55 protein-coding genes (2 of these 55 only partly in view) are annotated in these 56,792 nt (G+C 64.3%); 20 read left to right on the top strand and 35 right to left on the bottom strand.

The features are described 5' to 3' along the window. From KK137_RS02155 to KK137_RS02100, 12 genes are all read right to left on the bottom strand, one after another. Positions 1-1,649, bottom strand: the 5' portion of a protein-coding gene (locus tag KK137_RS02155) for a TonB-dependent receptor plug domain-containing protein (protein WP_214534407.1). The gene continues 193 nt to the left of window position 1, outside the view; 1,649 of the gene's 1,842 nt are visible here — the first part of the coding sequence; the start codon lies at positions 1,647-1,649; its stop codon lies off the left edge, out of view. 179 nt (positions 1,650-1,828) lie between these two features. After that, a complete protein-coding gene (locus tag KK137_RS02150; protein ID WP_214534406.1) occupies positions 1,829-2,611 on the bottom strand; it encodes an ABC transporter ATP-binding protein in 783 nt (260 codons plus the stop codon). Next, positions 2,608-3,594 (bottom strand): FecCD family ABC transporter permease, encoded by a 987-nt coding sequence (locus tag KK137_RS02145; RefSeq protein WP_214534405.1) that lies wholly within the window; start codon positions 3,592-3,594, stop codon positions 2,608-2,610. Before KK137_RS02145 ends, KK137_RS02150 begins: the two co-directional genes overlap by 4 nt. Beyond that, positions 3,588-4,352 carry an ABC transporter substrate-binding protein gene (locus KK137_RS02140; protein ID WP_214534404.1) on the bottom strand — a complete coding sequence of 255 codons (765 nt, stop codon included), beginning with the start codon at positions 4,350-4,352 and terminating at the stop codon, positions 3,588-3,590. The genes KK137_RS02145 and KK137_RS02140 overlap by 7 nt, the downstream gene beginning before the upstream one ends. 209 nt (positions 4,353-4,561) lie before the next feature. Further along, complete coding sequence (locus tag KK137_RS02135; RefSeq protein ID WP_214534403.1) at positions 4,562-5,554, bottom strand: helix-turn-helix domain-containing protein; 993 nt, start codon at positions 5,552-5,554, stop codon at positions 4,562-4,564. A 54-nt stretch (positions 5,555-5,608) separates the two neighbouring features. Then, positions 5,609-6,106 carry a L,D-transpeptidase family protein gene (locus KK137_RS02130; protein ID WP_214534402.1) on the bottom strand — a complete coding sequence of 166 codons (498 nt, stop codon included), beginning with the start codon at positions 6,104-6,106 and terminating at the stop codon, positions 5,609-5,611. A 36-nt stretch (positions 6,107-6,142) separates the two neighbouring features. Then, complete coding sequence (locus KK137_RS02125) at positions 6,143-6,874, bottom strand: class I SAM-dependent methyltransferase (protein ID WP_214534401.1); 732 nt, start codon at positions 6,872-6,874, stop codon at positions 6,143-6,145. A 36-nt stretch (positions 6,875-6,910) separates the two neighbouring features. Then, positions 6,911-8,200, bottom strand: a complete 1,290-nt coding sequence (locus tag KK137_RS02120) for an adenylosuccinate synthase (protein ID WP_214534400.1) — start codon at positions 8,198-8,200, stop codon at positions 6,911-6,913. Positions 8,201-8,292: 92 nt separating this feature from the next. Beyond that, a complete protein-coding gene (locus KK137_RS02115; RefSeq protein WP_214534399.1) occupies positions 8,293-8,700 on the bottom strand; it encodes a hypothetical protein in 408 nt (135 codons plus the stop codon). A gap of 84 nt (positions 8,701-8,784) precedes the next feature. Next, complete coding sequence (locus tag KK137_RS02110; RefSeq protein WP_214534398.1) at positions 8,785-9,897, bottom strand: ATP phosphoribosyltransferase regulatory subunit; 1,113 nt, start codon at positions 9,895-9,897, stop codon at positions 8,785-8,787. 198 nt (positions 9,898-10,095) lie between these two features. Then, a complete protein-coding gene (serA, locus tag KK137_RS02105) occupies positions 10,096-11,679 on the bottom strand; it encodes a phosphoglycerate dehydrogenase (RefSeq protein ID WP_214534397.1) in 1,584 nt (527 codons plus the stop codon). Between the two features lie 63 nt (positions 11,680-11,742). After that, positions 11,743-12,873 (bottom strand): phosphoserine transaminase, encoded by a 1,131-nt coding sequence (locus KK137_RS02100; protein WP_214534396.1) that lies wholly within the window; start codon positions 12,871-12,873, stop codon positions 11,743-11,745. A gap of 131 nt (positions 12,874-13,004) precedes the next feature. Between KK137_RS02100 and KK137_RS02095 the strand changes: the two genes are divergently transcribed. Further along, a complete protein-coding gene (locus KK137_RS02095; RefSeq protein ID WP_214534395.1) occupies positions 13,005-13,514 on the top strand; it encodes a hypothetical protein in 510 nt (169 codons plus the stop codon). Between the two features lie 159 nt (positions 13,515-13,673). Then, positions 13,674-14,294: an extensin family protein gene (locus KK137_RS02090; RefSeq protein WP_338027934.1), complete on the top strand. Its 621-nt coding sequence runs from the start codon at positions 13,674-13,676 to the stop codon at positions 14,292-14,294. Here the strand turns inward: KK137_RS02090 and KK137_RS02085 are convergent. From KK137_RS02085 to KK137_RS02055, 7 genes are all read right to left on the bottom strand, one after another. Continuing rightward, positions 14,282-15,010, bottom strand: a complete 729-nt coding sequence (locus KK137_RS02085; RefSeq protein ID WP_214534393.1) for a response regulator transcription factor — start codon at positions 15,008-15,010, stop codon at positions 14,282-14,284. The two genes, KK137_RS02090 and KK137_RS02085, sit on opposite strands and share 13 nt — an antisense overlap. 171 nt (positions 15,011-15,181) lie before the next feature. Continuing rightward, positions 15,182-15,946, bottom strand: coding sequence for a proteasome-type protease (locus KK137_RS02080; protein WP_214534392.1), 765 nt, complete (start codon positions 15,944-15,946; stop codon positions 15,182-15,184). A 66-nt stretch (positions 15,947-16,012) separates the two neighbouring features. Next, positions 16,013-16,828: a transglutaminase family protein gene (locus KK137_RS02075; protein WP_214534391.1), complete on the bottom strand. Its 816-nt coding sequence runs from the start codon at positions 16,826-16,828 to the stop codon at positions 16,013-16,015. Between the two features lie 17 nt (positions 16,829-16,845). Then, positions 16,846-17,790 (bottom strand): alpha-E domain-containing protein, encoded by a 945-nt coding sequence (locus KK137_RS02070; protein ID WP_214534390.1) that lies wholly within the window; start codon positions 17,788-17,790, stop codon positions 16,846-16,848. 31 nt (positions 17,791-17,821) lie between these two features. Continuing rightward, positions 17,822-19,252, bottom strand: a complete 1,431-nt coding sequence (locus KK137_RS02065; protein ID WP_214534389.1) for a circularly permuted type 2 ATP-grasp protein — start codon at positions 19,250-19,252, stop codon at positions 17,822-17,824. A gap of 71 nt (positions 19,253-19,323) precedes the next feature. Next, positions 19,324-20,106, bottom strand: a complete 783-nt coding sequence (locus KK137_RS02060) for an esterase/lipase family protein (RefSeq protein WP_250893552.1) — start codon at positions 20,104-20,106, stop codon at positions 19,324-19,326. Positions 20,107-20,295: 189 nt separating this feature from the next. Next, a complete protein-coding gene (locus KK137_RS02055; protein ID WP_214534388.1) occupies positions 20,296-20,835 on the bottom strand; it encodes a DUF3617 domain-containing protein in 540 nt (179 codons plus the stop codon). Positions 20,836-20,946: 111 nt separating this feature from the next. Between KK137_RS02055 and uvrB the strand changes: the two genes are divergently transcribed. Then, positions 20,947-23,133: an excinuclease ABC subunit UvrB gene (uvrB, locus tag KK137_RS02050; RefSeq protein WP_214534387.1), complete on the top strand. Its 2,187-nt coding sequence runs from the start codon at positions 20,947-20,949 to the stop codon at positions 23,131-23,133. Between the two features lie 83 nt (positions 23,134-23,216). Beyond that, entirely contained in the window at positions 23,217-23,813 is a 597-nt protein-coding gene (locus KK137_RS02045) for a hypothetical protein (protein WP_214534386.1), read from the top strand. Here KK137_RS02045 and KK137_RS02040 read toward each other — a convergent pair. Further along, positions 23,810-25,849 carry a protein-disulfide reductase DsbD family protein gene (locus tag KK137_RS02040; protein WP_214534385.1) on the bottom strand — a complete coding sequence of 680 codons (2,040 nt, stop codon included), beginning with the start codon at positions 25,847-25,849 and terminating at the stop codon, positions 23,810-23,812. The two genes, KK137_RS02045 and KK137_RS02040, sit on opposite strands and share 4 nt — an antisense overlap. Positions 25,850-25,877: 28 nt before the next feature. Here KK137_RS02040 and KK137_RS02035 point away from each other — a divergent pair, with 28 nt between their 5' ends. Continuing rightward, the gene (locus KK137_RS02035) at positions 25,878-27,092 is read left to right on the top strand and encodes an FAD-dependent monooxygenase (protein ID WP_214534384.1); all 1,215 of its coding nucleotides are present in this window, start codon (positions 25,878-25,880) and stop codon (positions 27,090-27,092) included. A 19-nt stretch (positions 27,093-27,111) separates the two neighbouring features. Here the strand turns inward: KK137_RS02035 and KK137_RS02030 are convergent, their stop codons facing one another. From KK137_RS02030 to hemC, 3 genes are read right to left on the bottom strand one after another with little or no spacing between them, the layout of a single operon-like run. After that, positions 27,112-27,993, bottom strand: coding sequence for a hypothetical protein (locus KK137_RS02030; protein ID WP_214534383.1), 882 nt, complete (start codon positions 27,991-27,993; stop codon positions 27,112-27,114). A gap of 49 nt (positions 27,994-28,042) precedes the next feature. After that, positions 28,043-28,732 (bottom strand): uroporphyrinogen-III synthase, encoded by a 690-nt coding sequence (locus KK137_RS02025; RefSeq protein ID WP_338027930.1) that lies wholly within the window; start codon positions 28,730-28,732, stop codon positions 28,043-28,045. Further along, positions 28,729-29,658, bottom strand: a complete 930-nt coding sequence (gene hemC, locus KK137_RS02020; RefSeq protein WP_214534382.1) for a hydroxymethylbilane synthase — start codon at positions 29,656-29,658, stop codon at positions 28,729-28,731. Before hemC ends, KK137_RS02025 begins: the two co-directional genes overlap by 4 nt. 47 nt (positions 29,659-29,705) lie before the next feature. Here hemC and tsaD point away from each other — a divergent pair, with 47 nt between their 5' ends. The 8 genes from tsaD (at position 29,706) to KK137_RS01980 (ending at position 36,798) form a co-directional block, all read left to right on the top strand. Beyond that, on the top strand, positions 29,706-30,743 hold the full coding sequence (gene tsaD / locus KK137_RS02015) for a tRNA (adenosine(37)-N6)-threonylcarbamoyltransferase complex transferase subunit TsaD (RefSeq protein ID WP_214534381.1): 1,038 nt from the start codon (positions 29,706-29,708) through the stop codon (positions 30,741-30,743). Continuing rightward, positions 30,740-31,759: an NAD(P)H-dependent glycerol-3-phosphate dehydrogenase gene (locus KK137_RS02010; protein ID WP_214534380.1), complete on the top strand. Its 1,020-nt coding sequence runs from the start codon at positions 30,740-30,742 to the stop codon at positions 31,757-31,759. Before tsaD ends, KK137_RS02010 begins: the two co-directional genes overlap by 4 nt. Further along, a complete protein-coding gene (locus KK137_RS02005; protein ID WP_214534379.1) occupies positions 31,756-33,264 on the top strand; it encodes a lipopolysaccharide biosynthesis protein in 1,509 nt (502 codons plus the stop codon). The genes KK137_RS02010 and KK137_RS02005 overlap by 4 nt, the downstream gene beginning before the upstream one ends. A 44-nt stretch (positions 33,265-33,308) precedes the next feature. Continuing rightward, positions 33,309-34,052 (top strand): OmpA family protein, encoded by a 744-nt coding sequence (locus KK137_RS02000; RefSeq protein WP_250893551.1) that lies wholly within the window; start codon positions 33,309-33,311, stop codon positions 34,050-34,052. A gap of 165 nt (positions 34,053-34,217) precedes the next feature. Next, on the top strand, positions 34,218-34,805 hold the full coding sequence (locus tag KK137_RS01995; RefSeq protein ID WP_214534378.1) for a hypothetical protein: 588 nt from the start codon (positions 34,218-34,220) through the stop codon (positions 34,803-34,805). 76 nt (positions 34,806-34,881) lie between these two features. Further along, complete coding sequence (locus KK137_RS01990) at positions 34,882-35,268, top strand: response regulator (protein ID WP_250893550.1); 387 nt, start codon at positions 34,882-34,884, stop codon at positions 35,266-35,268. Positions 35,269-35,332: 64 nt separating this feature from the next. Next, the gene (locus KK137_RS01985) at positions 35,333-36,508 is read left to right on the top strand and encodes an acyl-CoA dehydrogenase (RefSeq protein WP_214534377.1); all 1,176 of its coding nucleotides are present in this window, start codon (positions 35,333-35,335) and stop codon (positions 36,506-36,508) included. A 65-nt stretch (positions 36,509-36,573) separates the two neighbouring features. Continuing rightward, positions 36,574-36,798 carry a hypothetical protein gene (locus tag KK137_RS01980; RefSeq protein ID WP_214534376.1) on the top strand — a complete coding sequence of 75 codons (225 nt, stop codon included), beginning with the start codon at positions 36,574-36,576 and terminating at the stop codon, positions 36,796-36,798. A gap of 12 nt (positions 36,799-36,810) precedes the next feature. Here the strand turns inward: KK137_RS01980 and KK137_RS01975 are convergent, their stop codons facing one another. Then, complete coding sequence (locus KK137_RS01975; protein ID WP_214534375.1) at positions 36,811-37,851, bottom strand: rod shape-determining protein; 1,041 nt, start codon at positions 37,849-37,851, stop codon at positions 36,811-36,813. Positions 37,852-38,135: 284 nt separating this feature from the next. On the opposite strand from KK137_RS01975, the gene KK137_RS01970 reads away from it, so the two are divergent. Then, complete coding sequence (locus KK137_RS01970) at positions 38,136-39,272, top strand: serine hydrolase domain-containing protein (RefSeq protein ID WP_214534374.1); 1,137 nt, start codon at positions 38,136-38,138, stop codon at positions 39,270-39,272. Positions 39,273-39,323: 51 nt separating this feature from the next. Here the strand turns inward: KK137_RS01970 and KK137_RS01965 are convergent, their stop codons facing one another. After that, positions 39,324-41,444 (bottom strand): acetate--CoA ligase family protein, encoded by a 2,121-nt coding sequence (locus tag KK137_RS01965; protein WP_214534373.1) that lies wholly within the window; start codon positions 41,442-41,444, stop codon positions 39,324-39,326. A 120-nt stretch (positions 41,445-41,564) separates the two neighbouring features. Further along, the gene (locus tag KK137_RS01960; protein WP_214534372.1) at positions 41,565-42,425 is read right to left on the bottom strand and encodes a p-hydroxycinnamoyl CoA hydratase/lyase; all 861 of its coding nucleotides are present in this window, start codon (positions 42,423-42,425) and stop codon (positions 41,565-41,567) included. Between the two features lie 106 nt (positions 42,426-42,531). Between KK137_RS01960 and KK137_RS01955 the strand changes: the two genes are divergently transcribed. From KK137_RS01955 to KK137_RS01930, 6 genes are all read left to right on the top strand, one after another. Continuing rightward, entirely contained in the window at positions 42,532-42,942 is a 411-nt protein-coding gene (locus KK137_RS01955; protein ID WP_214534371.1) for a MarR family winged helix-turn-helix transcriptional regulator, read from the top strand. Positions 42,943-43,096: 154 nt separating this feature from the next. After that, a complete protein-coding gene (gene acs, locus KK137_RS01950; RefSeq protein ID WP_214534370.1) occupies positions 43,097-45,055 on the top strand; it encodes an acetate--CoA ligase in 1,959 nt (652 codons plus the stop codon). Positions 45,056-45,088: 33 nt separating this feature from the next. Further along, positions 45,089-46,099 (top strand): DUF8021 domain-containing protein, encoded by a 1,011-nt coding sequence (locus KK137_RS01945; RefSeq protein ID WP_214534369.1) that lies wholly within the window; start codon positions 45,089-45,091, stop codon positions 46,097-46,099. A gap of 39 nt (positions 46,100-46,138) precedes the next feature. Further along, complete coding sequence (locus KK137_RS01940) at positions 46,139-47,041, top strand: DUF8021 domain-containing protein (protein WP_214534368.1); 903 nt, start codon at positions 46,139-46,141, stop codon at positions 47,039-47,041. A 70-nt stretch (positions 47,042-47,111) separates the two neighbouring features. Then, positions 47,112-47,414, top strand: a complete 303-nt coding sequence (locus KK137_RS16535; protein WP_338027928.1) for a hypothetical protein — start codon at positions 47,112-47,114, stop codon at positions 47,412-47,414. 53 nt (positions 47,415-47,467) lie between these two features. Continuing rightward, the gene (locus KK137_RS01930) at positions 47,468-47,875 is read left to right on the top strand and encodes a response regulator (protein WP_338027927.1); all 408 of its coding nucleotides are present in this window, start codon (positions 47,468-47,470) and stop codon (positions 47,873-47,875) included. Between the two features lie 57 nt (positions 47,876-47,932). On the opposite strand, the gene KK137_RS01925 is transcribed toward KK137_RS01930, so the two are convergent. The 9 genes from KK137_RS01925 to KK137_RS01885 form a co-directional block, all read right to left on the bottom strand. Beyond that, a complete protein-coding gene (locus KK137_RS01925; protein WP_214534366.1) occupies positions 47,933-48,247 on the bottom strand; it encodes a UrcA family protein in 315 nt (104 codons plus the stop codon). Between the two features lie 223 nt (positions 48,248-48,470). Beyond that, entirely contained in the window at positions 48,471-49,265 is a 795-nt protein-coding gene (locus tag KK137_RS01920) for a hypothetical protein (protein WP_214534365.1), read from the bottom strand. 6 nt (positions 49,266-49,271) lie between these two features. Then, the gene (locus KK137_RS01915) at positions 49,272-50,213 is read right to left on the bottom strand and encodes an alpha/beta hydrolase (RefSeq protein ID WP_214534364.1); all 942 of its coding nucleotides are present in this window, start codon (positions 50,211-50,213) and stop codon (positions 49,272-49,274) included. Then, a complete protein-coding gene (locus tag KK137_RS01910) occupies positions 50,210-51,319 on the bottom strand; it encodes a CaiB/BaiF CoA transferase family protein (RefSeq protein WP_214534363.1) in 1,110 nt (369 codons plus the stop codon). Before KK137_RS01910 ends, KK137_RS01915 begins: the two co-directional genes overlap by 4 nt. A 6-nt stretch (positions 51,320-51,325) precedes the next feature. Continuing rightward, the gene (locus KK137_RS01905) at positions 51,326-51,778 is read right to left on the bottom strand and encodes a hypothetical protein (RefSeq protein ID WP_214534362.1); all 453 of its coding nucleotides are present in this window, start codon (positions 51,776-51,778) and stop codon (positions 51,326-51,328) included. A gap of 12 nt (positions 51,779-51,790) precedes the next feature. After that, the gene (locus tag KK137_RS01900) at positions 51,791-52,816 is read right to left on the bottom strand and encodes an amidohydrolase family protein (protein ID WP_250893549.1); all 1,026 of its coding nucleotides are present in this window, start codon (positions 52,814-52,816) and stop codon (positions 51,791-51,793) included. Between the two features lie 75 nt (positions 52,817-52,891). Further along, positions 52,892-54,715 (bottom strand): SLC13 family permease, encoded by a 1,824-nt coding sequence (locus tag KK137_RS01895; protein WP_214534360.1) that lies wholly within the window; start codon positions 54,713-54,715, stop codon positions 52,892-52,894. A 55-nt stretch (positions 54,716-54,770) separates the two neighbouring features. After that, a complete protein-coding gene (locus tag KK137_RS01890; protein ID WP_214534359.1) occupies positions 54,771-56,660 on the bottom strand; it encodes a nuclear transport factor 2 family protein in 1,890 nt (629 codons plus the stop codon). Continuing rightward, positions 56,657-56,792 carry the end of an ABC transporter substrate-binding protein gene (locus KK137_RS01885; RefSeq protein WP_214534358.1) on the bottom strand. The gene runs 851 nt beyond the window's last position, so 136 of the gene's 987 nt are visible here — the last part of the coding sequence; its start codon lies beyond the right edge, outside the window; the stop codon is at positions 56,657-56,659. The genes KK137_RS01890 and KK137_RS01885 overlap by 4 nt, the downstream gene beginning before the upstream one ends.

Raw genomic sequence — 56,792 nt, 5'->3', positions numbered from 1 at the left:
TTGGTGAAGTAGTTGCGGAAGTCGTTGTCGAGCCGCTCGCCGTTGTAGATCAGGCTGGCGCTGAAGTGGCCTCGCTTCGCTGGGCCGAAGGTTCCGTTCACGTCGAAGCTTGCCTGATTCTTCGGCCGCAGTGCTTCGGGACTACCGTCGGCATCTTCGGCGTCGAGATGGGTGTAGCTGCCGCCGATACTGACGGGCCCGAGATCGATTCGCGCGCTTAGCTCCACGCCTTCGCGTGTACTCTCGCCCAGGTCATTGCCGATGCTCGGGAACTGGTCGACGATCTCGTTTTCGAGCGTCGAGTTGAAATAGGTCAGGTCGATCAGGACCCGATCGTCGAACAAGCGCTGCTCGACCCCAAGGTCGAAGCCCTTGGCGCGCTCTGGCACTAGGTCGGGATTGCCCACGAAAGTGCCTGGGACAAAGCCGAACTGTTCGAAAAAGGTCGGGTTTGTCACGCCCGTCCCGTAGCTCGCATGAAGTCGGGTCGAGCCGAGCACCCACGATCCCGCGACGCTGTAAGTCGTCGCGTCGCCAAACGCTTCGTTGTCGTCGTGACGGATGGCTGCGCGCAGGAACAGGTTCCTGAACAGGTCGAGGCGATACTCCGCGCCGATACCCAGGAGGCTGCGCTCCTGTCGCGCAACCTGGCTCGGATCGGAGGGAAAGGTGTTACGGAAGCTCTCTTCCTCGTGTTCCGCGAAGATCGTCACGTTGTGAACGGCACCGGCGAAGGAGGGGGTATCGATGCCGAACGAGCTGCGCGCCGAGAGGGTCAGGCGCCCACCTTCGCTGCCGAAACTGTCGATCGTGCCGAACCCACCCGTGCTCTCATCACCCGAATAGGCGGCGGACAGGACGTTTTCCCAGCGGTCGATGGGTTCAAGGGTCAAGGCGACGCCGCCCGACCAGTTGCGAGTGTCGGAATAGCTGTCGTCGTCGATGGCCAGGCCTTGCTGCGGTCCGCCCGTGAAGTCGAAGCCGTCCGTGTCGGTGGCCTTGTCGACAAACCTGAGCGATGCCTCGACGCGCGCCGTATCGGCAAGCTTCACTCCACCGCGCCAATAGAGTGTCAGGTTGCGATCACCATCTGGCTCGGTGCCGATGGCGGCCGAACTGAAGCCGTCGGTCTTGCGGTAGATTGCGGCGGCGGAAACGAAGGTGTCCCGATCGCCCACGGTCATGCCGGCGCGGCCGAACAGACTGTCGTAACTGCCGTACTCGGCGGCGGCATCGAAGGCGGGTCCGTCCCCACCCCTGGTGATGACGTTGATCACGCCGGCCAGGGCGTTCGAGCCGTAAAGGCCGCTCTGCGGGCCGCGGAGAATTTCCACACGCTCGATGTTGTCCGCGAGGAGAGTGGAGAAGTCGAACTCCCCCGAGCCCACGGGCGCAACCTCGATGCCGTCAATCAGCACCAACACATGATTGGCTTCCGCGCCGCGGATTCGGACCTGGGTCAGCGAACCGAACGAGCCACCCTGGCTGACAGCCACACCGGGCACCTCGCGCAGGATATCCTGCAGGTAGGCCGTGTGCCGCGCTTCGATCGTCTCACCTTCGATGACGGTGAGCGTATTGCCGATCTGCACCCGTTCGACAGGAATGGCGGTGCCGGTGACCACTATCGTGTTGGCGTCCTGTGCCAACGCGGGTGAGGTCGCCGGAAGCAAGACCAACGCAAACAGTCGCGCTACTCGCTTACGGTTGCTCGATGCTCGGACGATGGCCCCCATGAATCCCCTGAATTCTGCTTTGCCGCAATGATCGCCGCCGCCGATGCCGCCGAACGCTCCTCTCTGCAAAGTTATTTACGGTAATGCCGTCGTTACAACGCGGCTTGCGGGACGAAATCGACTGTTGCCGTGGGGGTGCCGGCGCCGGTGACGCACGCGTCCACCTCGAACACCTGGCGCAAAAGCGCGGCGGTCAGTGTCAGGGACGTTGGACCGAAGGCGGCAAGCTTCCCGCCGCTCATCACCGCCACGTGCGTGGCATAGCGGGCGGCCAGCGTCAGGTCGTGAAGCGAGGCGATAACGAGCTTCCCCTCATCGGCGAGAGCGCGGAGGCGGATAATCCCATCGAGCGCGTGTCGCGGGTCGAGGCCGGCTAGCGGTTCGTCGACCAGGAGAACCTCTGGATCGCCCACCAGCGCGCGCGCGAGCATGGCGCGGCCAAGTTCGCCACCCGATAGCGTCGTCGCGGGCTGGTCGCGATGGTTTGTCAGGTCGGCCGCCTCGAGGGCCATGGCCACCCGCGCATGCATGTGAGCAGGAAGCCCACCAAATGCCGGCAGCTGGGGCAGCAGCCCGAGCGCCACGAGCCGTTCGACCGATACCGGCCATTCGGCGCGGGGATTCTGCGGCAAGTAGGCGCGGACTTGAGCGAGCTTGCGGCGATCGATCGAAGTGAGCGCGGCGCCGTCGAGCTTCGCCGAGCCGCCATCGGGCCGCAGCAATCCTGCGAGGAGCGACAGCAGCGTCGACTTCCCTGCGCCATTCGGACCGATAAGGGCGACCAACTGACCGCTTTCGATCTGCAAGTTCACACCGTCGACGATGGCTCGCCCCGCCCGCTCGACAGTGACCGCCTCGGCTTCGATCCGGCTCATGGCGACATTCGCCTCAGCCGGGCAACGAGCCAGAAGAAGAAGGGCGTACCCACGAGGCTCGTCAACACGCCCAACTTCACTTCCTGGGCCGTCGGAATGATCCGCGTCGCGACGTCGGCGAACAGCAGAAGGATCGCCCCGAACAGGGCAGAGGGGAGCAGAACCCGGCTTGGCTGATGCCCCACGAACGGCCGGACGAGGTGCGGCGCCAGCAGACCGATGAAGCCGATGGTTCCCGTCACGGCCGTGGCCGCTCCTACAGAGAGCGCCGTACCGGCAAGTGCCAAAAAGCGCGTGCGCGAGAGATCGATCCCGAGGCTTTGCGCTTGCGCCTCGCCCAAGGTCAGCGCGTCGAGGTCGCGGGCGGTCAATGCCAGGCAGACCCAGCCGGCAAGGATGAAGGGCGCGGCCAACAGAACCTGGCTCCAATCCCGGTCCGCGAGCGAGCCGAGCAGCCAGATCGTCATCTCGTAGGCCGCATAGGGGTTGGGAGCGAAATTAAGGGCGAGGCTGAGCCCCGCTGCCATCAGGCCCGAGACTGCCACACCGGCGAGGATCATGGTCAAGGTACCGCCCCTCCCTGCCATTAAGGTCAACGAGGCGGCAGCCAGGGCGCCGGCAATCCCGAGCATGGGCGTGGCCAGGGCGAAGGAGCCCGAAAGACCAAAATAGATTGCAATCACAGCACCAAGCGCTGCACCCGGCGAGACCCCGAGCAGGCCGGGCTCGGCAAGCGGATTGCGCAACAGGCCCTGCAGTGCGGCGCCCGCGAGGCCGAGCGTAGCTCCCGCGAGGACCGCAAGGACGGTGCGGGGCATGCGAAGTTCGGACAGGATCAGCCAGGGCAGATTGGGCTTCGGTTCGAACAGGCTGCCCGCCAGTACCGCAGGGTCGAGCCATACCCTTCCAGTGCCAAGCGAGAGCAGCACGCCGACCACGAGAAGCACGGCTGTCAGCAGCGGCCAGGCCGCGCGGCCTACCACCTCACACCGCCTTGTGGGACTTTGGCCAGCGCCGCGCGCAATTGAAGTGCGGCGTCGGCCGATTGCGGCAGGCCGCAGGCATAGAGCGAGGCCGGGTAGGAAATTCGCCGTCCGGCGTAGGCCTTGCGGATCGCCGGGTGTTCCGACACCGCGTCGCGCAGGGCAGGACCGTCGTAGCGGTCTTCGCCGCGCATTATCGCATCGGGTCGCGCGGCCAGAAGCTCCTCGACACCGAAGGTTGAATAGCTTGCATCGGGCATGCGCCGCGCGAGGTTGACCGCGCCGGCTCGCCGGATGATCTCATCGGTCAGGGTGCCCGCACCGGGTACGGTATCGCCACTGCTCCAGGCCGCGACCTCGATCGGACGCGTGGGTCGGTCCCGATCGAGCAGGGCGAGCTTGGCGTCCATTTCGGCGATCAGCACTTCGGCCCGTCCAGGTTCCCCAACTGCCCTCCCGACCTGCCGGGTGATGCGCCGGATATCGTCGAAACTGTTGGCGGCCTCGATTTCGATCAACGGTGCCCGCACCTTGCCTGCCAGGCGCCGCATTGCTGAGGCCGACCAGGGGCTCGCGAGGATCAAGTCGGGGTGTTGTGCAACGACCTCCTCGGCCGAACCGTGGTTGATCGCGACACCGGCGTCTGCACCCGGCATCAGGACCTCCACCTGATCGTGCGCGAGGTAGGTGATCGAGGCTATCCGATCTTTCGGCACCAGCATCAGAAGCAGAATATCGCTGCACATGTTCGTGGACATGATGCGTTGAGGCTTGCCATCGGGAAGGCGCCCGTCCGTTCGGCTTGAAGCAGCAGCCGTCATGCAAGCGAGCACCGTGAGGCAGGCCGCAACGGCGCCGAACCAAAGCCTCCCCCAACACATGCCTTGCGCCGCTCCTGTCTCTAAGTTCGTCGGATATCCATTGGCGGGCGCTTATCCTCCGACCGTCAGCGAAGGTCCAGCGCAGGCTAAGTCAACTTGGCCGTACTTCTCCCAACCTCGGCGAAATAACGGGCCATCATGTGGGCGGCGCGATCGGTCAAGGCGATGAAGGCGCGCCGGCGGTCCGCATCGTCTTCGTTCCGATGCAACAGCCCGGCTTGAATCATCTGGCCAATCCACCGCAGGGCGGTGGTCGGCGGCACTCCACTCGCGATGCAGAGCGAAGTCACCGAGACGCGGACGCTCTCGATCCGGGCCGCCGTGAGATCGAGCAGGATGTCCCAGGCGGGGTCGGCAAACAGCGCGCCGTCGAAAAACCGCGTCCGCGCGTGACGGTTGCGAATGATCCGCCGGATCGTCCGTGCGTCGGGCAACGTGGGGCTGACGCCCGAAGCCAGCCTTTTGCTTCCTTTGCCCCCCTGCGCGGCAAAATCCGAACCGGGGCTTTCGACGCGGAACGCCTTTCCTTCTCCAAAGATCGCAGCGTGCCCCACGCCGAACTGGTCGAGACGTTGAGCAATTTCGCCGACCTGTTCGATCAGCCGCAGCAAAGTGACGCGGTCCTCTTCCGATAGTTCTCTGAGGCGGAGATTGGAAAATCGAGTGAGCGCCCGCCCCAGGGCAATGATGCGATCGGCCCGGCTCGGGTCCACCAGAATCTGCGCGTCTGACTGGTCACAACAGGCAAACACGTCATCCAGCGCCTCGATCGAGGTGGAAACGATCAGATGCGCCGCCGAGTGCACGCGCAAGTCCAACCGCGACAAGGCCGCCAGAACCGGCGCATCGGCTCGCGGGCAATCGACCAGTACGACTTCCCCGATAGGCCGCGCCTCCCCATCGAACAAAGCCGCCACGGGCCCACATTCGCGAAGGGCCATGCCCGCCGCCATGGTGTCATCACGAATCTGGTCCCTGACCTGTTCCCGATCGGCGAAGATCGACACGGCAAGTCGCATTCCGGCTGGTCCGGCGGCCTGCTCCTCTAAGGAGGCGTAGGGAAAATCGGCTTGCGGCATCAGTTCCTCCAGATGAGAACATCATAGGAACAAAATCCAACAAGTCAAGTATTTTCAGCTCGTTATCTCAATCGGCGTGCCGTCCGGAACGAGTTGCCAAAGCTCGGCAATCTCGTTGTTTTCGAGAGCGATGCAGCCATCGGTCCAGTCCCCCGGAAGCCGGCCCTCGGGAAGCCAGTTCGGTTGTCCGTGAATGAAGATCGCCCCGCCGGGAGATCGGCCGCGCGAGCGGGCGAACTGGGTGTCGGTAGCGTTGGGATAGGAGATGTGCAGGCTCAGGTAATAGGCGCTCTGCGGGTTTCGGTAATCGATAGAGTAGACACCCTCGGGCGTCTTCTCGTCGCCTTCGAATCGCTTGTGACCCTGCGGCGCGTCGCCAAGCTGCAAGCCCTGGTAAGTGCGGTAGGGCTTGCCGCCGGAATAGAGCGTCAGGACCCGCTCCGACTTGTCTACCCGCACATAGTCGGCCAGCGGCAGGTCTTCGACTTCGGCCTGGGCCGGTCCGCATCCGGCCAGGGCAAGGGAAAGTGAAAGCAGCCGGATCCAGCGCATGGGCCCTTTATGCCCGATGCCGCTGCTGCCGCGCAATCAACGAAGCCGTTCGCCGACCAGCGTGCCTTTGGCGCCCGGAAGCAGGGTGAAGCGGAAGTCGGGCCAGTCGCGCCGCCAACGCTGGGCCACCACGCGCTCTCCGGGTCGGGCCGCATCGTCGAGCAGGATCATCCCGCCCGGCACGATGCGGTCGAACAGGAGTTCGGCACGTCCGCGGATGAACGGGTTGAGCGACCAGGGCGGACCGTCGATAACCAGCAAGTCGATCTCGCGCGGGACCGAGCCAAGCTCATACCAGGTGTGAGACCATTCCGACCGATCTTCCACCAGAGGCGCGTGGCGCATGTTCGCCTGCACGCCATGGCTTTCCAGCCATTGGCCGGTCGACACCACGAAATCGGCGTGCTGATCGAAACTCGTCAAGCGCCCGCCGCCGTTGATCTCCAGCGCCTTGCCCAGCACCAGCGTTGAGGCGCCGCAGCCCAGTTCCACCACCTCGCGCGGGCGCAGCTTCTCGATCGCTTCGACCATGCGCCAAAGGAACCAGGTGTCGGCTTTCCAGCTGCCGAGGTGAGGCAGCGCGTCATGCGGCAAGCCGAGCTTGTCGAGCAGCGCCTGCTTGTCGGCCAGCTTGCCGCCCCACAGGCTCCGCAGCAGCCACGGCCACTGGATCGCACCCCAGGCTATGGTGAGGGCCTTTTCCGACAGGGGACGATCGGGACCGATCGTCTCCAGCGGAAGAAAGCTTGTCTTTTCGCGGGATGTCATTGGGGCAGCAATCTCTCCGCGCAGTGGCTTTCAGGCTCAACCCTCAAACGGGTCGCGCACCAGGATGGTATCGTCTCGCTCCGGGCTGGTCGAGACAGAAGCGACAGGACACTCGATCAGTTCCTCGATCCGGCGGATGTACTTGATCGCCTGGGCCGGGAGGTCCGCCCAGCGACGCGCGCCGGCGGTGGTCTCGCTCCAGCCGTCCATTTCCTCGTAAACCGGTTCGAGCGCTTCCTGATCGGCGGCATTGGCCGGCAGGTAATCGATCACCTCGCCCTTGAGGCGATAGCCGGTGCAGATGCGAATCTTTTCGAAGCCATCGAGCACGTCGAGCTTGGTCAGCGCGACGCCGGTCACGCCGCTGATGGCGCAACTCTGCCGCACCAGGACCGCATCGAACCAGCCGCAACGGCGCTGGCGCCCCGTGACCGTACCGAACTCGTGCCCCCGCTCTCCCAGGCGTTGGCCATCGGCATCGAACAATTCCGTCGGGAACGGGCCCGAACCGACGCGAGTGGTGTAAGCTTTGACGATGCCGAGCACGAAGCCGGCCGATCCGGGGCCGAGGCCACTACCCGAGGCGACCGAACCGCTGACCGTATTGGAGCTGGTGACGAACGGATAAGTCCCGTGGTCGACGTCGAGCAGCACGCCCTGCGCACCTTCGAACAGGATGCGCGAGCCCTTCTTGCGCTCTTCCCGCAGGCGCATCCACACCGGCTGCGAGTACTGCTGCACGAAGGGGGCAATCTCCCGGAGCTTTTCCTTCAGCGCCGCCCGGTCGATCGGTGGTTCGCCAAAGCCGGCGCGCAAGGCATCGTGGTGAGCGCAGAGACGGTCGAGCTGCGGTTCGAGTTCGTGAAGGTGGGCCAGGTCGCACACGCGAATCGCACGACGTCCGACCTTGTCTTCGTAAGCCGGGCCGATGCCGCGCCCGGTAGTGCCGATCTTGCCCTTGCCCGCGGCCGCTTCGCGCATGACGTCGAGTTCGCTGTGAACAGGCAGGATCAGCGGGCAGTTGTCGGCGATCGCGAGGTTCGCCGGGGTGATCTTCACGCCCTGCCCTTCAAGCCGCTCAATCTCCGCCTTGAGCGCCCAAGGATCGAGCACCACGCCGTTGCCGATTATCGACAAGGTGCCGGTGACGATCCCGGAGGGAAGCAGGCTGAGCTTGTAGGTCGTATTGCCGACAACCAGCGTATGCCCGGCATTGTGGCCACCCTGGAAGCGCACGACCACGTCTGCCCGGCTTGCCAGCCAGTCGACGATCTTGCCCTTGCCCTCATCGCCCCACTGGGCGCCGATCACGGTAACGTTGGCCAAAGGAGACGTGCCTTCCTGCGTGCAAAAACCCGCGCGGCCCTAGGCCGCTTGGCGATCAAGGGCAAGGCACACAGACCGACATTTCGGCCGGTTCAACTCTCAGTCTCGCAACCCTCCGTAGGCTCGAGCGCTTCTTCAAGGGCAGCCTCGGGGTGACCCTCGATGTGGGAGAAGCCGGCCATGCGGCAAAGGTCGTCCTCGAAGGCCACTGTCACAGGTGCGGTCGAAGCGCCGATCAGGAACGCCGCAAATGCCGGAATAGACAGGCCGATTGCCCAGAACAGTCCCTGGAAAGCGACGTCACCAAAGGATCGGTAGGTGGCCGAGTTGAAAAGAGCATCGGCTACCGCGAGCAAGTGGCCGGCTATCGTCAGATAGAGGATGAAGGCCAGGAATGGGGCATTGCTCATCCCCAGCTGGTAGGGAAACAGCGTAGCCGCCACGATCCATACCAGAACGCCCAGGCCGAAGGCTGGCTCTGCGAGGATCCGGTCTTTCATCTGCGTGCGACCTCTAGCGACAGCCTTCCAACGTGCATTACCCGTAAGAACACTAGGCTCCGGGTGGCGGTGGCTCAACTGCCGTTAGATGGCGACGGGAGCGGTTCCTTCAAGCCGATGCGAGCAACCGAGCCGCGCTGGATCGTCGGCCTCAGACAGCGCCGCAACCGTGCGCCAACCTTCGGCGCGCAGCTTCGCACCCGCGGCCGGATCGTGACCCAACGGCAGGAACACAGTGTTTTGCCTGGGCTCTTCGGCCTTGACGGCTTCGACCAGTTCTTCGGGATAAAGCGAAAAGCCGGTGGCCGCCTCGTCCGTGCCGCCGATGCTGTAAGTGCCGCCCCGGCCCAGCGTGCCGCGTACGCCGTCGGCATAAAGCGTGAACCCGAACCACGATTGGTATTCGAACCCATGACGTTCGGAGGGATCGAGCGTCAACCGAGCGCGGCCGCTAACGCGATGCGCGATCTGCCGCAGCCCTTCGATCCGGCTGGCAAGCACACCGACGGTGTCGATTCCGGCAAGCTTTTCGATCGCTTCGTCGAACGGTCCGCTAGCGTAGAGCAGCGGCAGGTAGGCTTCCCCACCCGCCTCTTTCAATCCACCCGCGTCCTTCGCGTCGAGCTCGCGCCGCACGGCCACGACTTGCTCGGGCGTGAGCGGAAATTCCTGCACCGCGAGGGTATCGACCAGATCCGGCAAGGTGAAGTCGACCGAAATTCCCGTGGCGCCGGCCGCTTCTAGCGAGGCAATCGCCAATTCGACGATCTCGGCGGCGGCAGCGACAGAATCGCTGCCGATAAGCTCGGCCCCCAGTTGGAGATTTTCCCGCCGCGGATCGAGTTGACTGCCGGCAATCTTGACGACCTGGCCGGCGTAGCACAGCCGCAAGGGGCGCGATGCATTGGCCAGGCCGGTCGCGGCGATGCGCCCGACCTGCACGGTCATGTCCGATCGCAGAGCCAGCGTACGCAAACTCTTGGGATCGACGAAGCGGAACAGATGACGGGTCTTTACTCCGTCCATGCGCCGAGCCATCGATTGCATGAATTCGATCAGCGGCGGACGTACGCGATCATACCCGTGCGCATCGAGGACGCCGAGCACCGCGCGTTCGATGCGCGCTACCGCCGCAGTGCTTTGCGGCAGACGGTCTTCAAGCCCTTCAGGGAGAAGGTCAGCGGCAGGATCAGTCATTGGAGCCCCCTAGAGCCTGCCTTGGAGGGTTGGAAGCGTCGTGACGGCGTTCGCGCCGCTTGCACGGGCAACCAAGCCCGCGCTGCGTGTCGCTCCTACCCAGCGAGCTTCCCTCTGCTATCACGATGTTTCCAACCCCCCAAGGCAGGCCCTAGCCGCTCACCCTTCTCATGCGAAGGGTGAGCGGTTCAAGGTTGTTCAGAACGCCAGCGCCATGGCGCGCTTGACGCCCGGCAGGGTGCGGGCCTTCTCCAGCACGTGGGCCGGAACTTCGCCGTCGACAGACAGCAGCAATACCGCCTCGCCACCGGCTTCGCGACGGCCAAGGTTGAAAGTGCCGATGTTGATGCCGTTTTCACCCAGGAGCGTGCCGATGCGGCCAATGAAGCCCGGAGCGTCCTCGTTGACGATGTACATCATGTGGCCCGCCAGTTCGGCCTCGACCTTGATGCCGAACAGTTCGACAAGGCGCGGCTCGGCGTTGCTGAACAGCGTGCCCGCAACCGAGCGTTCACCCGCATCGGTCTTGACCGAAACGCGCAGCAGCGTGTGGTAATCGCCTTCCTTCTCGGTCCGCACTTCACGCACCTCGATGCCGCGCTCCTTGGCCAGGAACGGGGCGTTGACCATGTTCACCGTGTCCGACTGCTCGCGCAGGAACCCGGCCAGCACGGCGGCAACCATCGGCTTGATATTGAGCTCGTTGGCATGACCTTCGGTGTGGATCGAAACCCGCGGTACCGAGCCGGTGGTCAGCTGGCCGACCAGGCTGCCCAGCTTTTCGGCCAGCGCCATGTAGGGCTTGAGCTTCGGCGCCTCTTCGGCGCTCAGCGAAGGCACGTTGAGCGCGTTGGTGACGCCGCCATTGACCAGGTAGTCGCTGAGCTGCTCGGCGACCTGCAGCGCGACGTTGACCTGCGCTTCGTTAGTCGAGGCGCCGAGGTGCGGGGTCGCCACGAAGTTCGGCGTGCCGAACAGCGCGTGCTCCTTGGCCGGCTCGGTCACGAACACGTCGAGCGCGGCACCGGCGACGTGGCCGGAATCGAGCAAATCCTTGAGCGCTTCCTCGTCGACCAGACCACCGCGAGCGCAGTTGACGATGCGCACGCCCTTCTTGGTCTTGGCGAGGTTCTCGCGGCTGAGGATGTTGCGGGTCTGGTCGGTCAACGGCGTGTGCAGCGTGATGAAGTCGGCACGGGCCAGCAGGTCGTCGAGCTCGACCTTCTCCACGCCCATCTCAACCGCACGCTCGGGCGACAGGAACGGATCGTAGGCAACGACCTTCATGCGCAGGCCATGGGCCCGGTCGGCGACGATCGAGCCAATGTTGCCGGCGCCGATCAGGCCGAGAGTCTTCCCAGTGACTTCGACGCCCATGAAGCCGTTCTTCGGCCACAGGCCCGCCTGGGTCTGGGCATTGGCTTCCGGAAGCTGACGAGCCAGCGCGAACATCAGCGCAATAGCGTGCTCGGCGGTGGTGATCGAGTTGCCGAACGGGGTATTCATCACCACGATGCCCTTGGAGCTGGCATAGGGGATGTCGACGTTGTCGACGCCGATGCCGGCGCGGCCGATCACCTTGAGGTTGGTGGCCGCGTCGATGATTTCCTTGGTCACCTTGGTCGAGCTGCGGATCGCCAGGCCGTCGTACTGGCCGATGATTTCCTTGAGCTCTTCCGGGGTCTTGCCGGTGATGACGTCCACTTCGCAGCCCCGCTCTTCGAAAATGCGCGCGGCGTTGGGATCCATTTTGTCGGAAATGAGAACTTTGGGCTTCGTCATGAAAGCCTCCTGCAAATAGCAATTGAGTGGTTCGGCGGACCCTCAGGTCCGCCGGAAACGGGTTCAGGCCGCCTTGAGCGAAGCCCAGGCCCAATCGAGCCAGGGACCGAGCGCTTCGATATCCGCCGTGTCGACGGTCGCGCCGCACCAGATGCGCAGGCCCGGAGGGGCGTCGCGGTATCCGGCGATGTCGTAAGCGGCGTCGGCCTTCTCAAGCAGGCCGGCGAAGGCCTTGATGAAATCGGCGTCGGCGCCCTCGACAGTCAGGCAGACCGAGGTCTTGGAACGGGTACCATGGTCGACCGCGAGGTGACCGAGCCAGTCACGCTCCGCCACGATCTTGTCGAGGGCAGCGGCGTTGGCGTTGGATCGAGCCTGAAGGCCCTTGAGGCCGCCGAGACCCTTTGCCCATTCGAGGGCCCAAATCGCGTCTTCGACCGCCAACATCGAGGGAGTGTTGATGGTTTCGCCCTTGAACACGCCTTCAGCGAGCTTGCCCTTCGACATGAGGCGGAACACCTTCGGCAGCGGCCAGGAGGGGGTGTATTCCTCCAGCCGCTGGACGGCGCGCGGGCCGAGGATCAGCACGCCATGGCCACCCTCGCCACCCAGCACCTTCTGCCAGGAGAAGGTGGCGACATCGATCTTGTCCCACGGGATGTCGTAGGCGAACACGGCGCTGGTGGCATCGGCGAAGCTGAGGCCCTGCCGGTCGGCCGGGATCCATTCGGCGTCGGGAACGCGAACGCCGGACGTGGTGCCGTTCCAGGTAAACAGGACGTCATCCGACCAGTCGACCTTGTCGAGGTCGGGGAGTTGGCCGTAATCGGCGCGCATCACGTTCGCTTCGATCTTGAGCTGCTTGACGACATCGGTGACCCAACCTTCACCGAAGCTTTCCCAAGCAAGCGCCGTCACACCGCGAGCGCCGAGCATGGTCCACATGGCCATCTCGAAGGCGCCGGTGTCGGATCCGGGCACGATACCGATGCGGTGCGTATCGGGCAGCTGCAGCACTTCGCGCATCAGGTCGATGCAGTATTGAAGGCGCGACTTGCCGATCTTGGCGCGGTGCGAGCGGCCCAGCGATTCGGTGGCGAGCTTGTCAGGGGAATATCCCGGCGGCTTCGCGCAGGGACCGGAAGAAAAGAACGGACGCGCGGGTTTGCGCGTCGGCAACGTAATCTCAGACATGTAGTCTCTCCTTGCAGAGAGCACGCGCGGCGTTGGGACCGCGTGGCCCGCGGCGGCCCTTAGAGACGAGCATCCTTGGCCGCAAGGACGAAATGGAATATCTTTGCGGCAACCTAGGTAAGGAGGACGCTATGCGCTTCGTTCACCTGGCATTGTCCGCAACAATTGCATTTGCCCTTGCGAGCCCTGCCCACTCAGCCCCCAAGCCTGAAGAGAGCTGGGGTCGCGCGGGCGTCGACTTCGAAACCTATCGTGCCGACTCGGTGGAATGCGCCGAGCTGGCTTATTACGCCGACGTTTCCGACACTGAGCAGGCGAAGGTATTCGTCACGGGTACTCGCCGGCTGGAAACAGCAGACAGAACCTCATCGGATTACCTCGCCCAGGCCAATGCCTATGCGCAGATCAACCACAGCGTCCGCGCTCCCGAACGGATCGAGGAATTGCGCAAGGCCCTGCAATCGATCGTCGACCGATGCCTGATCGAACGCGGCTACGTGAAGTTCAGGCTAACCGAAGCTCAGCGCGAACATCTGGGAATGCTTCGCTCCGGGTCCGACGAGAGGCATCACTACCTCCACTCGCTCGCTTCCAACAGCGCCACCTTGAAAAGCCAGGCCGTTCACAACGGTAAGTCCTGAGGCGCCCGGCGGCGCGTGCGGAGCCTTACGCGCCCTGATCGCGCCCTGAAAGTAGTCTCAGGGGATTCCTTGGGATCGAAGGCCGTGATATCATGGCGTTAGATGGTCAGGACGGGACTTGCCTTGATTTGCGCGGCCTTGGTCGCGGGTTGCTCCGCGGTGCCCGAGGAACGTGGGCGGCAGACCACCGCGAGTTCGAGCAAGCCGCTCGCTCTCCCGGCCCCACGAAGCGCGGAGGCAGGACAATGCCTGTCCCGGCTCGTGCAGATGGGGGCGCACTACACACCGCTGGACGATCAGTATCTAGGCCAGGGCTGCAGTCTGCTGGGCTCGGTCCAACTTAGCAGCCTGGCCTCCGACAGCGCCAACCTGGGGCTGTCGAACATCGGTCCGGTGACTTGTGAAGTCAGCCAGGTGTTCAGCGGTTGGGCTCGCTACGGTGTCGATCGCGCGGCGAGACAAATTCTCGGCTCCCCGGTTCGGACGATCGAAACGATGGGCAGCTATTCATGCCGCAATGTCGCCGGCACGGGGCGGCGCTCAGGTCACGCCACCGGCGCGGCGATCGATGTCTCGGGTTTCGTGCTCGAGGATGGACGGCGGATTACCGTAAAGGGCGGCTGGTTCGGTGGTACCGAGAAGGAACAGCAATTCCTCCGCACCGTGCAGCAAAGCGCGTGCAAACGGTTCGATACGGTGCTGGGGCCCGACTACAATTCCGCCCACAACGACCACCTCCACGTGGAGGGAGTCATTGGGACCAAGGCCTACTGCCGCTGACGATGGGCCTCGCGCAGCGCGCGTGCCGTGGTCCGCTTTGACCGGATGCGTCCGGCAACGACCGCCTGGTCGATCTTGATGTCGTCGTTCGCGTTCGCGGGCAGCGTCGCAGGCAGTTCGAACTGGGCGTCGAGCCACAGGCGGATCGCGTCGGCAATGTGACCCGCGGCAAGCTTGGTCATCATATTCCCACGGTGGATTTCAACCGTGCGCGGGCTGATGTCGAGCAGGCTGCCGATCTCGCGGTTGGACCGCCCCGCGCTCAGCAGCTCGAGCACTTCATGTTCACGACGGCTGAGCATGGCGATCGAACGGCGGGCGAAGACTTCGCGCCGGCGACGTTCGGAGTATTCGCGGGACTCTGCGATGATTCCCGCCAGGCGACGCACGAAGCTGCCCATCTCCAGCGGTAGAGTCAGATAGTCGATAGCACCGGCCTTGATCGCGGAAACGGCCCGCTCGATCTTCGGCTCGTCAGAGGCAACCACCACCGGAAGCCAGATGCCGTGTTCGCCGAACTTCTTGATGAGCGAACCGGTCATGCCCGCCTCACCGTCATCGGCTGCAATGATGATCCCTTCGTTCGGCGGTCTGTCGACCAGTTCCTCGAACTCTGAATAGACTTCCGCATGATGGCCCAACGCGAAAGCGATACGGGCCTGCTCGGCGCGGGAGCGGCTGTCGCCGCCAACGATGTGAAGGGTCGTCCTTTTCATGGACAACACGATGCCGCCGACAACGCACTCGTGCATCAGGAGGCCCATCGGTTTCGGTGTGAATCCCTATGGTTACGAAGGGATATACGGCTTATCCCCTAGGTAAATATACCTCCATTCTGGATGAGATTACCGGAGTTATCCCCAATATTTTCAACAATATACGTAAAACTACTTAGTTTTCGCGGCTGGCGCGTTCTGGTAAAAAGTGTAGTCCGGAAGCACATGGAATGCGCTCCGCAGCGCTTCGCCCCAGCCCGATGATATCGAGTCAAAATACGGATCGCCGTACTCGATCCGGCGCTCGTGCAGCGGTTTGAACTCATCTCGTTTGACGACCAGCAGATCGAATGGAAGTCCCACCGAAAGGTTCGCCTTGAGCGTTGAGTCAAAGCTGAGGAACAGCAGCTTGACCGCGTCCTCGAAGCTCATGTCCTTGTCGTAACCGCGGACCAGGATCGGGCGACCGTACTTGGTCTCTCCGATCTGGAAGAAGGGCGTGTCGAAGCTGGCTTCGATGAAGTTTCCTTCCGGATAGATCATGAACAGCCGTGGCTCCATGCCCTTGATCTGCCCGGCCACGATGATGGAGGCCGTGAAGCGCCCCATGCCCTGCATGCCGTTTTCGTCCTGAATCTCGCGCACGGTCTCTCGCAGGAGCTTTCCGATTTCGGCGGCGACCTGGAACATGGTTGGCAGTTCGAGCAAGGAGTTCTGCCTGTCGTCCGGCGCTTTCGATCGCTCTTCGAGCTTGCTGATGACCGCTTGGGTCGTCGCGAGATTGCCGGCCGTCATCATCGCGATCAGCCGCTCGCCCGGTTTCGTCCAATGGAACATCTTGCGAAAGACCGAGATGTTGTCGACGCCCGAATTGGTACGGGTATCGCTCATCAGGACGAGACCGTCGTCGAGCTTCATCCCTACGCAATACGTCATGTCCTGCCCCTGTTGCTGCCCTGTCGAGTGGCCCGAGTTGCGCGGCCGATCGGCCGCCGCCCTCTGTTACTGTTGTACGGTCTGCTGTTCCACTGCCAGTGCGACAAACAGGTCCGCGGTCACGGCGCCATAGTTTATGCCAGAGATGGGAGCCGCATCGGCATAATCGCGTCCGGTGGCAAGGCGGACATAGCGCGGATCGGGGCTGATACCGTTGGAAACGTCGAAGCCAACCCAGCCGAGGCCATCGAGCCAGGCTTCCGCCCACGCATGGGTCGCTTCCTGCTCCACGCGGTCGTTCATCATCAGGTAGCCGCTGACATAACGCGCGGGAACTTCGAGGCATCGCGCTGCGGCGATGAATATCTGCGCGTGATCCTGGCACACCCCATGGCCCGCGGCCACTGCGTCCTCGGCGGTGGTATCAACCATCGTGTGACCGGTATCGTAGATTACACGCTCGCGGATGGCGGCGGAAAGATTGTGCAACGTCGCCACAACGCCATCGTCGCTGTGCCCCACGGAGGCCACGAGCTGCTTGATGCGCGGACCGGGTTGAGTGAGCTTCGTATGGCCGAGAAAGGCCCATAAGGGCAGATGGCCCGCGTGCTGTCCAAGGACACCGGCCCGATCTTCGGTAACGACGGTACCCCGACAGGAGATGACGACTTCCGTTGCCCCCTCGATCACCGACACCAGCGTCACGTGATTGAAATTCTGATCGTCGTAACTCAGCTCTTCGCGCGCGCCTTCGTATTCCATCGTCCAGTCGAGAACGGTCTGCCCCTGCGTTCCCTTGGGGATGAGCCGCAGCCGCTGGAGCCCGTAGGCAACCGGCTCCGCGAAGCGGTACCGTGTCGTATGGCGAATGGCGAGGCGCATGGCTGTCAGTCCCGACCTCAGGCGGTGAAACGATATTGCTCGGCAATCGCCGTAGCGACCGAACGGTTGCGAAGGATGAACTGCAGCAGGAACTCGTGCAGCCCCTGGTCGAAGATCTCTTCGATGGTCTTGCCCGTCAGCTGCTGATCGACTTGCCGCATCAGCGCGTCGGCCGGCCCCTCGTGACCGTGCAGCCGCGCCAACGCCCCGAGATTCTCGCGCATTGTCGCATAGGAAAACGCCAGGCTGCGCGGAAAACGGTCGTCGAGCACGACGAACTGGGCGATCGAGCGCGCATCCATCCGCCCCGCGTTAAGCCAGCGATAAGCGCGCTCTCCGGACAGGGACCGCAGCACATTGTCCCACTGCGCGGTGTCGAGGACTGTACCGACGTAGGAGAGCGACGGCAGCAACAGGTAATACTTCACGTCGAGAATACGCGCCGTGTTGTCCGCCCGCTCGAGGAAGGTGCCGGCGCGGGCGAAGTAGTAAGTCTCGTTACGCATCATCGAGCCATGCGTCGCGCCTCTTGCCAGGGTGGACTCGCGACGGACCGCCGCCAAGGCGTGCCCCAACCCGGATTCGCGCACCGGACGAGCGAGCATATCGCGCAGCGTCATCCAGCCTTCATTGACCGCTTCCCACACCTCCAGCGTAATCGCCGACCGGCAAGTCCGGGCATTGACCCTCGCCCTCTCGAACATCGAGAGAACGTTTTCGGGATTGGCCTTCGAACGCAGCACGAAGTCGCTGACGTGCGCGCCCGAGAAGTCACTGAAGCTTGCCTCGTAGCTCTGCAGCAGCCCCAGCGTGTGGAGAACCGAACGCCATTCTTCGGTCTCGGCATCGGGGCCCCGGGTGAGCGCCATCCGATGGCCCGCCGCAAGCAGGCGGGCGGTGTTCTCCGCCCGCTCCAGATAACGGTACATCCAGAAGATGCCGTTGGCGACGCGCCCTAGCATTGTGTGTCCTTGCAGGTGGGTCGCTCGGCCATCAGTCGTCCAGCACCCAGCTGTCTTTGGTTCCGCCGCCCTGGCTCGAATTGACCACCAGCGAGCCCTTCTTCAGCGCCACCCGGGTCAACCCGCCGGGCGTAATCTCGACGCCGTCGGGCGAGACGAGCACGAACGGCCGCAAGTCGACGTGCCGTGGGGCCAGGCCGCGCTGCGTGAGGATCGGGCAGGTCGATAGCGCCAGCGTCGGCTGAGCGATGTAGTTCGCAGGATTGGCCTCCAGCTTAGCGCGGAACTCGACCAGTTCGCGCTTGCTCGCCGCGGGGCCGATCAACATGCCATAGCCTCCCGAGCCATGGACTTCCTTCACCACCAGTTCCGTCAAATGGTCGAGCACGTACTTGAGGCTGTCGGCATCGGCACAACGCCAGGTCTGCACATTGGGAAGGATCGGCTTCTCGCCAGTATAGAACTCGACAATTTCCGGCATGAACGAATAGATCGCCTTGTCATCGCCGATCCCCGTTCCCGGCGCGTTGGCAATCGTGACGCGGCCCGCGCGATAGACGTCCATGATCCCCGGCACGCCCAACACGCTTGTCGGATTGAAGGTCAGCGGATCCAGGAAGTCGTCGTCGACCCTACGGTAAAGCACGTCGATCGGATGATAACCTCGCGTCGTGCGCATCTGGACCCGGCCGTCGAACACCCTGAGATCGGACCCCTCGACAAGCTCGGCGCCCATCTGGTCGGCCAGGAACGCGTGCTCGAAGTAGGCTGAGTTGTAGATGCCGGGGGTAAGGACCGCGATGGTGGGGTTGTCGGATAAACCGGCTGGAGCGCAAGCAGCCAGGCTCTTGCCGAGGCGCCTGGGATAGTTGGAAACGGGTTGCACTTTCACCCGGGCAAACAGCTCGGGGAACATCGCCATCATCGTTTCGCGGTTTTCGAGCATGTAGCTGACACCCGAGGGGGTGCGGGCGTTGTCCTCGAGAACCAGGAATTCGTCCGGACCGGTGCGGACCAGGTCGATACCGACGATGTGGGTATAGACCCCGCCCGGAGGCGTAAATCCGACCATCTGCGGCAGCCAGGCGCTGTTGTGGCGGAATAGACGCTCTGGCAGACGGCCCGAACGGATGATCTCCTGCCGATGGTAGAGATCGTGCATGAACGCGTTGAGCGCCCGCACCCTTTGCTCGATCCCACGCGACAGCCGGCGCCATTCGCTGCCCGTCAGGATCCGAGGCACGATGTCGAATGGGATCAGCCGCTCTTCGGCGTCATCCTCGCCATAGACGTTGAAGGTTATGCCGGTGCGGCGGAAGAAGCTTTCGGCTTCGAAACCCTTGCGGCGCATCCACGCCTGGTCCTGCTCCGACAGCCACTGCTGATAATCACGGTAGGCGTGGCGCACGGCCCCGTCGGGCGCCTGCATTTCGTCGAACTGATCTGAACTCGTCGCGTTCATGCTTGCCTTGTTTTGCAGTGCAACATGGCACGCTTCGGCGTCGCCGCCAAGAGTAGTTTTCGGCTACAAAATCAGGCTCGTTCGAGCTCCCTTGCGACCGCCTCGATGGCTTCGGCCGAGTTAGCAAATCCCAGGTGCGTGCAACGTAGGGCTATCGCCCGATCACGTTCGCCCGCGCGACCGCAGGAACTGCGCGGTGAGACGATCCCGTCACGCGGGCTCCACAGCGCCACGGTCTCCACCGGCGGCTTGGCAGCCATGTCCGCCGCAACCGGCGGTTGCTCCACCGAATGTCCGGTAACGAGGTGATAAATACGCCAGGCATTGTTCGCATAGGGCGTACCTGAGAACGGGGAGCCCATGGTGATGACCTTGGCCACGAGGTCCGGATTGCGCTTGGCGATTTCGCGCGCGAACACACCGCCCAAGCTCCAGCCGACGAGTACGACGTCCTGACCATAGCGCCCGTGAATCTGCTTCAGCCGCTTTTCGAGCAGCGCGAAATTCTCTTCCGTTGGACCGAGGTTGAAACCCAGACCCCAGCGCTTGACCTTATGGCCTGCCCTTTCGAGCTGTTCTGCCATGTAGCGCATGCGGAACGGGTGCGTGCCGAAACCCGGCAGCAGCATCACCACGCGCGGATTGGCGCTGCGGGGCAGTTCGAACGGTGCGCGAAAGCGGCGGCGCAGCGGTTCCAACGGAGAGAGCATTTCGCCCAGGAGGTATGGCAGGGCAGGCCCATGCACATTCTCCGGAGCCTTCTCGCGCGCCAGCGCCACGCGCCGCGTGAGGGCATCGCGAATGACGGCTGCCTCGGGGATCTGTCGGCGAAGAGTTGCAGCGTTGGTTGCCATGGGTGTCACTGTAATCAAGCTGACTGATTGCAGCATGAACGTCACAGACAGGCAAGGTTCCCGCTACCGGCGTCTCGAAGCCGTAATGTGGAACTCGCGCGCCCTACGAAAGCGCGCGGGAGTCACCTGCAAGCGGTCCGCCGTTGGTTGAAAGCCAGCGCCTAGCGCGCTGGCCCTTTCAGAAACGGCTCAGGCACACTCCCCGATACGGTTGGAGTTGACCCGCATCTTCATGTTCACCGCGCCCACATTCGGCAGCTCCTGGTTCATGTCCATCGTCATGGTGGAGCTTTCGGCGGTCATCTCACCCTGCATCTTGACGCTGTTCGTGGTCCCGCCCTGACCGGCGCATTGCATCTCCGCGACGACTTCGTTGCCCGAGACGTTGAACTTCTTCACCTCGCAATCGCTTTCAGCCAGGTTCTTGACCATCTGCTCGGGCCCGTTCTTCGCCGCGTCTTCCTCGGTCATGCAAAACGTGTTGCCCTGGGCAAGCCCACCGGCGAAGACCTGCTGCATTTGCTGCTTGGCCGAATCCGGCATTCCGGGCGCGTCGAATTCCAACAGCTCGAGCGTGGTCTTGTATTGGCCGGGACGCGGCGTCACCAGATCGCCGGCCTCGTCAGCCACCTGCTCCGGGGACAATCCCTCGCCTTTGGTATCGTCGTTGCTTCCGCAGGCCGCCAGCAGGATGGCCGCAACCAGCGGCAGTGTGTGGATCGCACGCATCGAGATCTCCCCTTGTTACCGGAGCATCCGGCCCTCGACCAGCACGCTAACAGCCTCTGCCTTTGCTGCCAACGATTGCGATGGCGCCTCCCGTGTTCCATATTCGTACACATGGCCGAGCTCGTAATCCGTCGCGGGCTGGAGGAACCGGATACGTCCGGGTCCTTCACCCCGCACAAACCGCAGCGTCCCGAGAAAGCTCTCGGCGGGCGCAAGTTCACGCTGGTCTCCGACTATCAGCCCGCCGGCGACCAACCGACGGCAATCCGGGAGCTGGTCGACTCTGCACAGGAGGGAGAGGCCACGCAGGTCCTGCTCGGCGTTACCGGCAGCGGCAAGACTTTCACCATGGCCAAGGTGATCGAGGAACTGCAGCGCCCCGCGCTGGTACTAGCGCCGAACAAAATCCTCGCCGCGCAGCTCTACGGCGAGTTCAAGAGCTTCTTCCCGGAAAACGCGGTCGAGTACTTCGTCAGCTACTACGACTATTACCAGCCCGAAGCCTACGTGCCCCGGTCCGACACCTACATCGAGAAGGAAAGCTCGGTGAACGAGGCGATCGACCGGATGCGCCACTCGGCCACTCGCGCGCTGCTCGAGCGGGACGATGTCATCATCGTCGCTTCGGTTTCTTGCCTCTACGGTATCGGCAGCCTCGAGACCTATTCGGCGATGACCTTCGACCTCAAGAAGGGCCAATCCGTCGACCAGCGCGAGATCATCAGGAAGCTGGTAGCGCTGCAGTACAAGCGCAACGACACCGCCTTCGCCCGCGGCAACTTCCGGGTGCGCGGTGACAGCCTGGAAATCTTTCCGAGCCACTACGAAGACACGGCCTGGCGAGTGTCGTTCTTCGGCGACGATATCGAAGAGATTAGCGAGTTCGACCCACTGACCGGCCAGAAAGGCGCGAGCCTCGACGCGGTGGCGGTGTTCGCCAACTCCCACCACGTCACTCCTGGCCCGACCATGAAGCAGGCGATGGAAGCGATCCGCTTCGAACTCGCCGAGCGCCTGAAGGAACTCCATGCGGAGGGCCGGCTGCTGGAAGCCCAGCGGCTGGAACAACGCACCATGTTCGATCTCGAGATGATTGCCGCCACCGGCTCGTGCGCAGGGATCGAGAACTACAGTCGCTTCCTCACCGGGCGCCTTCCTGGCGAACCTCCCCCGACGCTGTTCGAATATCTGCCGGAGAACGCCCTGCTCTTTGTCGACGAAAGTCACCAGACGATCCCGCAGATAGGCGCCATGGCACGGGGCGATCATCGCCGTAAGCTGACCTTGGCCGAATACGGTTTTCGCCTCCCGAGCTGCATCGACAACCGGCCGCTGCGTTTCAATGAGTGGGATGCCATGCGCCCGCAGACTTTCGCGGTCTCGGCGACGCCCGGCGGCTGGGAGATGGAGCAGACCGGTGGTGTCTTTGCCGAACAGATCATCCGCCCGACGGGCCTGATCGACCCGCCAGTCGAGATACGCCCGGTCGAGGACCAGGTGCAGGACTGCATCACCGAATGCCGCCTGACCGCGCAGAAGGGCTACCGCACGCTCGTCACGACGCTGACCAAGCGTATGGCGGAGGACCTGACCGAGTTCATGCACGAGGCGGGGCTGCGGGTTCGCTACATGCACTCGGACGTCGAGACCCTGGAACGCATCGAGCTGATCCGCGACTTGCGGCTCGGGGTCTATGACGTGCTCGTCGGCATCAACCTGCTGCGCGAGGGACTCGATATTCCCGAGTGCGGGCTCGTTTGCATCCTCGACGCCGACAAGGAAGGGTTCCTGCGCTCCGAGACCAGCCTGATCCAGACGATCGGCCGCGCCGCGCGAAACGTTGACAGCAAAGTGATCCTCTACGCCGACCGCATCACCGGTAGCATGGAACGCGCCATGGCCGAGACCGATCGCCGGCGCGAGAGGCAGGAAGCCTACAACGCCGAGCACGGCATCACTCCGACGACGATCAAGCGCGGCATCGCCGACATCGTGGCCAATGTCGCCAGCCGCGACAGCGTCCTCATCGAGACTGGAGACGACGAGCGTAACAACCTCGTCGGCCACAACCTGCGAGCCTACATCGAGGATCTGGAAAAGCGCATGCGCGCCGCCGCCGCCGATCTTGAATTCGAGGAGGCCGGACGCCTGCGCGACGAGATCAGGCGCCTGGAGAACGAGGAACTCGGCCTGCCGGACGACCAGAAGAAGGCGCCGGTCGTGGGACGCAGCAACGAGGGCAAGCCCGGCACGCGCAAGATGCGTTACGGCAAGACCCAGCGGAAGTGGGGGCGGTAACGGCTCGCCTCTCGATTGAAACGTTTGAGGATAGCCCGGCTGCTAATTCTTGAAACCGGAAGGCGCGCCCGCCATCAGGCACCATGGTTCGCTTCCAGACTGCTTCGATCCTTGCCCTCTGTGTGATTCTCTCGGCCTGCGGGGGGGATGCCGATACGCCGGAGGCGGCGCAACGCATCTCGCTCGACACCGTGCGCCAGCCGCCGAGCGAACCCCTTCCATCGCCCGACTCGAAGGACGCGGGATGGACGGTCAGCGACAACGGCCAGGCTATAAGCTTCGGGCGGACGGGTGAGCCGATGTTGTCCCTGGTGTGCAACCTGAAGGCTACTCCGGCACGGCTTACCGTCATCCGGCACGTCGGCACGCGGCCTGGGCAGAAGGCGCTGTTCCCCGTCATCGGCAACGGAACCATCTCGCGGTTCAAGGCCGATGCGGCTCTCCATGAGGGGGAATGGCGTTGGGAGGCAGCGCTCGAGGCCCGCGATCCGCTGCTCGACGTGTTTACCGGTACACACGAGCTGGAGGCGACCTTGCCCGGCGGGGGGACCTTGAAAATGGGAGGCAGCCGCGTCCCGAGCGAATTCGTCAACTGGTGTCGCGCAGGTGGGCGTTTGCAGCAAGTCCAGGCGGTGGAGAAGGCGGCAGACGCCCTCAAGACCCCGCCTGCGGGCCGTTAACTCTTCGCCGCTCGCGCGATAAGGCTGTCGGGCGTCAAGACCTGAGGAAGTATCTCGCCGTCCTTGCCGGGTGCGTACCACAGGTAAAGCGGCACTCCAGCAACGCCATTCTCGGTAAGGAAGCGGGTGATCGCCGGATCCCGCCGCGTCCAGTCTCCCCGCATCGCCACGACTCCGGCCTTTGCAAAAGCGTCACGAGTTGCTTCGCGCTCGATCGCAACGCCTTCGTTGACCTTGCAGGTCAGGCACCAGTCAGCGGTGAACCAGAGGAACACGGGCTTGCCCGCGGCGCGCGCCTCGGCGAGCTTGGCGTCGCTGAAGGGCACGGCGGCGAGGAGGCTTTCTTCGGACGCTGTCGTCGGGCGATAGGCATGAGGCAGCACGACCGCCGCCACCGCACTCAAGATCGCCACAGCCGGCACGGCGAACAGCCATGGCCGCGTCTCCTTGCGCTGCACCAGCACCAGGATGCCCAAGAACGCCAGCGCCACCACCGCCGCGAACACAGCGAACAAGTTTCCACCCAAGCGCCAGGCGAGCCACAACAGGGCCAGCGCGGTGAGCCCCATCGGCACCGCAAGAATGCGCCGGAATGTATCCATCCACTTACCCGGCTTCGGCAGCAGACGTCTCAACGCGGGCACGAATCCGAGAAGCAGGAATGGCAGCGCCAGTCCGAACCCGAGCGCGGCAAACAAGAACAGTCCTTGCCACCAAGGCAGCAGTAGCGCAGCACCCATCGCAGCGGCCATGAATGGACCTGTGCAAGGCGTAGCCACGAAGGCCGCAAGCAGGCCCGTGGCAAACGCGCTCGACCGGCCACCCGAGCGTGTAAACGAAACAGAAGGCAGCTCGTAGAGCCCGGCGAAGTTCGCGGTGATCGCCACGGCGAGTGCGAGCAGCGCGACAACCACGCCAGGCTCCTGCAGCTGAAACGCCCAGCCCACTTCGCTGCCACCTGCGCGCAGCGCCAGCAGCAGCCCGCCAAGCGCCAGGCATGCGAGCATCACGCCCGCCGTATAGGCCACGCCTTCGCGACGGGCCCCGGCCTCGCTTTCGCCGGCGCGAGCCAACGTCATCGCCTTGAGGCTGAGGATTGGGAACACGCATGGCATCAGGTTGAGAATCAGCCCGCCAAGGAACGCGCCGCCCACAAGAACCCAAAGCGGAGCAAGGCCCGCACCCGAACCCTCGATCAACGACCCACCGCTCGGTACTTCGCCCGGCACAGCATCGAAAGTGATGCCGTTGCCTTCGTTGTCGAGCTTGAGAATGCCGGATAGGCTTTGCGCGTCTTGTGCCAGTCCCTTGCGAGGAATTTCGGCGACGAGCACATCGCCATCGCGGCGGAAGACCTGAGCCGCCGCATAGTCGATCAACTGTTCGTTGCCGAGAAACACATGCGGTTCTGCCAGCGCAAGCGAAGCCGGAATCGGTATTGCGATCCGCAACGTGTCTTCCGTCAGCCCGAAGCTGGCTTTCTGATCGAGCAGCGGGGGCAAGGCCGCGCGCCATTGATCGAAGCGCGGATCGGCGGGCGCCTGACCCGACGCGAGGCGCAATGTGAGCGTGGCCTGTTCAGGTACGCAAATCTTGTCGGTGCAGGCCAGCCAGTTAGCCTTGACCTCGATCGGTGTGATATTCGCCACGGCAGCATTTGCAGGCACGACGAGCGGGACGAGCACCGCATATTCGCCCTCGTAAACATGGTTCATCAACCCGGCGACCAGCAGCTTGTGAGGTACCGGATAGAGCGGCTCGCCCGCCTTCCAGCCTTCGGGCAGCTGCCATTCGAGGTCCATGCCGAGACCGGCATCGCCGGGATTCTTCCAGTAGCCGTGCCAGCCCGGCTCGGGGCGGAACAGCAATGCCAGGTCCAGTTCCTCGCCAGGCACCACTGGTCCTGCGGCGACAAGCTCGGCAGCAATGTGATTGCCCTGGGCTGGAACGGCCAGCTGCGCCGCCGCGGGCAGCGCGAGCGTCGCCACGATCAGCAGAACCACGGCTTTCAGGAAGGGTATGAAGCTTGCGCGCATCGTCATCTCCGCTCTAGGGGACTGAGCCATGGCGGACAAGCGCGACCTCCTCATCCTCGGCGGCGGCCTGGTAGGCATGACCCTGGCTCTGGCAGCGGCGAGGAAAGGTATCTCGAGCCACGTGATCGACCGAGCCGATCCGGCGGAACTGACCGCCGAGGGGTTCGACGGCCGCGCCTCCGCCATTTCCACCGCGAGTTGGAACCTCTTCAGCAACATCGGGCTCGACTCCGCTCTCGAGCCTTTCGGTTGTCCGATCGCTTCGATCGCGGTGACTGACGGCATGAAGCCGGGACGAATCGACTTCCAGCCGGAAGCGCACGAGGGCTCGCTCGGCCTGATGTTTACCAACCGCTCGCTGCGGCTGGCTCTGTTCGAAGCAGCCAAGGACGAGCCGCTGATCAGCTGGCACGCCCGGGCCGAAGTGATCAAACGCGAGCGCCTTGAATTCGAGGTCGCCGCAACCCTCGCCAGTGGCGAGAGGTTGGAGGCCAAGCTCATGGTCGCAGCCGAGGGACGCAATTCGCCCACGCGCGAAGACGCCGGGATTTCCGTGGCCAAGTGGGATTACCGCCACCGGGCGATCATCGTTGGCCTGACCCATGAAAAACCACACGGCAACGTCGCGTGGGAAATCTTTTATCCCGCAGGTCCCTTCGCCCTGTTGCCCTTGCTCGACGCCCCCGACGGGAAGCACCGCAGCGCATTGGTCTGGACCGTGAACGAGAAGGACGCCGCTGGAGTTCTGGCTCTCTCCGATCGCGCGTTCCTAGCCGAAGTCGACAAGCGGATGCACGGCGTGTTCGGGGCCATCGCCCTCGACGGGCCGCGGTCCTCCTATCCGCTCGGCTTCCATCACACCGCGAAGATCACCGAGCATCGCCTCGCCCTTGTAGGCGACGCCGCGCACGGCATTCACCCTATAGCCGGGCAAGGCCTCAACCTCGGCCTACGCGACGTGGGTGCGCTGGTTGAAGTGCTGGTTGAAGGCATGCGCCTGGGCCTCGATCCGGCCGACGCGCAATCGCTCACCCGCTACGAACGCTGGCGCGGGCTGGACAGCTTCATGGTCGCTTTTGCCACCGACGGCCTCACGCGCCTGTTCGGCATTCCGGGCCGACTCCCCAGCGCCATTCGCCGATTTGGCATGGGCGTGGTGCAGCGCACACCGGTGCTGAAGCACTGGTTCATGGATGAGGCCCGCGGGATGTCCGGCACCCTGCCGGAGCTGATGCGCGGCTAGGGCTGATCGCCCTCTTACCTCAACGCACGACGACGGGGCTTGGCTGATCGACCGGTTTACCCGTCCCGTCTCGCAATTCGCGCGGCTCGAGGATCGCGGCCGCTTCCAGCGCTTCGAGCGCTTGCTGAGTTGCAGCGTAGCGTTGTGCGTCGGCGATCCAGCCGGAGGCCTCATCCGCACTGGGCAAATTGCGGACTTCGGAAATCGCCGCCTCTGTCCGGCCGCTTTGGAGGAACAGCCTCGCCCTTTCGAGCCGCTGCACCGGTGCCGGCGACGGTGAATCCTCCCGTCGAACGACGAACAGCTCGGACAGCTCCCTTGAAATCCAACTGAAGGCGCCTTCGGTCTGCGGGGCCTTTGTCAACTGCGGCGCGAGCCCGTCAAGCCGCGCGAGCAACTGGTCGAGCGTGATGGGATCGCGCGAGGCGACGAGGACCGTCTGCACAGCCTGGGGCTGAGCTTCGCCGAAACGCACCTGGAGTTGGTCAGCCAGATAACCGAGCGGCGCCCCCCGCTCGATAGCCCTGCGGGTGGCGAAAGCGATGAGCAGCCCTTCTGCCCGAGCCGCGTTACCCGCTGCCGCCTGCGACTGCAGGTCGATCTCGGTAAGGCGCTGCTCCATGGCCGCGACACGCTGGTCCATCCGGCCATCCGCTGCGTATTCATTGGAGATCGCCTGCGAGGCCGCCTGGTCGCGGGTCGGCACGCCCGGCGTGGCGACAACCGGCTGATCTTTCCGGAACACGAACAAGTCAGACGTGGAGAGGCCCGGCGAACCGCCGAGGTACCAGGTGGCGACGCCACCCAACAGGAAGGCGCCGAGGGCGGCACCTATAAGGACACGGCCATTGCCAGACTTGCGGCCGGCAGAACGCCCGTGAGTGAGGAGTTCCTCGTCCATATCATCCTTCGCGCCCCAAGACCGCGCCTGTTTGACGTCGACCTCCTTCTCAATCGAGGTCATGGCACATATCGGACGCCAAAGCCAAGAGTGCAGCTTCCCCCGGTACCCGGGCGGATCGCACGGCTGCCCAACCGTCACCGGCCGCGTCGGCAATTCGCGGTCCAAGAACCGCCATGGCGACGCGGTTCCTTGGCACTCCACAGCGGTCGCATTCGGCGGCAAAATGCCGGGCCGCCGCAGCCGAGTGGACCAGCACGAGGGCCCCGCTCGCCAGGTGCCCGGCGAGAGCGTCGGGGAGCGGCAGCCCGATACTCTCGTAGGCAATACGCGTTTCGACTGAGATGCCGACGGGGGGATGCAGGGGAACGTGCTCGGCTCCAGTTACTCGAAGGAGGCGCAGTTTCTGCCCGGCGAGGGTGTCGAGCACCGGTTGCAGGACTCCTTGCCCGCAGACCGCAACGGAAAACCCCGCTGCCTCAGCCGCCTTTCCGGTCGCCGCTCCCACCGAGAAAACCGGCTTGCCCCGGTATTGTTCGAGCGCCGAGCCTGCGTGCCGCACAGCGTTGGCGCTCCCGAGAAGGAGCGCGTCGATCGTCTCAGGCGCGGGTGGGTTCCAGGCGACCGGCCGGATCGCAAATAGCGGATAGCCTTCGATCGTCAGGCCGACTTCTCGTCCGGCCTCGACAGTCGCCGAGCATCCCGGTTCGGGTCTGATGGTGAGGATCAGTGCGGTCACTTGGGCCCTGTGAAGTGAACCGATACTCCCGCCGTCGCCCGGGCGAGGAGGTCTTGGGCGAGACGCGCCGGCCCATCGTCATCTCCTGCTGAAAAGCTGGCCGCTCCTTCGACGCGCTCGGCGCCGTCGGGGCTGAAGAGGACCGCGCGCATGGAGAGCATCGATCCAGAATGATCGCACACCACCGCGATCGGACTGTGGCAATTGCCGCCAAGTGCCGCCAGCAACGCCCGCTCGGCCATCGCCTCGGCGCGGCTCGGTGCGTGGTCGATGGCCTGCAATAGGTCGCGCGCGCGTTGGTCCCCGGTGCGACACTCGATGCCTATCGCGCCTTGCGCGGGTGCGGGGAGCCAGTCCTTGGTCTCGAGCGGATGACCGGTACCCGTCTCGCCAAGACGGACCAAACCCGCCGCGGCGAGGAAAGTGGCGTCAAATTCTCCCGCGGCGAGCTTGGCCAAGCGCGTGGCGACATTGCCCCTCAGTGTCACGACCCGGCAATCAGGTCGCAAGTGCAGCAGCTGCGCCGCCCGCCGGGGAGCGCTGGTGCCGATGGTCGCGCCTTGCGGCAGGGCGTGTATCGTGGCCGCGCCGATCAGCACGTCACGCTTGTCGGCGCGTGGCAGGATCGCGGCGAGCGTGAAGCTGTCGGGCCGCCAGGTCTCTACGTCCTTGAGCGAATGGACGGCCGCGTCGATCTGGCCTTCGGCCAGCCAGGCGTCGAGTTCGCGCGTCCACAGCGCCTTGCCGCCGATTTCGGCTAGCGGGCGGTCCTGGATCTTGTCACCGCTCGCGACCACAGGGATAAGCTCTACGGCGGATTCTTCCCAGCCATGCGCGGCGCACAGGCGGGAACGGGCCTCGTAGGCTTGGGCCATGGCGAGCGGCGAGCGGCGTGTGCCGAGCTTAAGGAGTGGTGTTATGGGCATCAGGTCGGCTTGCCCTAATTGTCATTTGCGTCCAGTGGAAGCACCGGATGAGGATCGTACTGGGCATCGAGAGCAGTTGCGACGAGACAGCCGCGGCGCTGGTGACGGAAGACCGTCGCATTCTCGCCCAGGCCATCGCTTCGCAAGACGACAGCCACGCCCCTTATGGCGGCGTGGTTCCCGAAATCGCTGCCAGGGCCCATGCTGAGCGGCTGACGCCGCTAATAGGACGCGTGCTCGACGACGCCGGGCTATCGCTGGACGATTGTTCTGCCATAGCTGCGACGGCCGGGCCCGGCCTGATCGGCGGAGTCATGGTGGGACTTGTGACTGCCAAGGCCCTCGCCATGGCGAGCGACCGCCCCTTGCTCGCGATCAACCATCTCGAAGGTCACGCGCTGAGCCCCCGGCTCGCCGACGCGGATCTCCAGTTTCCCTACGCACTGTTGCTCGTATCGGGCGGACACTGCCAGGTGCTTCGTGTGGATGGCGTGGGCCGCTACCGGCGCCTGGCGACCACGATTGACGACGCGCTCGGTGAGGCATTCGACAAAACCGCCAAGATTCTGGGGCTCGGCTTTCCCGGCGGACCTGCCGTCGAACGTCTCGCAGCGGAAGGTGACGCAAAGGCCGTCCCCCTGCCCCGCCCCCTGTTCGGAAGTGAGGAGCCGCACTTTTCCTTCGCCGGTCTCAAGAGCGCGGTCCTACGCGCGCACGAAAGTGGGAAGTACCGCGCGGCCGACATCGCCGCGAGCTTCCAACAGGCCGCTATCGACTGCATCCTCGATCGCACCACCCGCGCCCTTTCGGCTATGGGCGAAGTGACCGCATTGGTCGTAGCCGGAGGAGTTGCCGCCAACCGCAGCGTGCGCGCTGCTCTTGAACACCTCGCCGCCAGCCACGGCGTGCGTTTTGTGGCGCCACCCCCTGCGCTGTGCACCGACAATGCCGCGATGATCGCCTGGGCGGGGCTGGAGTGGCTCGAGAAGGGCCGTCCGGGTGACGCGCTCGACGTTGCGGCCCGGCCGCGCTGGCCGCTTGATCCGGAGGCGACACCGGTACGTGGCGCGGGAGTCAAAGGATGAGCGCCGCAACGATAGGAGTTGTCGGAGCAGGTGCTTGGGGCACCGCGCTCGCGCAGATGCTCGCTTCTGACGGGCGCGAAGTCCTGTTGTGGGTGCTCGAGGCGGAACTCGCCGAGGAAATCAACGCCCGGCACACCAACTCGCTGTTCCTGCCCTCGGCATCGCTGGCGCCGACAATCCGCGCCACCAACGACCTTGCCGACGCCGCAGGCTGCGAAATACTGCTGCTTGTCACGCCCGCCCAGCACCTCGCCCCAACGATGGCGCGGATGCCCGCTTACCCGCGCGACCTCGTGCTCTGCGCGAAGGGTATCGAGGCCAGCAGCGGCCGCATGATGCACCAGGTCGCCGCCGAGGCCGCGCCCGACAGCGAGATCGCCGTGCTCTCCGGCCCGACGTTTGCGCATGAGGTCGCCGCGGGCTTGCCCACGGCCGTCACTCTCGCCTGTGGGGGTGGCGAGGCTCAATGGCAGCGGCTTGCTACGGCGATCGCCCGCCCCGCTTTCCGCCCGTATTTCAGCGACGACCTAACCGGCGCCGAGATCGGCGGAGCGGTCAAGAACGTGCTCGCCATCGCCTGTGGGGTGGTCGACGGCCTGGGTCTTGGCCAGAATGCCCGCGCCGCCCTGATCGCGCGCGGCTATGCCGAAATGCAGCGCTTCGGCGACGCCCTTGGCGCCCAGCGGGCGACGCTCGCCGGTCTTTGTGGGCTAGGCGACCTTGTCTTGACCTGTTCGTCGACGTCCAGCCGCAACTTCTCGCTGGGCGTAGCGCTTGGGCAAGGACAGGATCCCCAAGCCCTTATGCGAGAGCGGCACACCGTTGCCGAAGGGGCCCACACTGCACCCATTTTGGTCGAGCTCGCGCAGAGGTACGGGGTCAGCATGCCGATCGTCGAGTCGGTCGGACACTTGCTTGAAGGTGCCCCTGCGCTTGAGGTGGTGTCGCGAATCCTCGCCCGCCCGCTGACGGCTGAGGATCAACCTTCGCCCTTGCCTGAAAGGCCTGCGATTTGACGCCCGCTCCTGCGGGTGAGGCTCCGGGCGGCGATCTCGCCGTGCTAGCCAAGGGCGGTCGAACCAATCTGTTGGGGTTCCTCCTGCGCTTGGCGGCGCGGCTACCGTTCCTGTTTATCGCGGGACGCTTCTACGGACCGGATGCCCTGGGCCGCTTCGCTTCTGCCCTGGTGATCGTCGAACTCGCGGCAATGGTCTGCACCTTCGGCGAAAAGCGCGGCCTCGCGCAGCGCCTTTCCGAAGGCGAAGGGGACCAGACCCATCTCGTGTTCGATGGCCTGGCGGTTGCTCTGCTGGCGGGGATTGTAGCCGGCCTGGCGCTATGGATCGTGCCGGCGCCGATGTTCCCGAGCGGGATCTATACCGAAGTCGACCGCATGCTGGTGCTGGCGATCCCGGCCCTGGCCGCCACCGAGATCCTGCTTGCGGCCCAAGCCTACCGCTACGATGTGGCCGCCACCGTGCGTGCCCGGGCCGTGGTGGAGCCGTGGACCATCTCGATCATGGCCGGTGTCCTGGTATTCGTCGCACCGCAGAGCGGCCTTTCGCTCGCCTACATCATCTCGATCTACGCTGCGCTCCTCACGGCCGCCTGGCCGTTCTTCAAGAGCTACGGCCTGCCCCGGGGATGGCAATTCAGTCCCAAGCGGATGGCGCGCATGGCAACGCGCGGGCTACCCGTGGCCGCCGCCGACACGATCGAATGGGGCACGCGACGGCTCGACATCTTCATCCTTGGCCTGTTCGCCGCCCCCGCTGCGGTCGGTATCTACTATGTGGCCCAACAGGTCGCGAGCCTGCCGCAGAAGCTGAAGACCAGCTTCGAACCGATCCTCGGCCCCGTCCTTACGCGCAAGCTGAAGGAGAAGGACTACGCGGCGATCGCCAAGCAGGTCTGCCAGGTCGGCTTCTGGATCACCGCGGCACAGGCGGGTGTCGGTCTGGCACTGGGCATTCCAGGCGAGGCGATCATGGGCCTGGTCGGACCGCACTTCGTCGGCGCCACCGGCGCGCTCGGCTTCCTTCTCGCGGCCGAGGTCGTCGCCGCGACGGCGGTGGTTTCCGAGGCTGCGCTTATTTATGTCGCGAGATTGCGAAACCTATGGGTCTCCTTCGGCACGATCGCGCTGCAAGGTGGCTTGACCGTGGGAGCGATGCTGATCGCCGACAAGCTGGACTTCAATGACGGCTGGCGGGCGGCGGCCGTTGCCGCGTCGTTGATGCTCGCGCTCGGGGTTTCCTCGGTCATCAAGGCCATCATGCTCAGCCGCATAGTCGGCCGTACGATCAACAACTGGCGCTGGGCGCTGGTCGTGGCATCGGCGGCGGCGGTCGTAGTCGGGCAAGTCGTGATCCGCATGCCTGAATGGGCCCAGCTGGTGATTGGCATTCCCGCCATCATGGCTGTCTACGGATGGATCATCTGGACCCGCGGCTTCGGACCTGAAGACCGCGTCCTCTTTGCCCGCAAGGTCAAACAGGAAGAGGTTGAAGAGGGGCACTAGCTTCCTCTCGACGCGCGGCGACCTATCAAGCTAGGGTCCCCACGATGCCCATGATGCGTAGTCCCGTCACCGTATTGCTTGGTCTCGTGCCGGTCGCTGCTCTCGCTTTCCTGGCGAACGCGCTGAATGGGCGGGATATGGCCGCCCACCTCGATGCGCAGGCCAGAGTGGCGATTGCCAAGGCGGGCGGTGCGCCGGTGCAAGCGCGATTCGCCACGGCAACCGGATCGCCATCCCGCCATCCGCTCTTGAGCGGCGGTGAAAAGCTCGATGAGGGAACCCGAGACCGCGTGGCGAAGGCCGTCTCGGCCGTTCCCGGCGTTGGCGGCGTAACCTGGGTGGACGGCACCGCCCTTGCGGTGACCACCCAGTCTTCGATCAAGCCTCAACACTGCCAGGATGACGTGGAGGCGCTGCTGAACTCCCGTACCATTCGGTTCGAGGGAGGTTCCTCGCGTATCCAGGCAGCGAGCGGGGAACTCGTCGACGAAGTGGCGGCGGCCCTTCGGCCCTGCCTCGGCAGCATTATCGCGATCACCGGTCACACCGATTCTTCAGGGCCGGAACCGGGCAACCTTCAGCTTTCGCTGGCCAGGGCGCGCGCCGTTCGCGATGCGCTTATCGAGCGCGGCATTCCCGCCGATGGGCTACGGACTCGCGGCTTGGGTTCGCGCTCCCCGGTCGAAGGCCTCGACGCCACCGATCCGGCGAACCGGCGTATCGAGTTCAGCGTCCTTGCGATCCAGCCGGTCAAGCCCACACCCGTCGACACACCCGGTCCGCGCTAGATCGACCTTTTCGGCAGAGAGATTGCAAAGCGGCAGCTTCGCCCCCTAAAGATCCATTCATGCCCATATGGATGGAACTGCTGATCCTGATGCTGGTCGCCTACGTGACGGGGATCGCCATCGGCTGGATCCTCTGGGGCCGAGAAATCAGGAAGGAGATCGCTGATGGTTGAGCTGGTGCAGGAAAACTGGATCTTCCTGATTATCGCCCTGGTCATCGGGTTGCTCACCGCCTGGTGGGTTCTGGTCGCATCGCGCCGGACAAAGGTCGAGATCAACCGCAGCGACGAGGGGGCGCCGGCCAAGCGCAACCAGGCGCTGATCGACGCTCCGCCAGCGGCGACGCCCCAAGTTGAGATTCCGCCCCAAACTCCTGTCGGACTTGCTGGGGTGGGCGAGGCGGTTGCCGCAGCGGTCGCACCGGTCGAGGCCGCGCCTGAGCCGACAATTCCCCCCGCGCCTGCGGCGGCCCCCGTCGCAGCCCCGGCCCCTGCGGAAGCGCCCGGGTCGCCGGGTGTTGACGACCTTACGCGGATCAAGGGTCTGGGCCCCAAGATCGCCCAGCAGCTCAAGGAGCTGGGCGTCACCAGCTTCGCCCAGATTTCAGACTGGGACGATGCCGAGATCGACCGGATCGATGCCCAACTCGGTCGCTTCCAGGGCCGCATCCGCCGCGACGACTGGCCGACCCAGGCGCGCCTCCTGGCGGCAGGCGATACCTCCGGATACGAGGCAAAGTTCGGAAAACTCTAATCGCGCCACGGGAACAATCGGACACAGGTCGACTTGTCTTATTTGGGCCCAGGTGTCGGCCCGGGAGACCTGAGAGATGGCGCGCCCCGCTGGGTATGACAGGCCGACGGTGCTTGTCGTTGAAGATGAGTTCATCATTGCGCTCGACTTGTCGGAAACGGTGAAAGACCTTGGCTACGCGCTGGAGGGTCCCTTCCCTGACAAGAAAAGGGCCTTGGCTTCAATTCGAGGAGGGATGCCCGATTGCGCCATCCTCGACATTCAGACCAGCGACGGCGAGGTCTACCCGTTGGCCGACGAACTGGTCGAAGCCGGGGTCCCGATCATCTTCCATTCCGGGCACGTGCCCCCCGAAGAGGTTCGTAGCCGTTATCCCGATGCCGTAGCGTGCAGCAAACCCTGCCCTCCCGATCAGTTGATCGAGGTACTGCAGGAAGCCGTAGCCAAGGCGCACGCCGGATAACCATCGCAACGATTGGCGAGACCCTCCGCAGCCGCTAAACCGGTTGCAAAGGAGACTTGCAGACATGGTGCCATTCAGCTGGGCTGATCCGCTCGACCTCGAAGGCCAGCTGAGCGAAGAAGAGCGGATGATCCGCGACGCCGCGCGGGGCTTTGCCCAGGACGTGCTCCAGCCGAGGGTGATTGAGGGCTTCCGCGAAGAGATCGACGCGCCGGAGCTGTTTCCCTTGATGGGAGAGGCCGGACTACTCGGGGTGACCGTTCCCGACGAGTTCGGCGGAGCGGGCGCCAACTACGTTTCCTATGGTTTGGTGGCCCGAGAGATCGAGCGGGTGGACTCGGGTTACCGGTCGATGGCTTCGGTCCAATCCAGCCTCGTGATGTATCCCATCCACGCCTACGGCTCGGCGGAGCAGAAGGCCAATTACCTGCCGCGCCTCGCCAGCGGGGAGTTGATCGGCTGCTTTGGCCTTACCGAGCCCGACGCCGGATCCGATCCCGCTTCGATGCGGACTTATGCCAGGAAGGACGGCGACGGGTTCGTCATCTCCGGCAGCAAGACCTGGATCAGCAACTCTCCGTTCGCCGACCTGTTCGTGGTCTGGGCCAAGAGCGAAGCGCACGATGGGCGCATCCGTGGCTTCCTGCTCGAGAAAGGAATGCCCGGCCTCTCGGCTCCAAAGATCGAGGGCAAATTCTCGCTGCGGGCCTCGACGACCGGCATGATCATGATGGACGAGGTCAAGCTTCCGGCCGAGGCCCTGCTGCCCGGCGTCGAAGGTATGAAGGGGCCATTCGGCTGCCTCAACCGCGCCCGCTATGGCATCTCGTGGGGCACCATGGGCGCCGCGGAGTTCTGCCTCGCCGCAGCGCGCGAATATGGACTCGACCGTAAGCAGTTCGGCAAGCCGCTCGCGGCGAACCAGTTGTTTCAAAAGAAGCTTGCGGACATGGCGACCGAAATCGCATTGGGCCTTCAGGGCTCGCTCCAAGTGGGGCGGCTGATGGACGAAGGGCGGTTCGCACCTGAGATGATCAGCCTCGTCAAACGCAATAACGCCGGCAAGGCGCTGGAAATCGCCCGCTGGGCGCGGGACATGCATGGCGGGAACGGCATCTCCGAAGAATACCAGGTGATCCGGCACATGCTGAACTTGGAGAGCGTCAACACTTACGAGGGCACGCATGATGTCCATGCGCTGATCCTCGGACGCGCTATCACCGGGATCGCCGCGTTCTAAGCCTGACTCCGGGGAACCCCTGCCTTGGTTGACCGCTTTATTCGATTGCAACCAAGGAGTTCGAGATGATCGGGAAGATGATCGGCGCCCTCGCCGGTGCGAAAGTGGCTGAACATGCGCGCGGGGTCAGTGGCCCAGTGGGCGCACTGCTTGGGGTAGGCATCGTCGCAGCGATCCGCCGGATGAGCCCGGTCACTCTCGTAGCAGCGGCCGTGGGCGGTTATGTGCTCAAGCGCTACGCCGAAAAGCAGGCGGCGACCAAACCGGCACCCAAAGCGTCGGCTCGCTGATCTTCGACGGGGTCAGGCCGCCAGCAGAACGGCCCGGTAACCGGTATCCTCGAGAGCCCGGCCCGCGCCCAGCGCCACGCAATTGAGCGGATCCTCGGCCACGCGAACCGGAAGCCCAGTCACTTCCGAGAGACGCTGATCGATCCCGTGAAGCAGCGAACCGCCACCGGTCATCACGATGCCATGCTCGAGAATGTCGGCAGCGATTTCCGGTGCAGTCGTCTCCAGCGCGCGGCGAACGGCGTCGACGATCTGCGAGACGGTACTTGCCAAAGCGTCAGCCACATCCGATCGCTTGATCGAGACTTCGCGCGGGATACCCCGAACCGCATCGCGGCCACGGATGGTGATGATTTCCTCGCTGCCGTCGCAAATCGCGGAGCCCGCGTCCTTCTTGACCCGCTCCGCCGTCGCTTCCCCGATGTGCAGGTTGTGATGACGGCGGACATAAGAAACAATGGCCTCGTCCATCTGGTCGCCGCCGACCCGCTCCGAAAGCGAAGTGCTCATTCCGCCGATCGACATAACTCCGACTTCGGTCGAGCCGCCGCCGATATCGACCACCATTGATCCGATTGGATGGACTACGGGCAAGTCCGCTCCGATCGCAGCCGCCATGGGTTCCTCAATCAGCCACACCTGCCTCGCTCCCGCATTGGAAGCGGCGTCACGGATCGCGCGCCGCTCTACCGCGGTCGAGCCGGAGGGGACGCAGATCACGATCTCGGGGCTCTTGAAGCGGCGCGGGCCAAGCCGCTCGCGCGCCTTGCGTACGAAATGCTTGATCATGTGCTCGGCGATCTCGAGGTCAGCGATGACGCCATTGCGGAGCGGACGGACGGTGCGGACGTTTTCGGGAGTCTTGCCCAGCATCATCTTGGCATCCTCACCCACCGCACGAATTGTATCGATGCCGTTTATGGTCTCGATGGTGACAACCGATGGCTCCGCCAGCACGACACCGTGATCGCGAAGATAGACGACGGTGTTCGCTGTTCCGAGGTCAATGGCCAAGTCCGCCGAAGCGAACGGCATGACGCTAAAAATCGACATGTTTTAGTTTGTCCCGACCCTTCCCCCCTTGGGGATTGGGACGAGATCAGCACCCTTTCCTGTCTACAGTGTTAACGGTTTCACATATCGGCCCTAACCGCGACCGAAGGTGGCCATAAGGCGACGAACAGGGGGGCGGTCACCAGTCCCGATCTCGAAGAGTCCTCGAAAATGGGGCCTAACGCGTTGTCGTTCATCGGCATCGAACGCTCGTTTGCCGATGCTCAAGTGCACTTGAGGAATGCTAGTGTATTGCGCATCTAGGACACTTGGGAGCCGAAAACATGACCACAAGTTCCGCGACGATCCGGACGGAGAAAGACGGCTCATCGGCTCAGATCCACCCGGCCGACCACCTCGCGCGCGAGGTCTTCAAGGCCGGCCCGGCGAAGGCTCCGGCCTTGTCGCTGGCAGTCGCGCGGGCAGACGAAGTCGTTTGGGCTGCCGCCTATGGCAAGTCGAACCTGGAGTTCGACGTTCCCGCAACGACCGCCCACCTTTTCCGCCTCGGCTCGGTCAGCAAAGCCGTAACCGCGACAGCCGCGGCTAAGCTGGTGTCCTCTGGCGTGATCGACCTCAAAGCTCCAATATCAGCGTGGCTACCTGACTTACCCAAGCATCACCGCGCGACCACGATGAAGGAGCTGCTGACCCATCAGGGCGGCGTGCGGCACTACCTGGCCAAGGACTTCGACATCAAGGCGCCCGGCGGAGCGATCTACGCCCGGGCCTATCCCACGAACGGGGACATCCTGGCCCTGTTCATTGAAGACCCGTTGATCGCCAGGCCCGGCACCAGCGTCAGCTATTCTTCCTACGGGTACAGCTTGGCCTCGATTGTCATGGAGGCCGCAGCGGATCTTCCGTTCCTGGAGTTGATCCAGCGCGAGATCGCCCGGCCCTTCGCACTACCGAGCCTGACCGAGGACGCCCCCCTAACCGTGCTGCCGCTTCGCGCCAGCGGCTACATGATCGAGTTTGAGCGGAACATGTTCTTCGACCAGTTGGCCGTGGAAGCGCGCCCCAGGCTTAGCGACGGTTACATCAATATCCCCACCAACAATCCCGCTTACTGCTGGGCTGGTGCCGGTCTGCTGATGACACCGTCAGACGCCGCACGTTTTGGTGCCGCGCATCTCGCCTCTCCGAACTCACGGATCAGCGGCGCCGAGAGGAAGCTGCTGTTCACCCCGCTAACCAAGGCCACGACCAATTCGCCGCCCCTCGGGTTGGGCTGGCGTGTCGATGTCGACAAGTCCGGCCGCCTCCGGTGGCACCACGCGGGCGCGACCCCGGGCGGGCGTTTCGGCCTGGTGATCTATCCCGACCTCGGCCTGTCGATCGCGATGGGAAGCAATCTTATGGTTTCACCTGGAGACGTACTCGGGCCCGCCTCTCGCCTGGCGGACATCTTTACCTGAGTGCGGGCCGAATCCGCCCCGTGAGGCCGAACCACAGGGCGGATCCTATCGTCAGCCGACCAGCATCAACGCGTCGAGCGCGACGACACCTTCACCTTCGGGATGGATGATGACCGGGTTGAGGTCGATCTCACGGATCGAGGGATTGCCGGCCATGACCCGGCCGATCTGCACGATCAGTCCGGCCAGCGCGGCAACGTCCAGCGCCGGCGAACCCCGATAGCCCTTGAGCAGCGCGGCCTGCTTGAGTTCGAGCAAGCCAGCATGCACCGCGGCCTGATCCATGTCGGGGGTGAACAGCTTCACGTCCTTGAGGATTTCGGCCGTGACGCCACCGAAACCGGCCAGGACAACCGGACCCCATTCCGGATCGTTCTTGGCGCCGACGATCATCTCGGTGCCCATGCGCCCCATCTTCTCGACCAGCACGCCGTCGAGCACGATCGAAGCGTCGTAAGCGCCGACGTTGGCGTACATGCGGTCGAACGCGGCACGCACGTCGTCACCGGACTTGAGATTGAGGATGACGCCGCCCGCGTCGCTCTTGTGACCGAGAGCCGCGGCCTGGGCCTTCATCACGACCGGGTAACCGATGGTCTCGGCAGCGCCGACCGCGTCGTCAGCGCTGGCAGCGAACTTGCTTTGGGGGAACGCGATGCCGAGCGGGCGGAGCAGTTCCTTGGACTTGTACTCCGGAACGACGCCCGCAACAGTGTCGATGCCGGGAACCGTGATCGGTTCGCCCGAGCGGTCGGTCAGGTCGCGCTTGGCGAGGTCCGCCAGGCGAGCGATCGCGCGATAGGCGCGCTCGGTGCTTGGGAACCAGGGAATGCCGACCTTGCGTAGGCCCTCGATGTATTCCTCGGGAACGGTGGCGCCCTCGTCGACGCCGGCGAAGACCAGCGGCTTGGGGAAGGAACCGTCCTCTAGAACTTTGATGATGTGCGGGAACTTGATGCCGCTGGTAATCGGGTCCGACTGGATGATCGAGGCGACCACAGAGCCGACGCGGTCGTCTTCGAGAAGCGCCGTCAGGACCTTTGTGTAGATCTCCGGCTCCGACAGGCCGAGCGCGGTGATATCGGTCGGGTTCGAGACAGGCACAAAGTCCGGCAGCACGGCGCGCAGGGCCGGACTGTTGTCGTCGTTGAGATCGATCAGATCGAGGCCGATGTCCTCGGCAATGTCGAACGCCAGGCCGCGCAGGGCACCGCTCTCACCCAGAACCGCCATGTTCGCGCCAGGCAGCGCCGGGCAACGCAAGGCGATTTCGGTTATATCGGCCAGCTCTTCCAGCGTGTCGGCGAAGATCACGCCTTCGCGGGCGAGCTTGGCCTTCATCAGGGCATAGTCGCCTGCCATCGCCCCGGTGTGCGTGGCAGCGCTTTCCTGCGCCTTGTTCGACTTGCCCGGGTGCAGCATCACGATGGGCTTTCCGGCAGCGCGAGCGCGGCGGGCCGCAGCGACGAACGCCTTCGGACGCCGCAGACTCTCGACGTACATGGCGATGACGTGGGTGTCCTCGTCATCGATCAGCCACTCGACGTAATCCTCGACCCCCGAGGCAGCCTCGTTCCCGGTCGAAACCGAGGTAGAGACATAGCAGCCGCGCGGATGCAGCGCGGTCGCTAGGACCGCGGCCAGTGCGCCCGACTGGCTCGCCACGCCAACTGCGCGAGTGCCCTTGGGCGGCGTCATCATGTTGGTCTCAACGAAAGTCAGCGGTACCCGCCAGACATAGTTGGTGCAGCCGAGGCAGTTCGGGCCTTCGATCACCATCCCGTGCTTGGCCGCAATCTCACCGAGTTCGAGCTGATCGCGCATGCCTTCCTCCCCCGCTTCGGAGAAGCCGGCCGAGTAGATGACCACCGCCCCGCACTTGCGCGCGGCGAGTTCGCGCACGGTGTCGAGCACGAAGGGACGGGGGATGGCGAGGACCGCGCAGTCGATGCCCTCGGGCAGCTCATCCACGGTGTGGTAGACTTTGAGCCCGAGCAGTTCGTCACGCTTCGGATTCACCGGGTAGATGTCACCCGCGAATTCATACTGGACGAGGTTGTTGAGCAGCGTGGCACCGAGCGCCCCCTTGCGGTCCGAGGCGCCGATCACGGCGACGGACTTGGGCCGCAGCAGCCGGTCGATCTGCTGATTGGTGAAACGCCGCTCGGTCATCGAATCCCTCTCTCCGGAAAGTCATCGGCCTGATAGCCGAAAAGCCCTCCCCCTCAAGGGGGAGGGTTTAGGGGGTGTCTCCACCCTGCGATCCCCTCCCAGCCAGGGAGGGGACGATCATCAGTCCGCCTTGACCTTGTTCTTGTCGAACGCGCCGAGTCCCGGCTTGAAGGTCTTGTCGTCCAGGAACTGCTTGGTCGCTTCCTTGCGGGTTTCCCAACCACCGAAGTCGTTGAGCGCTTCCTGCGCGCGGATCAGGTAGTCTTCGGCGTTGTCGTAGGTCATCTCGCGCACACGGCGCACGGCCCACTTGGTGGCACGCAGCGCATGACTGTCCTTCTTCTTGAGGACGTCGGCGACCTGCTGCACGCGCTCGCGCAGCTTGTCCGCCGGCAGCGACTCGTTGACCATGCCCTTCTCTGCGGCCTGCTTGCCGGTCAGGTTCTCGCCCATCATCGCGTGATACATGGCGTCGCGGAAGCCCATCAGCTCGGCCGCGACCTTCGAGGCACCGCCGCCAGGCAGAATCGCCCAGTTGATTTCCGACAGACCGAACTGCGCGTCGTCCGAGCAGAAGGCGAGATCGCAAGCGAACAGCGGGCCATAGGCGCCGCCGAAACACCAGCCGTTGATCATGGCGACCGTCGGCTTCTCATACCAACGCAGGCGTTCCCACCAGCTGTAGGCTTCGCGCTGCGAACGGCGCGTGGCGTGAATGCCCTCGGCCTCGCTCATGCGGAAGTATTCCAGCAAGTCCATGCCGGCCGACCAGGCAGAGCCTTCGCCAGTCAGGACCAGCACCTGCACGTCATCACGGAACTCGAGCTCTTCGAGAACCTGCAGCATGCGGCGGTTGAGCTTCGGGCTCATGCAGTTCCGCTTGTCGGGACGGTTGAAATAGACCCAGGCGACACCGTCCACGATATCGAAGCGAACGGTTTCGGATTCCGGACGCGGATCCGGCTGCGACGGCATGGCCATTTGAAAGTTCCTCTCAGATTGAACGAAGCGGGAATCCCGCTGACTTCGTTATCAGCTATAGCAATCGTGGTTGCTATGGACAACAGCAATCATTACGGTTGCGCTTATGCGCGATCCGCTTCCCTCCTACCCCGGCTATGCGCTGCGGCGCGCCGCAAACGCGACGGCTGCGGAGCTGGCAAGCCGGCTGGGCCAGGTGGGACTGCGCCAATCGGACGTATCGGTCCTGATCCTGGTCGCCGAGAACCCGGGCATCACCGCCAGTGCCGTCGGCCGCGCGCTCGACATTCAGCGGGCCAACATGGTGCCGCTGCTCAAGAGGATCGAGGATGCGGGGCTGATCGCGCGGGAGCCCATCGACGGGAAGTCACGTGGGCTCGACCTGACCGAAACCGGCCGGGAACGGCTTGCCCAGGGCCGGCGAGTCGTCGAGGCTTTTGAGGCAGAGCTGATTGAGCGCGTGCCCGTGGAGCACCGCGCGCACCTGCTCCCGGCATTGGAAGCCCTCTGGCGTTAGTGCGCGCGGTTCTCTAGCCTACAGGAAACAAAAAATCATTTCGCTTCGACATTGCGAGGGGCGGAAGTAATGAAAGAATTCAAGGAGTTGAGCGCTCTCACCCTGGATTGCTTCGCTCCGCTGGCAATGACAAACGTGTGAGAGGAGAGAGATCGTGAATGACGGCGTAATTCATCCCGTACCCGAGACATGGGCGAAAGAGGCCCTGATCGATGCCGGAACCTACGCCGAGAAATACCGCCGCTCCGTACAAGATCCCGAGGGTTTCTGGCGCGAGGAAGCGCGGCGGCTTGACTGGTTGAAGCCCTTCACCACGGTCAAGAACACGAGCTTCGACGAAGCCACCTTTGGCATCCGCTGGTTCGAAGACGGCACGCTCAACCTCACCGCCAACTGCCTCGACCGCCACCTCGCCGCCCGGGGCGATCAGACAGCGATCATCTGGGAGCCGGACGATCCGGCCACGCCCGTCCGCACCCTCACCTATCGCCAACTGCATGAAGCCACCTGCCGCTTCGCCAACCTTCTAAGGGCAGAGGGGGTCCGCAAAGGTGACCGGGTGACGATCTACCTGCCGATGGTCCCCGAAGCGGCGGTGGCGATGCTGGCCTGTGCGCGGATCGGTGCAATCCACTCGATCGTCTTTGCCGGTTTCTCCCCGGAGGCGCTCGGCAGCCGGATCGAGGATTGCGACAGCGACGTCGTCATCACCGCCGATGAGGGCCTGCGCGGCGGCAAGCGCGTGCCGCTCAAGGCCAATGTCGATGCGGCGCTGGAGCATCACGGCAAGGTCCGGCGAGTCATCATGCTGCGGCACACGGGCGCCGATGTGCCGATGATCGAGGGCCGCGATCTCGATTGGGCCACCGCTGTCGCCAGCCAGTCAACCGACTGTCCGGCAGAGGAAATGGGCGCCGAGGACCCGCTGTTCATCCTCTACACCAGCGGATCGACCGGAAAGCCCAAGGGCGTGCTTCACACCACCGGCGGCTATGCCGTGTGGGTCGGCATGACCCATGAGTATACGTTTGACTACCGCCCCCACCCGGACAGCACCCCACAAGTCTACTGGTGCGCGGCGGATATTGGCTGGGTCACCGGCCACAGTTACGTGGTCTACGGCCCGCTGCTCAACGGCGCGATCTCGGTCATGTTCGAAGGCGTGCCGAACTACCCTGACTTCTCCCGCTTCTGGCAAGTGGTTGACAAGCACAAGGTGGAGATCTTCTACGCCGCCCCAACCGCCCTGCGCGCCCTGATGAGGGAGGGCGATGACTGGGTGAAGAAGACGAGCCGCAGCACGCTGCGCCTGCTCGGCTCGGTCGGCGAGCCGATCAACCCCGAAGCCTGGGAGTGGTACTACAACGTCGTGGGCGACGCGCGCTGCCCCATCGTCGACACCTGGTGGCAGACCGAAACCGGTGGGCACATGATCACGCCCCTCCCCGGTGCGACGGACCTCAAGCCCGGAAGCGCCAGCAAGCCGATGTTCGGCGTTCAGCCGGCGATCCTCGACAGCGAGGGCAAGGAACTGCACGGCGCCTGCGAGGGCGCGCTGGTCATCAGCGACAGCTGGCCCGGTCAGATGCGCACCGTCTACGGCGATCACGCGCGCTTCTTCCAGACCTACTTCAGCACCTTCCCCGGCCACTACTTCACCGGCGACGGCTGCCGCCGGGACGAGGACGGCTACTACTGGATCACCGGCCGCATCGACGACGTGATCAACGTCTCCGGTCATCGCATGGGCACTGCCGAGATCGAGAGCGCGCTGGTCCTGCACGAACGGGTCGCGGAGGCTGCCGTCGTCGGTATGCCGCACGACATCAAGGGCCAGGGTATTTACGCGTACGTCACCACAACCTCGGGCACCGAGGATAGTGACGACCTCCGCAAAGAGCTGATCCAGTGGGTCCGTCGCGAGATCGGCCCAATCGCCACGCCCGACGTGCTCCAGTTCGCGCCCTCGCTGCCCAAGACCCGCAGTGGCAAGATCATGCGCCGCATTCTGCGCAAGATCGCCGAGAACGACACCGGCAATCTCGGCGACACCTCGACGCTGGCCGATCCGGGGGTGGTCGACGACCTGCTGGCGAACCGGCCGAAGACCTGATTAGATACGACAAAATAAACAGGGAGTGGGGAAATGAGGAATTCGATTCGCGCAGGCCTTGCCGCGCTGGCGATGACTTTTGCCGCGACGGCTTCGGCGCAAGCGCCCGAGAAGCCGCAGTCCTGCCAGCGCGAGTGCCTCGAAGGGTTCGTCAACCGCTACCTCCAGGCGATGGCCGACGGAAAGGTCGACCCGGCCCTGTTTGCCGCCGATGTGCGCTTCACCGAAAACGGCATCCAGCTTCCCTTCGGGAACGAAGGCCTCTGGGCCACCGCCAGCGGCGTCGGTCAGTACAAGTTCTATGTTCCCGACACTGAGACCCAGCAGGTCGCTTTCCTTGGCACCGTGCTCGAACAGGCCCAGAGTTCGGCCACCGGCCCGCAGCGGCCGCCCGAACTCGTCGGCATCGCCCTGCGCTTGCGGATAGTGGACGGCAAGATCACCGAGGTCGAGCAGATCGCCGCCCGGCCCGAACGGCCCTTGGGCCCCGTTCAGACCGCGAGCAGCAGCCCATTCCCGGCTACGGGCGCGGCCGTAGAAGCGATGGGCGCACCGCACCCGAAGTTCCTCGAGGCCATCCCCGAGGGCGAGCGTCAGAGCCGCGCGGACCTGATCCGGATCGGAAACTATTACTTCGATGCGATCCAGCGCAACACCGGCAAGGGCTATTACCCCTTCAGCGACGATTGTCTGAGGCACGAGAATGGCATGATCATTGTCGGCCCGCCGGGTACGATCGGCATGCAGGGGCGCGAAGTCCAGGGATGCAAACAGCAGCTTGAGACTTCGCTGATTGGCGCCGTCACCGGCATTCGCGACCGCCGCTTCGTGGCCGTCGACCGCGAGCGCGGGATCGTATTCGCCTTCGCCTTCTTCGATCACCGGCCGATCAACTGGACCTGGCAACTCGGCGAACTGTTCAAGATCGAAGGCGAGGAGATCACACGCGTCGAAGCGATTTTCATCCGCGGACCCTACGGCATCAATGCGGGCTGGAGCACTTACGAACAGGGCCGCTCCGAACAGATCCAGGATGTGCGCTAAGGTCCTTCGACAAGCGGATCTCGGATTAGGGGGACACATATGATGATCAAGAAACTGCTCTGTGCCGCGCTCTTGCTCGGCGGTTCGACGCCAGCATTTGCCCAAGGGGGGCCGCCGCCGAGTCCGTGGGCTCCGCTGCAAGACCGCCCGACTTGCACTCGCGACGAGCTAAAGTCCGCCACCACCGCCTATGTCGAGGCCCAGCGAAAGGGCGACATCTCCGGTCTGCCGCTGCACGAGAAGGCCCACTTCCTCGAGAACATGAGCGATGTGGATCGCGGCTCCGGGCTGTGGAACACGCCCCTCCCCATCGCCCACGCGATGAGCTTCCATGACGACAAGCGCTGCAAGACCTTCACCGAGATCATTGTCACAGAAGGCGCCCACCAATACGTGATCGGCACGCGCCTCTACTTGCACGACGGCAAGGTCCTGCGCGTCGACAGCCTGGTGACCGACAAGGGCGACTGGCTTTTCAACGCCAACGCCTATCTGAAGTACGCGAAGCAGGAGGACTGGTCGGATCTGTTCAAGTACCAGAAGACCGCACCGGCCGAGATGATCCGCGGCGCCAACGCGTATCTCGATGGATTTGCCGACAAGTTCACCGACATTCCCTGGGGCACACCCTGCGCGCGCCTTGAAGGTGGGGCCTACACCAATCGAACGGGCGATCCGCACGCCTCCTGCGAAATCGGCCTGCCCCCCGGTGTGCTCTACATCGTCAACCGGGACTATCTGATCGACGAGGAAAAGGGCGTCATCAATATCTTTTGCCGCTTCGGCAATTCGACCAGCGGCATGCCCGACAGCCACACCTTTCGCTTCATCGACGGCAAGATCCGCGCCGCGCATACCCTTAGCGTGAACCTCGGCACGGCGCCCTCGCCCCAGGCTGACGATAATGGCGGGATCGTGGGAGGACCTCCCGGTATAAACTGAACGGCGCGTTGGGGATTCGGCAAGGATTGCACTTTAAGAGTGATTCCCGGAGTCTTGGGGTGCCGGTTCAGTGATCGAAATCGAAGTCCAGAACGAAACCCACCAGAGCCAGGAACGCCTGCGCTTTGCGGCCGTCCCGCGCATTGGCGAGGGCATCCGCCTGCGCGAGCCCGACGGCTTCTGGGCGTCCTACGACGTTGTCGACTTGTGGTACCAGAAAGCCGAATTCGGCGATGTTTGGATACCGTACCTCCATGTCCGGCTGACCCCCGCTCCGGCGGCAGCGGAACCCGGCCCGGTCGAGATCCCGGCGCAGGCCCCCGCTCAGGCGCAGGTCTACGGGATCAAGGAGGTCTACTCATTCACGGGCTGATCAAACGCACCGCGCCCCATGGTGAGGGCGCACAGCCGGCTCCGGCCGAAACGGTGCAGGCCGCCCCGACAGAGGCGCCCGCCCCTGCCCAGGTACGACGCTGCCTGATCGTCGACGATTCCCGCGTCATGCGCGCGGTCTCGCGGCGGGTGGTAGAGAGCCTCGGCTATGCCGTGGCGGAAGCGGAGAACGGCCAGGAAGCGCTCGCTCGCTGCGAAGCCGGCGGAATGCCCGACCTGATCCTGCTCGACTGGAACATGCCGATCATGTCCGGCATCGAATTCATCACCGCGCTGCGCGCTCAGCCGGGCGGCGGCGGGCCCAAGGTGGTGTTCTGCACGACAGAAAACGATCCAACGATCGTCGGCCGCGGGATTGCCGCCGGCGCTGACGGTTTCGTCACCAAGCCTTTCGACGGCGAAACTCTCCAGGCCAGATTGCAGCGCCTCGGCGCCGCCTGACGCGAAACGGCCGCCGGTTTCCCGACGGCCGTCTGGGGGGCAATTTATAATCCGAAATCAGTCGAGCGAGGCCAGCGCCGTGCCTTCGACAGCCGCGCCCTTGGCAGCGGCCTGTTCGACAGCGTTCTGCATCGCGGCTTCACGGCAGGCGCTGAGAGCGGCACCAGCCTTCATGTCACGCGGGTCGACGCGGCCGCAAGCGGCGTTCGCCCCGATCTCCAGGCGCTCGGCGAGAACCGCGGCGCCAGCCGGCGAGGCAATATCGAGATCACCGTGATGTACGGCAACGCTGACTTCCTGCGCAGCGGCGGGGGCAATTGCGAAGAGGGAAAGCGAGGCGGCGGCAAGGGCCTTGAGGGCAATCGTGTTCATCTGATTACGTCCTTCACTGGGGGGCGCCTCGATCGGCGTGATGACGGGATAGGACCTGCTTGTCGCACCGGTATGCCGCGCCTGAACCAAATTGTCGGAAAGTGTCCGCCTGCAGAACTTGACGAAACCCGCGGAATCCTGGGGCTGGAGGCTGCTCCGGCACTGATTTGCACCCGCAATCCCGCGACAAGTTCGCGAGACAGTTACAGCTTGTGACCGAACGCTACTCCGGCCGCATGCCATAATCGATTCTGATCCGGACCCACGAACCCACCAGCGACTTTCCGCCCCGACGCGGGGGGCGAACCTTGAACTGCCAGGTCGCTGCGAGAATTGCGCGGTTCATCATCGAGCCTTGCGGATACTCGGCCAGAGGCACGCAGTCCTCCACGCGATAATCCGGCGCCGTGCGGCAAGCGATCAAGCCCCAACCCGGTCCCGAAGCGGTCGAAAGATAGCCATCCAGCTCATCGTCGGTCGGCCGCTTGTACCAGGCCGCCTTGTAGAGAGGCTCCCCGTTAGGTGCCGTGCCGACGATCTCGGTGTCGCCCATCGCGCCGGAGGATCCCGTATTGGGCGGTCCATAGGAGGGCATGCCCGGCTGTGGCTTCTGTATGGGTCTTGGGCCTACCGGAGGAGCAGGAGGCGGTGGTGCGACGGGTTGGACCCTCGGGATCGGAATAACCGTGGGAGCAATCGGCGCCGGGGTCACAACGACCGGTTTTTCGATTGGCGCTTCTTCGGGTTGGGCGGTGGCGGGCTGCTGTTTTTGGTCGGGCTCCGGTGTCTCATCCTCGGATTCGGAGTAGTCGCTGGACTTGAACTGGACTTCGACGACCTTGGGCTTAGTCGGCTGATTGATCGACCAGCCGAGCGAGAGCAGCAGGAGCAGAAGCACCGCCTCGAGCAGCAGCGCCACCGCCATGCCCGTTGCGCGCGGGCCTAGGTCCCGGCGAAACCGCTCAGGAAGGAAATCGGCCAGCGCGCGCGCCGGCCGTTCTGGGGAAGTCTGATCCAAGAACGATTACCCAATCAGTCGTTCGAGCCCGCGCCGCAAATCCATCGCCGCCTGTTCGGCCAGTCCTGTTCCCGGGACCATTTCAAACGCATGAATGGCACCTGGGTACACGTGTAATTCCGTCTGCACCCCGCAATCGATCAAGCGCCGGGCATAGTCGAGGTCCTCGTCGAGGAACAGGTCCAGCGCGCCGGTACCGATGTAGGCAGGCGCGACGGCGGAGAGGTCTTCTGCCAGGGCGGGCGAGAACCAACCCTTTCGAGCGTCGGCAGGTTGGTATTCGCCGCGTAGCGCCTCCCAGCCGAAGCGGTTCTTCTCGCGCGTCCAGATGAACTCGCCGGTGTGGCGGTTGCGATAGGCATCCTCGGGCCCTCCGGTGCGCCAGTCGAGCATCGGGTAGATCAGCACTTGGCCCGCCAGCCGGGGCCCACCCCTGTCGCGCGTCATCAGCGCGAGGCTGGCGGCAAGGCCCCCGCCCGCGCTCTCTCCCATCACGACGATCCGGGCGGGATCCACCCCGAGCGAGGCCGCGTTGGCCGCCAGCCAAAGAAGCGCGGCATAGTTATCCTCTTGCGGGCCAGGAAACGGCGTCTCCGGAGCGAGGCGGTAGTCGACCGAGACCACCACGCAATCGTGCTGGAGCGCCAGGGCAGGCTTGTCGGCCACGGCGCGATCGGCGGTGCCGACGACCATGCCGCCACCGTGGATGTGAAGGATCGCCGCGCGGTCCTTCGCCTGCGACGGCGGATCAATCACCACCAGCCGCACATCGGGGCTGCCGGAGACGGGCGCGAAGGCTTCGCTGACCGGAAAGGGCGGCGGCGGGACGTCCGTGCCGGTGAATAGCGGGTTAGCGCGAATTTCCGGCAAGGCCTCCGCCGTCAATTCGAGCGAGGGCAACTCCAGCAAGGGTCCAATCTCGGGGTCCACCAGGTGGCGCGAGGTCATTCATTCTCTCCAAGCTTGGGCGATGACCTGCCCAGCGTCAGCTCCGCATCCGAGAAACGGATGGGAGTGCGTAATCCTTTGATGCCCGCGCCAAGATCGAGCACCATGCCCCGCGCGACGATTTGAGGATCGGCCAGCGCCTCGGCCACAGAGTTGATCGGACCCGCCGGGATGCCCTGCTCCTCGAGATCGGCAAGCAGGGCATCGCGCTCCCAATCGCGGGTCTGGGCGGAGACTGCCTGCGAGAGAGCGTGCCGATCCCGCACTCTACCGGCATTGGTCGCCCACAGCTCGCGCGCCGGCAGGTCGAGCAGGTCCGACAGGCGGCGGAACTGGGCGTCGTTGCCGACCGCGATGATGATCCACCCGTCGGCGACCGGGAAAGCCTCGTAGGGCGAGATATTCGGATGGGCATTGCCCAGCCGCTTGGGCACCACGCCTGAGACAAGGTAATTCATCGCCTGATTGGCGAGCGTTCCCGTCATCACGTCCATCAGCGCCATGTCGATGTGCTGGCCCTTACCGGTCAGTTCGCGCTGATGAAGCGCGGCCTGGATCGCGATCACCGCGTAGAGCCCCGTGAGAATATCGGCATAGGCGACGCCGATCTTCTGCGGTGCCCCTTGCGGATCGCCGGTCAGGTCCATGATCCCGCTCATGCCCTGGACTATGAAGTCGTACCCGGCGCGCGAGGCGTAAGGTCCGTCCTGCCCAAAGCCGGTGATCGAACAGTACACGAGCCTGGGATTCACCTCGCGCAGGCTGTCGTAATCCAGCCCGAACCTGGCGAGCCCGCCGAGCTTGAAGTTCTCGATCAGGACATCCGCGTCGCGCACGAGGTCCAGCACCGTCGCGCGCCCTTCCTCGGTTCCGAAGTCCGCGACCACCGACCGTTTTCCTCGGTTGGTGGCGTGAAAGTAGGCTGCGTCCTTCGTTCCGTCGCCATGCTCGACGAAGGGGGGCCCCCAGCGGCGGGTGTCGTCGCCTTCCGGGCTCTCGATTTTCACTACTTCGGCGCCGAGATCGGCCAGCACCTGACCCGCCCAGGGGCCGGCGAGAATCCGCGCCAGCTCGACGACTTTGATCCCGGCGAGCGGCGAGGTCATGTCAGGTCAGGCAGCAAGCGCGAAGACAGCGGGGCCGTCGTCGTCGTTGGCGGAGGGCAGCAGGCGTTTCACCGGACGGGTGCGGCGACGGCGAGCAGCGACGAGGCGTCTTGTCGCTTTCCCATTGCCAAGGCGCAACCGAACATAGCGAACCCCCTGGCGCGCAACGGCAGCGGCAGCAACCGCGTAGGCCACCAACACCGCGTCGTAATAGACCGCCATTTGCAGCGCGTAGGCGGCCACCACCTCGGGCTCGAGAAGAACGATCACCTCGCCTCCTCCGATCATCAGAGCCGACAGGATCAGCAGATAGAACAGCTTATGCCGTTCGAAGACGGCCATGTGTTCGAGCGGTTTGCTGACCAAATGCCTGTTCAGCACCGACCCGACCCCTGAATCCGGTGCGAAACGCATCACCAGCATCAGCGCCACGCACAGGCCATAGAGCCCATAAACCATCGCCAGAGTCCCTTACGCCGGATCGATGTGGAAGATGCGTTCGGCATTGCCGTGGCACAAGGCGTGGCGTTCTTCTTCGGTGCATTCGAAGGCCTCGATGAAGTCGACCGCGGGTTTCATTGGCTGATAGGGATAGTCGATCGCCCACATCACGTTCTGCACGCCGAGCTTGTCGATCGCATAGCGCAGCGCGAGCGGGTCCTCGACGCCGCTGGTGGTGATGACGAAGTTGTCCTGGAAGTACTCGGCCATCGAGCGGCCCGTCTTCTTCGCGCGGCCCACGACTTGCGCGCGGCTGTTCATGAAATTGATGCGCCAGAGCCAGAACGGAACCGCCTCGCCCATATGGCCGATGCAGATCTTGAGCTTGGGGAAGTGGTCGAACACGCCGCCCGCCATCATGCGCACCGCATGAGTGCCGACTTCGACGCCATAGCCCCACATGGCGCTGTCCATGCCATAGTCCTGCAGCGGCCCCTTGAGCGTATCGCTGGCCGCGCGCGGGTGGATGTAGATGCACCGGTCAAGCGCCTCGGCCGCTTCGAGGATCGGCCAGAACTTCGGATCGTCCAAGTATTCGCCGTTGGTGTGGCTGTTGATCATGAAGCCGTTGAGGCCGAGATCGTTGATGGCCCGCTCCATCTCCTTGGCCGCGCGCTTGGGGCTATGCGGGGCGAAGCTGGCGAGGCCGGCGAAGCGAGTCGGATACTTGCGGCAGACTTCCGCCAGGCGGTCGTTGGCGAGGGAGGCCAGCTCCATCGCCGTGTCGGCATCGAACATCTGCACCCCGGGAGCGGTGAGCGCGAGCAGGTGCATGTCGACGCCGAATTCGTCCATCTGCGGCAGGCGATGCTCCTCGATGTCCTTGAGGCCGCTGAGGAAGTCGAGCTTGCCGTAGCCCGAGGTGTCGCTCGGCGCGTCGTAGATGCCCTTCACCAGCAGCTTGTCGAGGCTCTGCGTAGGGCTGTTGGCGGTCTTGCGCAGTTCCTCCGCGACTTCGGGGATCGACCAGGCTTCCTCGGTGGCAATCAGGCGCAATTCGGCTCTCCTTTTGTCTGTTTGGGGAAAGGTATGGCGCAAAGGCGGGCTCGGGCAAAGGGCTCCGATCGCCTGTCAGAAGGGCAGGATGACGGGAACCAGCAGCACCGTCACCACCAGCACGATCAGCGTCAGCGGAATCCCGATCCGCACGAAGTCACCGAAGCGGTAATTGCCCGGCCCGACGACCAGCATGTTCACGGGCGAGGAAACAGGCGTGATGAACGCGGCAGATGCGGCCAGCGCCACCGTCATGGCGAGGGGGTAAGGCGACACTCCCAAGGCCTGCGCCATGGCAATCGCGATCGGCGCCATCAGCACCGCGGTTGCGGTGTTGGAGATGAACAGGCCGAGCACGGCGGTGACGACGAACAGCATCACCAGGACCAGCGTCAGCGAACCTGAACTGACGACCGACAGCAACCATTGGGCCGCGATGTCGGTAGCGCCTACGGCCTCCAGCGCGATGGAGAATGGCAACATGCCCACGATCAGCACCAGCGTCTTCCAGTGAATCGATTCATAGGCGGAGTTCATGTCGATGCAGCGGGTGAGGCCGAACAGCAGGCAGCCGATCAGGGCGGCGAGGACGTTGGGCACGAAGCCGGTCGCCAGCAGGAACACGGTCAGCGCCAGGATCGCCACGGCATAGGGCGCGCGCGACGCCTGGGGCACCACGTCCTCGACCTCCACCGGCGTATTGAGGACGATCAGGTCATCCGAATGAACCGGCAGGTAGTCGATCGCGCGCCACGGCCCGATGACCAGCAGCGTGTCGCCGGCGCGAAGGACCACATCTGCGACAAGGCCATCGAGCACTTCCCGGGCCCGGCGAATGCCGACCACCGAGAGATCGTGCTCCGTGCGGAAACCGCTTGTTACGACTGTCTTACCGACCAGATCGGAGTCGGGTGAAAGCAGCACTTCGGCCATGCCGATCTCCTGGCTGCGATCGCCGAAATAGGGCGCCGCCAGGGGAAGCCGGTGAAACTTGTAGAGGCGTTCCAACTCGTCGAGGTCGATATCCGGGCGGCACATGTCGATCATCACGACGTCGCCCGCCTCCAGCCTGAACTGGGCATAGGGCCGCAGCAGTTCGCGGGTGAAGACCTTTGTCCGCTCGATGGCGATCACGTTGATCCCGGTGCTGCCCCGCAGATTGAATTCATTCAGGGCCCGGCCGATCAGCGGCGAACCGGATTCGACAAGAAAGCGGTATTCGCGACCTTCCAGTCCGTAGCGCTCGACAAAGTCGCCCAGCGTTGGCCGTCCGGAGGTCGCGGCCAAAGCGCTCTCCCCGCCAAGGAAACGTCGGGCCCCGAGCATGTAAGCGACCGCCAGAACGAGCAGCGGAATGCCGAACGGGGTGAAGTCGAAGAAGCCGAACCCTGGCAATCCATGCCGCTGCAACTCCGCGTGAATCACCAGGTTGGGCGCGGTCGCAACCAGGGTCATCATCCCGCTGAGCAGGGCCGCGACCGACAGCGGCATCATCAACCGGCCGGCCGGAATGCGGGCATTACGGGCGATGCGCAGGACGATAGGGACGAAGATCGCCACCACGCCGGTGGAGCTCATGAATGAGCCAGCCCCGGCAACGACGATCATCAGCAGCACGATCAGCCGCGCCTCGCTGCTGCCCGACCGGGTCACCAGCCAGTCGCCGAGCGACTTGGCTACCCCGGTCCGGACCAGTGCCTCCCCGACCACAAACAGCGCGGCGATGAGGATGATATTGGGATCGGCGAACCCGGCCAGCGCCTGTTCTACGGTGATGATGCCGGACAGCGGCAGCATCACCATCATCAGCAGCGCGACCGCATCCATTCTCGGCCGCCCGATCGCAAACATCACGATCGCCGCAAGCAACAGACCAAGGACGATGAGCAAGTCGAACATCTTACTCCAATCTACGGCAATTAGGGCCGGCAGAGGAGCCCGGCCCGCTCTCCCCTTATTCGCCGTCCCTCCTTCCGTCCGACCAGGTCAGTCGCGTCACGGGCTCGCGGCCGCTGACCGGGTTGGCGAAGTGGAAGCCCATCGGGGCAATGCGCGGATAGGGGGCGAAAGTCTCGCCGCGGAGCGGAGCGTCGGGTCCAAAAGCCGCGAGTTGTTCCGCCGTCGGGGCAAAGCGCTTGCTCGCATCCGGATCGATGCCGGTCCAGCCCGTGGCGTAATCGGCCAACCAGACATAATCGAGGTCCATCCCCTGGATCCGCCACACGCCGTCTTCCTTGATCACCTGGTTTTCGTAGATCCCGCCAATCCACGAGCCCGGACCGGTCGAAGAGCTGTTGAACTGCAGCAAACGCGTGCGAATGAAGGCGCGGCCGCCGTCGCCGTAAACGGAGACGAAAGGCTGCGTCTTCTGGTGGATTGCCTGAAAGGCATCGTTCGGCCCCCCTTCGCCATAGCGCTGGATCAGGCTTTTCAGCACATGGTCCTTGCCGATGAAGGTGCCGATGTAGCTCAATTCCTTCCACCCATCGCGGGCGAACAGGTCGGCGGTGTTACGCCAGGCGAACTGGTCGATATAGTAACCATAGGCGTTCGACACGTTCTCGGCGCCATCGAAGGCCTCGGCCATTTCCAGCGCATTGGCGGTAATCGCAACCTGCCCGCCGGGCTCGCGCGCCGGGAAGATCACGCCCGGCGGCAGGGCCTGCATGGCAAAGGCATGATCGGGATAGGAGAGGTCGACCGGTTGCGGGGGACCGTCGGGCCACTGGCTCTCCCCAATCGGCAAGGCGGCGGGCAAGGGGTGCGCCCAACCTTCCTTGTAGTTCGCCCGCATCAGCGGACGAATATGCAGCTGGGCAATTTTCCAGTGGCCGCGTTCGTCGGCGCGAAGGAGGAAGGTGTCGATCGCCGCCGACCAGAACCCCTCTCCCCCATGCTGACCGGTCATGCCCAGTTCGACCACGCGGACGAGCGCGGTCGAGCCGTCGTCGGAGATATTGACCAGCGGCATGAGCAGGGGACGATCGTTGAGTTCTCCGGGGTCGAGCCCCGGTTCACCGAAGCGGGCGAGAAACTTCCGCACCCCCGCCGTGCCGTTGTAGACACCCTGCCCCGCCACATCGATCTGGCCGTCGGCGGCGAACAGGTCGACGATATCGTCGTACATCCCACGGTCGAGATAGTAGCCAAAGGCATTGGCGAGGTTCTGGGCCGTACCATGGCGCAGCAACAGCGATGACTCCCGCGCCAGTTCGTCGCCCGGGCGCGGTTGTGCGGCCTCGCGATCGGGCAGCACCACGCCCGCCTCGTCAGGGGTGTAGTGGTAGGGCGCGCGTTCGAGCGCGTTGGCGTCATGGCGCCAACCTGTTTCGTAGGGGCCGGAGAAGTTGAGGTAAGGCCGGATGAACGCGACCCGCCAGCCGTCGCGCGTCTTGTGATATTCGATGACGTCGGTGGTCCCCCGCCACTCGGCGGACTTACCGGCTTCGCCCGTCAGCGCGATCTGGTGCCAACGCCCGGTTGCGCGGTCTCCCATGGCCGAGAGCGTGATGACCGGGCTGATCCACACCCGCAAGTTGAGCTGCCCGGCGGGCATCCCGTCGGCGCCGTGGCCCATGCGGTCGCGCAGCCACTGCTCCACCGCGTTGCGGCCCGTGGCGTTTCCGCCGGGGAGGACCATCTCGACATAATCGGTTCCAAGTTCGGCCATCCCCTTCCAATCGCCGGCCATGGCCCGGTAGCCCCACTCCGCCTGGAGCCGCTTGATTTCACGGATCGAGCGCAAGTCCTCGACTCTGGCGGTGTCCCGCGCGAGGTCGTCCTGCGCTTGTACCGTGGGAGCCAGCAACAAGGCGGCAAGCGCCAGAAGCAGACGGCAGATCATTGCCCGCCCGCCAGCGCCAGCGCCAGCGCCTCTTCGTACACGCTGGTGTCGATCAATATCGCCAGCTCCTCCCGCCCCCGTGCTCGGCGGTTGTCGCGCTGGGCAAGCCATTGTTCCTCCAGCACCAGCACG

It is taken from the genome of Croceibacterium selenioxidans (genome assembly GCF_018599195.1).
GTDB classification, from domain to species: domain Bacteria; phylum Pseudomonadota; class Alphaproteobacteria; order Sphingomonadales; family Sphingomonadaceae; genus Croceibacterium_A; species Croceibacterium_A selenioxidans.
Note: the sequence above shows the minus strand (reverse complement) of the source record. Positions and strands in the feature narration are given on the sequence as shown.

Coding starts and splice junctions, on each gene's coding strand:
- KK137_RS02150 (WP_214534406.1), bottom strand. CDS start 2,611: ATGAGCCGGATCGAAGCCGAGGCGGTCACTGTCGAGCGGGCGGGGCGA.
- KK137_RS02140 (WP_214534404.1), bottom strand. CDS start 4,352: ATGTCCACGAACATGTGCAGCGATATTCTGCTTCTGATGCTGGTGCCG.
- KK137_RS02135 (WP_214534403.1), bottom strand. CDS start 5,554: ATGCCGCAAGCCGATTTTCCCTACGCCTCCTTAGAGGAGCAGGCCGCC.
- KK137_RS02130 (WP_214534402.1), bottom strand. CDS start 6,106: ATGCGCTGGATCCGGCTGCTTTCACTTTCCCTTGCCCTGGCCGGATGC.
- KK137_RS02125 (WP_214534401.1), bottom strand. CDS start 6,874: ATGACATCCCGCGAAAAGACAAGCTTTCTTCCGCTGGAGACGATCGGT.
- KK137_RS02115 (WP_214534399.1), bottom strand. CDS start 8,700: ATGAAAGACCGGATCCTCGCAGAGCCAGCCTTCGGCCTGGGCGTTCTG.
- KK137_RS02110 (WP_214534398.1), bottom strand. CDS start 9,897: ATGACTGATCCTGCCGCTGACCTTCTCCCTGAAGGGCTTGAAGACCGT.
- serA (WP_214534397.1), bottom strand. CDS start 11,679: ATGACGAAGCCCAAAGTTCTCATTTCCGACAAAATGGATCCCAACGCC.
- KK137_RS02100 (WP_214534396.1), bottom strand. CDS start 12,873: ATGTCTGAGATTACGTTGCCGACGCGCAAACCCGCGCGTCCGTTCTTT.
- KK137_RS02095 (WP_214534395.1), top strand. CDS start 13,005: ATGCGCTTCGTTCACCTGGCATTGTCCGCAACAATTGCATTTGCCCTT.
- KK137_RS02085 (WP_214534393.1), bottom strand. CDS start 15,010: ATGAAAAGGACGACCCTTCACATCGTTGGCGGCGACAGCCGCTCCCGC.
- KK137_RS02080 (WP_214534392.1), bottom strand. CDS start 15,946: ATGACGTATTGCGTAGGGATGAAGCTCGACGACGGTCTCGTCCTGATG.
- KK137_RS02075 (WP_214534391.1), bottom strand. CDS start 16,828: ATGCGCCTCGCCATTCGCCATACGACACGGTACCGCTTCGCGGAGCCG.
- KK137_RS02070 (WP_214534390.1), bottom strand. CDS start 17,790: ATGCTAGGGCGCGTCGCCAACGGCATCTTCTGGATGTACCGTTATCTG.
- KK137_RS02065 (WP_214534389.1), bottom strand. CDS start 19,252: ATGAACGCGACGAGTTCAGATCAGTTCGACGAAATGCAGGCGCCCGAC.
- KK137_RS02060 (WP_250893552.1), bottom strand. CDS start 20,106: ATGGCAACCAACGCTGCAACTCTTCGCCGACAGATCCCCGAGGCAGCC.
- KK137_RS02055 (WP_214534388.1), bottom strand. CDS start 20,835: ATGCGTGCGATCCACACACTGCCGCTGGTTGCGGCCATCCTGCTGGCG.
- uvrB (WP_214534387.1), top strand. CDS start 20,947: ATGGCCGAGCTCGTAATCCGTCGCGGGCTGGAGGAACCGGATACGTCC.
- KK137_RS02045 (WP_214534386.1), top strand. CDS start 23,217: ATGGTTCGCTTCCAGACTGCTTCGATCCTTGCCCTCTGTGTGATTCTC.
- KK137_RS02040 (WP_214534385.1), bottom strand. CDS start 25,849: ATGCGCGCAAGCTTCATACCCTTCCTGAAAGCCGTGGTTCTGCTGATC.
- KK137_RS02035 (WP_214534384.1), top strand. CDS start 25,878: ATGGCGGACAAGCGCGACCTCCTCATCCTCGGCGGCGGCCTGGTAGGC.
- KK137_RS02030 (WP_214534383.1), bottom strand. CDS start 27,993: ATGGACGAGGAACTCCTCACTCACGGGCGTTCTGCCGGCCGCAAGTCT.
- hemC (WP_214534382.1), bottom strand. CDS start 29,658: ATGCCCATAACACCACTCCTTAAGCTCGGCACACGCCGCTCGCCGCTC.
- tsaD (WP_214534381.1), top strand. CDS start 29,706: ATGAGGATCGTACTGGGCATCGAGAGCAGTTGCGACGAGACAGCCGCG.
- KK137_RS02010 (WP_214534380.1), top strand. CDS start 30,740: ATGAGCGCCGCAACGATAGGAGTTGTCGGAGCAGGTGCTTGGGGCACC.
- KK137_RS02000 (WP_250893551.1), top strand. CDS start 33,309: ATGCCCATGATGCGTAGTCCCGTCACCGTATTGCTTGGTCTCGTGCCG.
- KK137_RS01995 (WP_214534378.1), top strand. CDS start 34,218: ATGGTTGAGCTGGTGCAGGAAAACTGGATCTTCCTGATTATCGCCCTG.
- KK137_RS01990 (WP_250893550.1), top strand. CDS start 34,882: ATGGCGCGCCCCGCTGGGTATGACAGGCCGACGGTGCTTGTCGTTGAA.
- KK137_RS01985 (WP_214534377.1), top strand. CDS start 35,333: ATGGTGCCATTCAGCTGGGCTGATCCGCTCGACCTCGAAGGCCAGCTG.
- KK137_RS01980 (WP_214534376.1), top strand. CDS start 36,574: ATGATCGGGAAGATGATCGGCGCCCTCGCCGGTGCGAAAGTGGCTGAA.
- KK137_RS01975 (WP_214534375.1), bottom strand. CDS start 37,851: ATGTCGATTTTTAGCGTCATGCCGTTCGCTTCGGCGGACTTGGCCATT.
- KK137_RS01970 (WP_214534374.1), top strand. CDS start 38,136: ATGACCACAAGTTCCGCGACGATCCGGACGGAGAAAGACGGCTCATCG.
- KK137_RS01965 (WP_214534373.1), bottom strand. CDS start 41,444: ATGACCGAGCGGCGTTTCACCAATCAGCAGATCGACCGGCTGCTGCGG.
- KK137_RS01960 (WP_214534372.1), bottom strand. CDS start 42,425: ATGGCCATGCCGTCGCAGCCGGATCCGCGTCCGGAATCCGAAACCGTT.
- KK137_RS01955 (WP_214534371.1), top strand. CDS start 42,532: ATGCGCGATCCGCTTCCCTCCTACCCCGGCTATGCGCTGCGGCGCGCC.
- KK137_RS01945 (WP_214534369.1), top strand. CDS start 45,089: ATGAGGAATTCGATTCGCGCAGGCCTTGCCGCGCTGGCGATGACTTTT.
- KK137_RS01940 (WP_214534368.1), top strand. CDS start 46,139: ATGATGATCAAGAAACTGCTCTGTGCCGCGCTCTTGCTCGGCGGTTCG.
- KK137_RS01925 (WP_214534366.1), bottom strand. CDS start 48,247: ATGAACACGATTGCCCTCAAGGCCCTTGCCGCCGCCTCGCTTTCCCTC.
- KK137_RS01915 (WP_214534364.1), bottom strand. CDS start 50,213: ATGACCTCGCGCCACCTGGTGGACCCCGAGATTGGACCCTTGCTGGAG.
- KK137_RS01910 (WP_214534363.1), bottom strand. CDS start 51,319: ATGACCTCGCCGCTCGCCGGGATCAAAGTCGTCGAGCTGGCGCGGATT.
- KK137_RS01905 (WP_214534362.1), bottom strand. CDS start 51,778: ATGGTTTATGGGCTCTATGGCCTGTGCGTGGCGCTGATGCTGGTGATG.
- KK137_RS01895 (WP_214534360.1), bottom strand. CDS start 54,715: ATGTTCGACTTGCTCATCGTCCTTGGTCTGTTGCTTGCGGCGATCGTG.
- KK137_RS01890 (WP_214534359.1), bottom strand. CDS start 56,660: ATGATCTGCCGTCTGCTTCTGGCGCTTGCCGCCTTGTTGCTGGCTCCC.